The organism is Mesorhizobium temperatum (assembly GCF_002284575.1).
Lineage (GTDB): Bacteria > Pseudomonadota > Alphaproteobacteria > Rhizobiales > Rhizobiaceae > Mesorhizobium > Mesorhizobium temperatum.
In genome coordinates, this window is record NZ_NPKJ01000076.1 from 1 (window position 1) to 54518 (window position 54518).

61 protein-coding genes, 2 tRNA genes and 1 pseudogene (1 of these 64 running past the window's edge) are annotated in these 54518 nt (G+C 62.0%); 28 read left to right on the plus strand and 36 right to left on the minus strand.

What is annotated here, in order from left to right; all coding sequences use genetic code 11:
- The 12 genes from CIT26_RS33515 to CIT26_RS33570 all read right to left on the minus strand — a co-directional run.
- Positions 1-1118: anion transporter (locus CIT26_RS33515; protein ID WP_143747976.1), on the minus strand; the 1118-nt coding region annotated here is incomplete at its 3' end.
- A gap of 123 nt (positions 1119-1241) precedes the next feature.
- Entirely contained in the window at positions 1242-1406 is a 165-nt protein-coding gene (locus CIT26_RS38115) for a hypothetical protein (RefSeq protein WP_245319662.1), read from the minus strand.
- A gap of 261 nt (positions 1407-1667) precedes the next feature.
- Entirely contained in the window at positions 1668-1868 is a 201-nt protein-coding gene (locus CIT26_RS33525) for a hypothetical protein (RefSeq protein ID WP_095496791.1), read from the minus strand.
- 72 nt (positions 1869-1940) lie between these two features.
- A complete protein-coding gene (locus CIT26_RS33530) occupies positions 1941-2243 on the minus strand; it encodes a DUF1236 domain-containing protein (RefSeq protein ID WP_095496567.1) in 303 nt (100 codons plus the stop codon).
- A 405-nt stretch (positions 2244-2648) separates the two neighbouring features.
- Positions 2649-2771 carry a hypothetical protein gene (locus tag CIT26_RS38395; RefSeq protein WP_280951152.1) on the minus strand — a complete coding sequence of 41 codons (123 nt, stop codon included), beginning with the start codon at positions 2769-2771 and terminating at the stop codon, positions 2649-2651.
- 564 nt (positions 2772-3335) lie between these two features.
- Positions 3336-3617 carry a hypothetical protein gene (locus CIT26_RS33540; protein ID WP_245319663.1) on the minus strand — a complete coding sequence of 94 codons (282 nt, stop codon included), beginning with the start codon at positions 3615-3617 and terminating at the stop codon, positions 3336-3338.
- Between the two features lie 61 nt (positions 3618-3678).
- Positions 3679-4008 (minus strand): hypothetical protein, encoded by a 330-nt coding sequence (locus CIT26_RS33545; protein WP_143747977.1) that lies wholly within the window; start codon positions 4006-4008, stop codon positions 3679-3681.
- A 781-nt stretch (positions 4009-4789) separates the two neighbouring features.
- Positions 4790-4999 carry a hypothetical protein gene (locus CIT26_RS33550; RefSeq protein WP_095496570.1) on the minus strand — a complete coding sequence of 70 codons (210 nt, stop codon included), beginning with the start codon at positions 4997-4999 and terminating at the stop codon, positions 4790-4792.
- Positions 5000-5128: 129 nt separating this feature from the next.
- On the minus strand, positions 5129-5413 hold the full coding sequence (locus tag CIT26_RS33555; protein WP_095496571.1) for a DUF982 domain-containing protein: 285 nt from the start codon (positions 5411-5413) through the stop codon (positions 5129-5131).
- 377 nt (positions 5414-5790) lie between these two features.
- Positions 5791-6297 (minus strand): YybH family protein, encoded by a 507-nt coding sequence (locus tag CIT26_RS33560; RefSeq protein ID WP_095496572.1) that lies wholly within the window; start codon positions 6295-6297, stop codon positions 5791-5793.
- A 423-nt stretch (positions 6298-6720) separates the two neighbouring features.
- Positions 6721-6797: transfer RNA gene (locus CIT26_RS33565), tRNA-Arg, on the minus strand.
- 57 nt (positions 6798-6854) lie between these two features.
- On the minus strand, positions 6855-7160 hold the full coding sequence (locus CIT26_RS33570) for an ETC complex I subunit (RefSeq protein ID WP_095496792.1): 306 nt from the start codon (positions 7158-7160) through the stop codon (positions 6855-6857).
- Positions 7161-7357: 197 nt separating this feature from the next.
- Here CIT26_RS33570 and CIT26_RS33575 point away from each other — a divergent pair.
- Both CIT26_RS33575 and CIT26_RS33585 read left to right on the plus strand, forming a co-directional pair.
- Positions 7358-7641 (plus strand): annotated as a pseudogene (locus tag CIT26_RS33575) (ZIP family metal transporter); the annotation flags it as partial.
- 936 nt (positions 7642-8577) lie between these two features.
- Positions 8578-8654 (plus strand) — tRNA-Pro (locus CIT26_RS33585).
- A gap of 126 nt (positions 8655-8780) precedes the next feature.
- On the opposite strand, the gene CIT26_RS33590 is transcribed toward CIT26_RS33585, so the two are convergent.
- Positions 8781-9608: an alpha/beta fold hydrolase gene (locus tag CIT26_RS33590; RefSeq protein WP_095496574.1), complete on the minus strand. Its 828-nt coding sequence runs from the start codon at positions 9606-9608 to the stop codon at positions 8781-8783.
- A 128-nt stretch (positions 9609-9736) separates the two neighbouring features.
- On the opposite strand from CIT26_RS33590, the gene CIT26_RS33595 reads away from it, so the two are divergent.
- Positions 9737-10816, plus strand: a complete 1080-nt coding sequence (locus CIT26_RS33595) for a GlxA family transcriptional regulator (protein WP_095496575.1) — start codon at positions 9737-9739, stop codon at positions 10814-10816.
- Positions 10817-11085: 269 nt separating this feature from the next.
- Here CIT26_RS33595 and CIT26_RS33605 read toward each other — a convergent pair whose 3' ends face one another.
- The gene (locus CIT26_RS33605; RefSeq protein ID WP_245319664.1) at positions 11086-12027 is read right to left on the minus strand and encodes a LysR substrate-binding domain-containing protein; all 942 of its coding nucleotides are present in this window, start codon (positions 12025-12027) and stop codon (positions 11086-11088) included.
- 83 nt (positions 12028-12110) lie between these two features.
- On the opposite strand from CIT26_RS33605, the gene CIT26_RS33610 reads away from it, so the two are divergent.
- Positions 12111-12995, plus strand: coding sequence for an SDR family NAD(P)-dependent oxidoreductase (locus tag CIT26_RS33610; RefSeq protein WP_095496577.1), 885 nt, complete (start codon positions 12111-12113; stop codon positions 12993-12995).
- Between the two features lie 577 nt (positions 12996-13572).
- Here CIT26_RS33610 and hdaA read toward each other — a convergent pair.
- Genes hdaA through CIT26_RS33625 form a run of 3 tightly spaced genes read right to left on the minus strand, consistent with a single transcriptional unit; the run spans position 13573 to position 16011 of the window.
- Entirely contained in the window at positions 13573-14277 is a 705-nt protein-coding gene (gene hdaA / locus CIT26_RS33615) for a DnaA regulatory inactivator HdaA (protein ID WP_095496578.1), read from the minus strand.
- A 5-nt stretch (positions 14278-14282) separates the two neighbouring features.
- Positions 14283-15482 carry an AI-2E family transporter gene (locus CIT26_RS33620; protein ID WP_095496579.1) on the minus strand — a complete coding sequence of 400 codons (1200 nt, stop codon included), beginning with the start codon at positions 15480-15482 and terminating at the stop codon, positions 14283-14285.
- Positions 15454-16011: a CDP-alcohol phosphatidyltransferase family protein gene (locus tag CIT26_RS33625; protein WP_095496793.1), complete on the minus strand. Its 558-nt coding sequence runs from the start codon at positions 16009-16011 to the stop codon at positions 15454-15456. The genes CIT26_RS33620 and CIT26_RS33625 overlap by 29 nt, the downstream gene beginning before the upstream one ends.
- A gap of 263 nt (positions 16012-16274) precedes the next feature.
- Between CIT26_RS33625 and purM the strand changes: the two genes are divergently transcribed.
- The 6 genes from purM to CIT26_RS33655 all read left to right on the plus strand — a co-directional run bounded on the left by purM (position 16275) and on the right by CIT26_RS33655 (position 19593).
- Positions 16275-17339, plus strand: coding sequence for a phosphoribosylformylglycinamidine cyclo-ligase (gene purM, locus CIT26_RS33630; RefSeq protein WP_095496580.1), 1065 nt, complete (start codon positions 16275-16277; stop codon positions 17337-17339).
- Entirely contained in the window at positions 17336-18046 is a 711-nt protein-coding gene (purN, locus tag CIT26_RS33635; RefSeq protein WP_095496581.1) for a phosphoribosylglycinamide formyltransferase, read from the plus strand. The genes purM and purN overlap by 4 nt, the downstream gene beginning before the upstream one ends.
- Positions 18047-18147: 101 nt before the next feature.
- Positions 18148-18438: a type II toxin-antitoxin system ParD family antitoxin gene (locus CIT26_RS33640; protein ID WP_095496582.1), complete on the plus strand. Its 291-nt coding sequence runs from the start codon at positions 18148-18150 to the stop codon at positions 18436-18438.
- A 119-nt stretch (positions 18439-18557) separates the two neighbouring features.
- Positions 18558-18773, plus strand: coding sequence for a hypothetical protein (locus CIT26_RS38590; protein ID WP_342587054.1), 216 nt, complete (start codon positions 18558-18560; stop codon positions 18771-18773).
- On the plus strand, positions 18736-19068 hold the full coding sequence (locus CIT26_RS33650; RefSeq protein ID WP_095496583.1) for a hypothetical protein: 333 nt from the start codon (positions 18736-18738) through the stop codon (positions 19066-19068). Before CIT26_RS38590 ends, CIT26_RS33650 begins: the two co-directional genes overlap by 38 nt.
- Positions 19069-19077: 9 nt before the next feature.
- Positions 19078-19593, plus strand: coding sequence for a SixA phosphatase family protein (locus tag CIT26_RS33655; protein ID WP_095496584.1), 516 nt, complete (start codon positions 19078-19080; stop codon positions 19591-19593).
- A 342-nt stretch (positions 19594-19935) separates the two neighbouring features.
- On the opposite strand, the gene CIT26_RS33660 is transcribed toward CIT26_RS33655, so the two are convergent.
- The 4 genes from CIT26_RS33660 to CIT26_RS33675 form a co-directional block, all read right to left on the minus strand.
- Positions 19936-20634 carry a DUF2270 domain-containing protein gene (locus tag CIT26_RS33660; protein ID WP_095496585.1) on the minus strand — a complete coding sequence of 233 codons (699 nt, stop codon included), beginning with the start codon at positions 20632-20634 and terminating at the stop codon, positions 19936-19938.
- A 57-nt stretch (positions 20635-20691) separates the two neighbouring features.
- Entirely contained in the window at positions 20692-22800 is a 2109-nt protein-coding gene (locus CIT26_RS33665) for a molybdopterin-containing oxidoreductase family protein (RefSeq protein WP_095496586.1), read from the minus strand.
- A 255-nt stretch (positions 22801-23055) separates the two neighbouring features.
- A complete protein-coding gene (locus CIT26_RS33670) occupies positions 23056-24933 on the minus strand; it encodes an ABC-F family ATP-binding cassette domain-containing protein (RefSeq protein WP_095496587.1) in 1878 nt (625 codons plus the stop codon).
- Positions 24934-25340: 407 nt separating this feature from the next.
- A complete protein-coding gene (locus tag CIT26_RS33675) occupies positions 25341-25526 on the minus strand; it encodes a hypothetical protein (protein WP_095496588.1) in 186 nt (61 codons plus the stop codon).
- A 130-nt stretch (positions 25527-25656) separates the two neighbouring features.
- Between CIT26_RS33675 and CIT26_RS36935 the strand changes: the two genes are divergently transcribed.
- The 3 genes from CIT26_RS36935 (at position 25657) to CIT26_RS33690 (ending at position 28470) form a co-directional block, all read left to right on the plus strand.
- Complete coding sequence (locus tag CIT26_RS36935; protein WP_095496589.1) at positions 25657-25827, plus strand: hypothetical protein; 171 nt, start codon at positions 25657-25659, stop codon at positions 25825-25827.
- A gap of 101 nt (positions 25828-25928) precedes the next feature.
- Positions 25929-28010, plus strand: a complete 2082-nt coding sequence (locus CIT26_RS33685; RefSeq protein ID WP_095496590.1) for an ATP-dependent helicase — start codon at positions 25929-25931, stop codon at positions 28008-28010.
- 157 nt (positions 28011-28167) lie between these two features.
- The gene (locus CIT26_RS33690; protein WP_095496591.1) at positions 28168-28470 is read left to right on the plus strand and encodes a DUF982 domain-containing protein; all 303 of its coding nucleotides are present in this window, start codon (positions 28168-28170) and stop codon (positions 28468-28470) included.
- A 105-nt stretch (positions 28471-28575) separates the two neighbouring features.
- Here CIT26_RS33690 and CIT26_RS33695 read toward each other — a convergent pair whose 3' ends face one another.
- The gene (locus CIT26_RS33695) at positions 28576-29088 is read right to left on the minus strand and encodes a DinB family protein (RefSeq protein ID WP_095496592.1); all 513 of its coding nucleotides are present in this window, start codon (positions 29086-29088) and stop codon (positions 28576-28578) included.
- Between the two features lie 161 nt (positions 29089-29249).
- Between CIT26_RS33695 and CIT26_RS33700 the strand changes: the two genes are divergently transcribed.
- The 4 genes from CIT26_RS33700 to ndk all read left to right on the plus strand — a co-directional run bounded on the left by CIT26_RS33700 (position 29250) and on the right by ndk (position 31861).
- Positions 29250-29954, plus strand: a complete 705-nt coding sequence (locus tag CIT26_RS33700) for a glutathione S-transferase family protein (protein WP_095496593.1) — start codon at positions 29250-29252, stop codon at positions 29952-29954.
- A gap of 204 nt (positions 29955-30158) precedes the next feature.
- Entirely contained in the window at positions 30159-30794 is a 636-nt protein-coding gene (gene bluB, locus CIT26_RS33705; RefSeq protein ID WP_095496594.1) for a 5,6-dimethylbenzimidazole synthase, read from the plus strand.
- Positions 30795-30929: 135 nt separating this feature from the next.
- Positions 30930-31226 (plus strand): DUF1905 domain-containing protein, encoded by a 297-nt coding sequence (locus CIT26_RS33710; protein ID WP_095496595.1) that lies wholly within the window; start codon positions 30930-30932, stop codon positions 31224-31226.
- Positions 31227-31438: 212 nt separating this feature from the next.
- Positions 31439-31861, plus strand: coding sequence for a nucleoside-diphosphate kinase (ndk, locus tag CIT26_RS33715; RefSeq protein WP_095496596.1), 423 nt, complete (start codon positions 31439-31441; stop codon positions 31859-31861).
- Between the two features lie 145 nt (positions 31862-32006).
- Here the strand turns inward: ndk and CIT26_RS33720 are convergent, their stop codons facing one another.
- Positions 32007-32774 (minus strand): YbaY family lipoprotein, encoded by a 768-nt coding sequence (locus CIT26_RS33720; protein WP_095496597.1) that lies wholly within the window; start codon positions 32772-32774, stop codon positions 32007-32009.
- Between the two features lie 280 nt (positions 32775-33054).
- On the opposite strand from CIT26_RS33720, the gene CIT26_RS33725 reads away from it, so the two are divergent.
- The 4 genes from CIT26_RS33725 to CIT26_RS33740 are packed head-to-tail and all read left to right on the plus strand — an operon-like array spanning position 33055 to position 35615.
- Positions 33055-33378, plus strand: a complete 324-nt coding sequence (locus CIT26_RS33725; protein ID WP_095483227.1) for a BufA1 family periplasmic bufferin-type metallophore — start codon at positions 33055-33057, stop codon at positions 33376-33378.
- 27 nt (positions 33379-33405) lie between these two features.
- Positions 33406-34329 carry an MNIO family bufferin maturase gene (gene bufB, locus CIT26_RS33730; protein WP_095496598.1) on the plus strand — a complete coding sequence of 308 codons (924 nt, stop codon included), beginning with the start codon at positions 33406-33408 and terminating at the stop codon, positions 34327-34329.
- Positions 34316-35131 (plus strand): HvfC/BufC N-terminal domain-containing protein, encoded by an 816-nt coding sequence (locus tag CIT26_RS33735; protein WP_095496599.1) that lies wholly within the window; start codon positions 34316-34318, stop codon positions 35129-35131. The genes bufB and CIT26_RS33735 overlap by 14 nt, the downstream gene beginning before the upstream one ends.
- Positions 35118-35615 carry a DoxX family protein gene (locus tag CIT26_RS33740; RefSeq protein WP_095496600.1) on the plus strand — a complete coding sequence of 166 codons (498 nt, stop codon included), beginning with the start codon at positions 35118-35120 and terminating at the stop codon, positions 35613-35615. Before CIT26_RS33735 ends, CIT26_RS33740 begins: the two co-directional genes overlap by 14 nt.
- Before the next feature lie 603 nt (positions 35616-36218).
- On the opposite strand, the gene CIT26_RS33745 is transcribed toward CIT26_RS33740, so the two are convergent.
- On the minus strand, positions 36219-36728 hold the full coding sequence (locus tag CIT26_RS33745; protein ID WP_095496601.1) for a nuclear transport factor 2 family protein: 510 nt from the start codon (positions 36726-36728) through the stop codon (positions 36219-36221).
- 148 nt (positions 36729-36876) lie between these two features.
- Here CIT26_RS33745 and CIT26_RS33750 point away from each other — a divergent pair, with 148 nt between their 5' ends.
- Positions 36877-38793 (plus strand): winged helix-turn-helix domain-containing protein, encoded by a 1917-nt coding sequence (locus tag CIT26_RS33750; RefSeq protein ID WP_095496602.1) that lies wholly within the window; start codon positions 36877-36879, stop codon positions 38791-38793.
- A gap of 215 nt (positions 38794-39008) precedes the next feature.
- Here CIT26_RS33750 and CIT26_RS33755 read toward each other — a convergent pair whose 3' ends face one another.
- The 3 genes from CIT26_RS33755 to pgsA are packed head-to-tail and all read right to left on the minus strand — an operon-like array spanning position 39009 to position 40354.
- Positions 39009-39497 carry a molybdenum cofactor biosynthesis protein MoaE gene (locus CIT26_RS33755; RefSeq protein ID WP_095496603.1) on the minus strand — a complete coding sequence of 163 codons (489 nt, stop codon included), beginning with the start codon at positions 39495-39497 and terminating at the stop codon, positions 39009-39011.
- A 1-nt stretch (position 39498) separates the two neighbouring features.
- Entirely contained in the window at positions 39499-39756 is a 258-nt protein-coding gene (gene moaD / locus CIT26_RS33760; RefSeq protein WP_023800670.1) for a molybdopterin converting factor subunit 1, read from the minus strand.
- A 1-nt stretch (position 39757) separates the two neighbouring features.
- Positions 39758-40354, minus strand: a complete 597-nt coding sequence (gene pgsA, locus CIT26_RS33765; protein ID WP_065008950.1) for a CDP-diacylglycerol--glycerol-3-phosphate 3-phosphatidyltransferase — start codon at positions 40352-40354, stop codon at positions 39758-39760.
- A 377-nt stretch (positions 40355-40731) separates the two neighbouring features.
- On the opposite strand from pgsA, the gene CIT26_RS33770 reads away from it, so the two are divergent.
- From CIT26_RS33770 to CIT26_RS33775, 3 genes are all read left to right on the plus strand, one after another.
- Positions 40732-41010: a hypothetical protein gene (locus CIT26_RS33770; RefSeq protein WP_143747978.1), complete on the plus strand. Its 279-nt coding sequence runs from the start codon at positions 40732-40734 to the stop codon at positions 41008-41010.
- Between the two features lie 873 nt (positions 41011-41883).
- Positions 41884-42015 carry a hypothetical protein gene (locus tag CIT26_RS38400; RefSeq protein ID WP_268929295.1) on the plus strand — a complete coding sequence of 44 codons (132 nt, stop codon included), beginning with the start codon at positions 41884-41886 and terminating at the stop codon, positions 42013-42015.
- A gap of 380 nt (positions 42016-42395) precedes the next feature.
- The gene (locus CIT26_RS33775; RefSeq protein ID WP_095496605.1) at positions 42396-42866 is read left to right on the plus strand and encodes a cupin domain-containing protein; all 471 of its coding nucleotides are present in this window, start codon (positions 42396-42398) and stop codon (positions 42864-42866) included.
- Between the two features lie 185 nt (positions 42867-43051).
- Here CIT26_RS33775 and CIT26_RS33780 read toward each other — a convergent pair whose 3' ends face one another.
- The 3 genes from CIT26_RS33780 to CIT26_RS33790 form a co-directional block, all read right to left on the minus strand.
- A complete protein-coding gene (locus tag CIT26_RS33780) occupies positions 43052-44278 on the minus strand; it encodes a tyrosine-type recombinase/integrase (protein ID WP_095496606.1) in 1227 nt (408 codons plus the stop codon).
- A 200-nt stretch (positions 44279-44478) separates the two neighbouring features.
- Positions 44479-46566 (minus strand): excinuclease ABC subunit UvrC, encoded by a 2088-nt coding sequence (gene uvrC, locus CIT26_RS33785; protein ID WP_095496607.1) that lies wholly within the window; start codon positions 46564-46566, stop codon positions 44479-44481.
- Positions 46563-47339, minus strand: coding sequence for an SDR family oxidoreductase (locus tag CIT26_RS33790; protein WP_095496608.1), 777 nt, complete (start codon positions 47337-47339; stop codon positions 46563-46565). Before CIT26_RS33790 ends, uvrC begins: the two co-directional genes overlap by 4 nt.
- A gap of 407 nt (positions 47340-47746) precedes the next feature.
- Here CIT26_RS33790 and CIT26_RS33795 point away from each other — a divergent pair, with 407 nt between their 5' ends.
- Complete coding sequence (locus CIT26_RS33795) at positions 47747-48397, plus strand: outer membrane protein (protein ID WP_095496609.1); 651 nt, start codon at positions 47747-47749, stop codon at positions 48395-48397.
- Positions 48398-48550: 153 nt separating this feature from the next.
- Here CIT26_RS33795 and CIT26_RS33800 read toward each other — a convergent pair whose 3' ends face one another.
- Positions 48551-49147, minus strand: a complete 597-nt coding sequence (locus tag CIT26_RS33800) for a glutathione S-transferase family protein (protein ID WP_095496610.1) — start codon at positions 49145-49147, stop codon at positions 48551-48553.
- Positions 49148-49606: 459 nt separating this feature from the next.
- Between CIT26_RS33800 and CIT26_RS37190 the strand changes: the two genes are divergently transcribed.
- Both CIT26_RS37190 and CIT26_RS33810 read left to right on the plus strand, forming a co-directional pair.
- Complete coding sequence (locus CIT26_RS37190; RefSeq protein WP_192362286.1) at positions 49607-50152, plus strand: hypothetical protein; 546 nt, start codon at positions 49607-49609, stop codon at positions 50150-50152.
- A 448-nt stretch (positions 50153-50600) separates the two neighbouring features.
- A complete protein-coding gene (locus CIT26_RS33810) occupies positions 50601-50939 on the plus strand; it encodes a transcriptional regulator (RefSeq protein WP_095496794.1) in 339 nt (112 codons plus the stop codon).
- Here the strand turns inward: CIT26_RS33810 and CIT26_RS33815 are convergent.
- From CIT26_RS33815 to CIT26_RS33835, 5 genes are all read right to left on the minus strand, one after another.
- Complete coding sequence (locus CIT26_RS33815) at positions 50909-51361, minus strand: hypothetical protein (RefSeq protein ID WP_095496612.1); 453 nt, start codon at positions 51359-51361, stop codon at positions 50909-50911. The genes CIT26_RS33810 and CIT26_RS33815 overlap by 31 nt on opposite strands.
- A gap of 131 nt (positions 51362-51492) precedes the next feature.
- Positions 51493-52338 (minus strand): 23S rRNA (adenine(2030)-N(6))-methyltransferase RlmJ, encoded by an 846-nt coding sequence (locus tag CIT26_RS33820; protein WP_095496613.1) that lies wholly within the window; start codon positions 52336-52338, stop codon positions 51493-51495.
- 3 nt (positions 52339-52341) lie between these two features.
- Entirely contained in the window at positions 52342-52956 is a 615-nt protein-coding gene (locus CIT26_RS33825; protein WP_095496614.1) for a hypothetical protein, read from the minus strand.
- Between the two features lie 266 nt (positions 52957-53222).
- Positions 53223-54323, minus strand: a complete 1101-nt coding sequence (locus CIT26_RS33830) for an ABC transporter ATP-binding protein (RefSeq protein ID WP_095496615.1) — start codon at positions 54321-54323, stop codon at positions 53223-53225.
- Between the two features lie 10 nt (positions 54324-54333).
- On the minus strand, positions 54334-54518 hold the final stretch of the coding sequence (locus CIT26_RS33835) for a carbohydrate ABC transporter permease (RefSeq protein ID WP_095496616.1). 649 nt of this gene lie beyond the right edge of the window; only the last 185 of its 834 coding nucleotides appear in the window; its start codon lies beyond the right edge, outside the window — the gene reads right to left on this strand; its stop codon occupies positions 54334-54336.

Genomic DNA, 54518 nt, shown 5'->3' on the forward strand with positions numbered 1-54518 from the left:
GCGTACTCGGCGACGATCAGATTGGCGACTGAACCGAGCAGCGTGAAATTGCCGGCCAGCGTCGAGCTCATGGCGACGACCAGCCAGGCGCGCTCGGGGTCTTCCAGGCCTGGTATGAACGGCCGCAGCGCCAGCACGGCCGGAACATTGCTCATGATGTTGGACAGCACAGCGGTGAAGCCGGACAGCCGCCAGACGTCGTCCAGCCCGAGGGTTTTTGCCGAGGCGACAATGTCGGGGCTGAGCAGCGTCTTCTCGGCGCCGGCGACGACGATGAACAGGCCGGCGAACATGAACAGCAGCGGCCCGTCAATCTCGCGGTAGATGCGCGCCGGCTTGATGGCGCGGGTCACGAGAAGAATGGCGCCGCCAATGAGCGCCGCCTTGGCAACCGGAACGCCGGCAAAGAAGGCGATCGCCAGTCCGATGCAGACGACCACCGCCTTGAGCACCTGTCCCGGCAGCATGCGGCCGCGATAGACCTCGGGGCTGAGCTCGGCCTTGCGCGCGAATTCGGCGCGATAGACGATCCGCACGATGACAATGACGGCGACGAGGCCAAACACGGCGACCGGCGCCAGGGCCGCCGAGAAGGCCGGATAGGAGATCCCCGACAGCGCGCCGATGACCATATTCTGCGGGTTGCCGGTGATGGTGGCGACACTGCCGCAATTCGACGCCGTGGCGGTAGCGATCAGATAGGGGACAGGGTTGCGGTTGATGACGCGGGTGACGTGGACGACGATCGGCGCCATGACCAGGCAGATCGCGTCATTGACCAGGAACGCTGACAGAACGCCGGTCAGCAGCGTCACCATCACCAGGAGCATTAACGGCGCATGCGCGTGCTCGATGGCAACAGCGCCGAGTGCGTGAAAGGCGCCCGACACTTTCAGATGCGCCACGACGATCATCATGCCGAGCAGCAGCGTGATGGTATCGAAACTGATGGCGCGGTAGGCTTCCTCCAGGCTGAGCGCGCCGATGGCGATCATCGCCGCACCGCCGAGCAGCGCAATGTCTGCCCGGTCAAGGCGCAAGCCGGGGAACCTGCCGACGGCAACGCCGGCATAGGTCAGGATCAGGATCAGCAGTGCCGCCGCGCCCATCAATGTCATTCGTGGAAAAGCCCCGTTCAGATCCGCCCTGCCCCGCCATTGGCGAATCGCCAATGCCCCTTCTCACTGCGGACATGAATGAACGCAAGCACAAGAGATGGCCGCGACGACGGCGAATCCTGTCTACCGAGGCGCCCGGGCGATTGGTGATACCATCGCGCGGCTGGAATCAGTGAAGGCCGAGCCGACATATTTGCGCGTGCCGATCTCGCCCATCAGAGCGAATACCGGCGCCTCGCGCTCGACCCCCGGCAATTCGAGCCACTTGCGGTGAAGGAGTCTGCACATCTGCCGCATCTACCGCGCTCCCGGCGGCGGCATGGCCAAGTGCGCATGCTTCTGGAAGATGGCAATCTTGTCGGGATAGGTAATCCGGATCTCGCGTCCGCATCCCTCGCATCTGTAGTGGGAAACGACCTGGAACCAGCTGCCGTTCTTGATGACGGCGAAATTGCATTGCGGGCATTGGAAAGTCAGGCCAACAGAGAATAGACCGGGAGAGAGGGACATTGCAGCGCTTCGCTTTCTGAAGAGCTAAAGCCGGTTTGGCTAGTCCAGCGTCTCGACGACGAAGGATGCGGCAATTAAATCGTCGGCATCGATTCTGCCCTTGCCGTCCTCCATGACGGCTGCGACCTTTCGAAAGGTCTTCAGTTCACTTTCGGTAATCCGGGCGCCGCGCATCCTCTCATTGAGGTCGGCCACGCGCATTCGCAGCGCCTGGGACGCTTCAATCTCACGGTTCGACATGATGATCATTCCTCCCTTGATGGCTCCCGCCGCACCTTTCGGCACGGCGGGCTGTCCTCCCAGTCGCTTAGGTCACTCGATGATTTTGATGATCTTGCGTGTGCCTGGATCAACGACAACAGTCCGGTTGTCGACCACCACGTAACTGTATTTGGTGTCGGGAACTTCATGAAGCTCGACCGTGTCGGGCAGGGCTGAGCCGATATTGAGCTCTACCCCAGGGATTTTCACCGATGCGAGCGGCTGCTTCTTCACATATTCCCTGATGACGGTCTCCTGTTCAGGCTCGATGACTACTACGTCCTGAGCGGCAGCGGCGCCGATACCTGCCAGCAGCAGAAACCCCGCCGCTGCAGTGGAAAGACGCATTCCCATAAGTGCCTCCTTTATGTGAGCTCCATTGCGCTGAACGGCATCGTCTTCGCGCCAAGCTCATCAAACCTCAAGCAACTGCAAATGTTCCTTCGGCGGGGCTTCGGTCTGATCCGAGGCAGGACCTAAGTCTCACCTGTTTTCGCGCAATAGCCCGGACATCGCGCCACAAGGAACTGCGGCTGCTCGTAGTAGTTGCTCGCTGTGAGTTCGCGGGAGGCGCGCATGGAAAATAGCGTCAACCAAGCCCGTTGGTTGCTCGCTCCGATCTTGGCTGCCTCCATCGCGTTCCTGGCGATTGGAATGGTCGTCAGCTAGGGACAATCGGGCTTTTGACGAATTGGAGCGAAGAACGAAACTGAGATCTGCGCAGCTAAGTCCCTTCCTGCGCTGATAAAGGACCACCCGTCATTCCTCGATTTGGCGGATGGTGCGTGCGAGCGCGACCGAGGCGTCCTCGTCGCTGGAGCCCAGCACCGAGGCGTGGCGCAGCTCTTCCTCGCCACGGAGATGCCTGATGTGGAGCCTCATGCCGCGGGCACAGCGCGGTTTGTCGCTTTTTATGCGTTCGGTGTCGACGGTCGCGCGATATGAGTTTCTGACACCCGATTTTAGAGCACTCGCCCGTCTCTCGAGCTTTCTCGAAGCGTTCTCGCAGCCGTGGATGCCCTAGCCATGGAATCCGCCAAAGCTACAAGCACGGATTCGTCTGCAGGTTTCGCGACAAAAGTACCGGCCTTGAAGGCCTCACCGCGGCCCTCGATGTCCGTGGCACTGTAAATTACAAAAGGGATATTACGGGCCACGAGTTCTTCAGCAACCGAACAGCTGATGCAGTCCTGCAAGAGCACGTCCAGGATGACGACGTCCGGCTCGACAAGGGCCAAAATTGTCGTGCACGGTTGCAACTTGGCTCTGAGGCCACCGCAAAACCAGCCTCTCTGAGTGACGCCTCGATATCGATGACGATCATCGGCTCGTCCTCAAAGATGAGCGCCAGAGACTTTCTCATGTCCTCCTCCTTTGATGGGCAGGAGCACGGTGTGCGCTGACATCCCGACAACGGCGCCCGGATAATTCCTAATCCTGTCAGGGTCAGAGTCCATACTCAATTTTTAACGAGCGAAAACAGTCACGTCGCACCTGGTCTTCCCAAAGCCTTGGAAGCGAGGCGTGCCGAAGATCGTCCTCGCCGCGCAAGTGCTTCACGCAGGCTTTCATGCCCGGTTTCACCCACTGCGTTGCCGGCCGCTTCTTCATGTCCTTGGGTGCCTCGCCGGCATGCTCCTGGACGCGCTTGCAAAGCCGCTCGCGCATCTCGCGATTGACGCTGACGAAGGCACTGCCGACATATTTCCGGGTGCCCGGCTCGCCCACGAGCGCAAACGCGGGCTTGCCTCTCCGCGCTCGACGCCAAGCAGTTCGAACTCGCTTTCCATCAGAGCCTTGACGCAACCGCCTCAGCTAATAGCCCGGACCCTGCCACGCCCAGGAGCAACAGCACGGAAAGCGCCAAGACAGCCAATAGCATGATGGGTGTTGCGTCTGGGAAGATGACGGTGATCGCGCGGGTCGACGGAGCCTCCAAAACCTCACCTCCGCCCTCGATCGACGCTTCTTTCCGCTGGCTTCTCCTCATCCCACGGGACGGGAGCCCAACCTTCTTCATGTTCCAAATTCTGGCCGAGATGTCTCCGGCAATTACCGGATCATCGGACAGATGGCCTGCAATCCATTCAGGGAGGCATTCCTCACCGCGCTCGCCCATGGCACCCCGTAACCTGTCAAACTCAACTTTTAGACTTAGTCATATCAATTTACTACCATCGGTTGCGACAGGCAAGCCTTAGCATTTCCAGAACGGAAAAAATGGTCAACGTCTACGGCTGGGCAGCGCCGGCAGCTCGCATATGAGCGCGGACGGCGGCGGCGCCTCTGGCTTCCATTCGTTTGGGCAAGCTCGCCAAGTAAGGCGATCATTCGCGCCCTCTGATGCGCAAGGCTGGCAGGTAGCGCCCGCGCCAGTTCGATCTCGTTCAATGTGTTGGCAAGGTCGTACGCCGGGCGGGGGATTTCATCGCCCATGTAGGACGGTTTGTTGGCTATCTTCTAACCGGGTTTGTCAACCAGTACCGTTCGAAAAGCCCGCGCCCCCGGGAAAGATCGCGGGCAAAGGTCTGTTGGCATCATAGCAACTGATCCAGCCTTAGTGTAGGCAACTCTCACGACCAGTGCATCGGCCAAATGGCTGAAAGCCCGCGCGCTCTACGAAGGGGAAGGACGCGGGCTGATCGGGAGGCGACACCGCAGCTTGGTTCACAGGAGAAGATGCTGCAGAAGCCGAACGCCCTCCCCGAGCCGGTGTTCCATACGGAAGCAAAAAGCCCGCCGCACCTTTCGGCACAGCGGGCGATCAGTCGTTCACCAGGCACAGGGTGGGCGGGGGTGGGTGTGCCCGGATCGTAGGAAATCCTACGCGCGCCGGCCGCGTCGCGTCTACCAACCGGCGGTTGGAATGCTCAACTCGGTTAGCCTTGCTTTACCCGGTCCTACCGCCCCAGCGCTTGTTTCGAAACCGACAGAAGTTCTTCTTCGTCCACCACTCCGGCCATGTAGTTGGCAATAATTCGGGACGCGAGCGCTTCACGTCGATGCGCAGATTCACTGTCAATCTTCAACCGCTCGAACACCCGCGCCAGTAGGGCCAACTCGGTCGGGTTGAAGACACCCGCATGCTCGGCTTTTCCACGAATCGGCATGACAAACCCCCTTCGCCCAGAGATTTTGTTCGTGCGGCATTATCATACACCAAAAAACCGCACCCCGTTGCAGAATCGCTGACGCGAGATGCGCCCTCGCGGAAGGTCTGCGAGCGGGCGAGGGCGACCTCACATCAGATCTTCAGCAACCCCGTCGAATTTCTTGAGGCCTTCGCTTGGGGGCTTCTGCTTATGAAGTCCCTGTTCCGTTGCAGCCGCCTCGAAGGCGGCGAACGCAGCTTGGTGACTGCAATGCCCGGCCAGGCATTCCTCGATCATTCGGATTGCTTCAATTCGGGACGGTTTGTCCATGGATGGCCATGGTTGCTGAAGCGCTTTCGCAGCGTCGGCTATCGACGCGACCACCATCGGCCTGTGATTCAGGTAGATTGTAATCGGGACAAACGCCGTCATTTTTGTCGCTCACCAGGATTGAAGGCGGTTAAACGCGAAGACACGGCGGTGGTTGCATCATCATCGTGAATTCGGAGCGCCGCTGCCCGACGCGATCGAGGCTGAACACGCCGTGCTTGGTGCCAAACACCCAGGGCTGCACGTCCGACGAGCCTTGATCGTTTCGGTTCCATGAACGAAGAAGCCCGCGCCCCACGGAGGGGAAGGACGCGGGCTGATCGGAGGGGACAATCCGATCTCGCAGCATTCCTATTTGCACAGGGAAAATATTACTGCAGGAGGCGAACGTCTTGCCCGTGCCAGTGTTCCATACGGAGACAAAAAAGCCCGCCGCACCTTTCGCCAAGGCGGTCGATGGAGGCCTGGATATCTATCCCTTATTGGGCCGCACCTAAATTCCAGATGTCCCGATGCAGGCGCCATGTCCCGTCGTCGCCCTTTTTCCAGACGTCGATGTACTTGCCCGCAACGGTGGAGAGGGCGCCGTCTTTGCTCGGCACATCGAGCGTAAATGCGCCAACTTCGTAGGCGAGGTTCTCGCTCTCTTCCACTTCCAGCGCCTTCAGGGTGAAATTCTTCATCCCGCCTTTGATCGCGCCCTGCCAGAATTCTTCCACGCCCTTGCGGCCATCGACGCGCTTGCCGTCGGGCGGCAGGAGGGCGGCGTCCTCGGTATATATTTGAGCCACCGCCGCGGCGTTTCCACTGTTGAAGGCGTCCGTGAATTTCGTCAGCGCCGCTTCGATGTCCTCGCGAGCCGACTGGGCGGACGCAGACAGTGCAGACGAAATAAGCAGCACAGCAGCAAATGCAAATGACTTAACCAGTCTCATCTCGTCCTCCCTTTGCGTGATCGACATATCCACCGGATGAATAGCGCCCATCCTGAGTGCGCCGCCGCGCCGCTCAATGGCCGGATCATGACTTACATTAGACTTATCTTATATTATGGCGCAAGCACCACCAGACGCTCTCGACAACAGGCCAGCAAGCGACTGCCGTGGAACCTTTCAAAGCCAAATGCCTTCACGTCGCGCGTGCCGTAGACAACGCCGACCTCTTGCCGGATTCATCGATACGACGGCCGAGATCGGCGATCTCCTGATCGCGCGCACGGATGCGCTCGCTCCACTCATTGTGCGTGACTGTGCCCGCTCGCAGATCAGCAATGGCAGCGTCGGTTCGATGCCGTCATTCTCCGCATCGAGCGGAACCCATGAGGAAGAAAATCTGTAAACGGCCCTGTAAACGGGTCGGAATGCCATTCTCCCGAAGTCGGAAATATGGCACTATGTCTTTGAAAATACTGGCGATCCCGACAGGATTCGAACCTGTGACCATCGGCTTAGAAGGCCGGTGCTCTATCCAGCTGAGCTACGGGACCGCTGGGCCGACGCTAAGGGCCGGCTGAGTTATGCGCTGGGCGCCCGGCATTTGCCGGTCAATGCGTCCAGGGGGTCCTGCGGTCATAGCGGAAATTCTCCGCATAGGAAATCTGGCGGCGCTTGGATTCCTTCGGCTCCTCGATACGGTAGGCCAGCCCCTCTTTCTCCGCATAGGCCACCGCCTCTTCCCGGGTGTCGAAGGTGAGCCTGATCTGGCTCCGCATGTCACCCGACGTGGTATAGCCCATCAGCGGATCGATTTTCTTGCGCATCTCGGGATCGAATTCCAGCACCCAGTGGCCGGTCTTGGCCTTGCCGGACTGCATCGCGGTTTTGGCTGGGCTGAAAATGCGCGCGGACATGGACACCTCGTTGCTATGTGCAAGCGGCACCGCCGCTGTATTCCCGTCATTACTGCGCAATGCCGCCGGCGGCAAGGCCGATGCCTGCCGTACCCCTTCGGTACGGCGGGCCACCGACGATGATCGCGCGGGAATCACGGCAAAAGAACCCATCCCCTCAATCAGCTTGAGCAGTTTGCTACAACGCAGAAACTAACAAGGAGCGGCTACCGCTGTGGACGTTCGCCGGCCTGACCTTGCTAGCCGGCGGGCCTGCGGTTCTCGGCATGTGGCTCGGCAGCCTGGTCTATGCGCCGCAATGGTCGGCGCTCGCGCTTGCCATCGGCGCCGGGGCGATCCTGCAGGTCATCTCGAGGTCGGCGCCTATCTGATGCGCCGCAGCCAGAAGGGTCTCGATGCCTTCTTCGCGCCGCCGGTCCTGGGTGGGCTGGCGGCCGGCGTCGCCTTCATGTATGCGACGGCCGCCTTGGTGAAGGTCTGACCGGACAGGAACCTGGGCGCCGAGACGGCGCTGCGAAACCGTTGCGCTGGACTTGGCTGGCTGCATTTCCTGCCCGCTCTCGGCCCGGGCCTACCGTTTGTTCCGTTCTCGTCTTTAAGGGGTTGCGCAGCCAAGCCCGCAACCTATAGCCCGCAAGGACTCGGGCCGCGATAATCAGCTCTTAGCGGGAGCTGCTGACGAGCACGTTGTGTCGGGTGCCCAAGGCGCTTGGCCAATCCCGAAGCAAATCGTTCTCGTCTCGCTTTGGGACAATGGGATTGGCATCTGAATTGCTACATCTGAATTGCTAATTGAGACTCGCCAGCCACAGCGCTTGCGAAGGGGACGGAAATGGGCTTAGCCGAAGACTTGTCTGATGTTGCGCTCACATTCGAATGTCCGGATTGCTCGCATCCGGCGGTAAGGAAGGGCTCTGCGCTAAAAACGATCGCGCACTTCAGATGTGACGGGTGCAACGCCAAGGTGCGGATCACTTATCCGCAGAAGCTAGCGATATTCGAAAAGCACAAGCTATTGGCTGCCCGAGGGGTGTTTGCGATTGGCTAGCTAAGCCTTTTCCAGGTTGTCGGTCGCGCGGATTTCGACGAAAACAAGATGCAGAATTCTGAGGATGGTCTCGTTGGTGACGGGCTGAGGATCGCTCAATTCAAGCAGCTTTCTTGCTGGCGAAGCGATTGACGTTCCAAGCACCGCCGCCGGTTGACGCGCCGCCGACTAGTTGAACGCGAGCCGGTAGCGCCGGAGGGCGACAAGGCGCGGCTACTTCATTGTCTATCCATGAGGAGCGCAATGAACAGCCGTGGGACTTTTGGTGGACTTTTCGTGCAACTCCCTGCCACCGTATGGCGTTCGTCCCGTTTTTGTCGTTTCGGGGGTTGCCTTCCCAAGCCCGGAACCCTATAGCCCGCAAGGCATCGGAGTGTAGCGCAGCCTGGTAGCGCATCTGGTTTGGGACCAGAGGGTCGGGAGTTCGAATCTCTCCACTCCGACCATTCATTCACCGCGACAGCCGTGCTGCCGGCGCAGCTGCGCCGGACGGCATCTGCGGCCGCGAAGCACCCAAGCGACCGACGGGCAGCCCGGATTTCCGGGCGTGCCCGCCTGAAGCTTGCGAAGCGTCAGCCTTGGATGAACGCCAGGAGATCCGGATTGATGATCTCCGGGTGGGTGGTGCACATGCCGTGCGGAAGGCCCTTGTAGACCTTGAGCGTGCCGTGTTTCACCAGCTTGGCTGCAAGCAGAGCGGAGTCGGCAATCGGCACGATCTGGTCGTCATCGCCGTGCATGATCAGGACAGGCACTTCGAGCTTCTTCAGGTCCTCGGTAAAGTCGGTCTCGGAAAAAGCCTCGATGCAGTCGTAATGGGCCTTGGCTCCGCCCATCATGCCCTGGCGCCACCAGTTGTCGACAGCCCCTTGCGAGACCTTGGCGCCCTCGCGATTGAAGCCGTAGAACGGGCCGGCCGGCACATCCCTGTAGAACTGGGCGCGGTTGGCGACCAAAGCGGCACGGAAGCCGTCGAAGACCTCGATCGGCAGGCCGCCGGGGTTGCTGTCGGTCTTGAGCATGATCGGCGGCACCGCGCCGATCAGCACCGCCTTGGCGACGCGTCCCTCGCCACCGTAGCGGGCAACGTAACGCGCCACCTCGCCGCCGCCGGTCGAGTGGCCGATATGGACGGCGTTCTTGAGATCAAGGTGAGCGACCAGAGCCGCGACATCGGCGGCATAGGTGTCCATCTCGTTGCCGGTCGCCGTCTGTGTCGAGCGACCGTGCCCGCGCCGGTCATGCGCGATCACGCGATAGCCCTTGTCGAGGAAGAACAGCATCTGGTTGTCCCAGTCGTCGGCGCTGAGCGGCCAGCCGTGATGGAACACGATTGGCTGGCCTGTGCCCCAATCCTTGTAAAAAATCTCGGTGCCGTCCTTGGTGGTGAATGTGCTCATCGTCGTACTCCTTGATGTGGTTGGCTGAATTGGTCGGGGGAAGGTTCGTTCCTTCTGTGGACAAGCTATTGCAACGGAGCCATGGTGAGGATTGGCAAAACAGACATTGTACATGGCAAAACTGACAAATGATTGCGGCGCGTGATCCGGTCGAAATCGGCCTCGTTGTATATCCTGGCGTTCAGGGAGCGGCCGTTCTTGGGCTGACCGATCTCTTCCAGCTGGCCAACCGGCTGGCTGCCGAACGGTCGCCGGACGTGCTGAGGCTTCGTGTCAGCCATTGGCAGTTGCAAGAGGCGAGCCAAACCGTCATCCGCACCTTCGACAGCGAGCCCGGCCCCGGCCATGGACCTGCCATGGTCATCTTGCCTCCGACCCTGGGTGATCCGATTCCGCGCCAGGCGGCCGCGCCCTATGCCGACTGGCTCAGGGCCCGCCATGCGGCGGGCGCGACGCTCGGCTCGGTCTGCGCCGGCGCCTTCGTGCTTGCCGAGACCGGTCTGCTGTCGGGTCGTGCGGCGACCACGCACTGGGCCTATCGCGACGCGCTGGCGATACGCTTCCCCGACATCGTGCTGGATGCCGACAAGCTGGTCATCGACGATGGCGACATCATCACCGCCGGCGGCTACATGGCCTGGACCGATCTCGGCCTGAAGCTCGTCGACAGGGTGCTCGGGCCGACCGTGATGATAGAAACCGCCCGCTTCATGCTGGTGGACCCGCCGGGGCGCGAGCAACGCTTCTATAGCCCCTTTGCTCCCAGGCTGAGCCATGGCGACAAAGCTATCCTCAAAGTGCAGCACTGGCTCCAGGCGAGAGGCGCGCGCGATGTGACGCTTGCCACCATGGCGGAGCATGCGGCCTTGGAGGAGCGGACCTTTCTGCGCCGCTTTCGCAACGCCACCGGCCTCAAGCCCACCGAGTATTGCCAGCACCTGCGCATCGGCAAGGCACGTGAGATGCTGGAAGCGACGACCCGATCCATAGACCAGATCGCCTGGGATGTCGGCTATGACGATCCCGGCTCCTTCCGCAAAGTTTTCGCCAGGATAACCGGCCTGGTGCCCGGCGATTACCGCAGGCGCTTCGGCGTGGAACGGGCGGCGCCGCCGGACGGTGGATCTGAACGTGGCGGCGGTGGCGGCACGACCCGACGGCTGCGCGTGGCGATCGGACTGAAACGGAAGCGCGGGGTGAGCCAATGACTGACCGATCAATCACGAGTTGCGACGAATGCGGCAGCACATATTTCGTCGAAAGCAGCGCAATGACCAGCCTTTGTGCTGAATGCGCGTTTCATCTCTATGGATACCCCGCCTGCGAACATCAGTTCGAAAACGGCCGACGCACAGGCTGCGGGTGGGATGTCTCTCGGTCAAAATCTATCGCCGACATTATCTCGTGGGAGAGCTCATAGCTGGGAGCGTCGACCTCGTAGCATCGTCGCGCGCATCTGGCGCGAGATAACCCATGTTTAAAGAGCGCTTTCGACGAGACGATTTGCCTGTCCCTCAACCTGAGCGCCAAATTCTGCAATGGCAAACGAAATGATGCTGCTTAGGCGTGGCGCCATGCGTCGGTCACGGTGGTAGATGAGAGACATGGGCCGTTCATTCAGGTGCCAATCCGGGAAAAGCCGGACGAGAAGGCCAGCGCGTATATCCGAAGTCAGCAGTATGGATGGTTGCATAATCACGCCCAACCCAGCACGCGCAGCCATGCGGACAGCCTGACCACTATTGACGGTGATCGAGATTTTGGGAGCGACTTCGACCAGATCCTTGCCTTTCGATAGCCTCCAGGGCGACCGGGCTGCAGGGGTAAAGCCGATGGCTTCGTGGACGGAAAGCTCGCGAGGATGATCCGGGGTGCCCCTGCGGGCAAGGTAATCCGGTGCAGCACAAATCATCATTCGATAGGGAGCAAGGTGACGAGCAATAAGGCGGCTATCCGGCAACGCTCCAATGCGAAACGCGATGTCGAAGCCTTCTTCCACGATATCGACATTGCGGTCGGTCAATGTGATGTCCAGCGTCACGTCAGGGGCAATGTCGCGATAACGCTGCAAAGCTGGCATTAAAACCTCCGTCCCAAAAGTCGTCGGCGCTGTGATCCTCAATTGCCCGCGAGGTTTCGTCTGAGATGCCTCTGCGTCCTGATCCGCAACAGCCACACGATCCAGGATGTCCCGGCACTGCTCGACATAGCTCGTGCCAAAATCCGTCAAGCTCTGGCGGCGGGTGGTCCTATTCAGAAGGCGTGTGCCGAGCCGCTCCTCCAGCGCGGCCACATGTTGCCCACCATCGCTGGCGATATGCCGAGTTTTGCCGAAGCAGCGCTCATTGAGCCCCCTTGGACCGTCGCCACAAAAACCTGCATGGAGCGAAAAAGACCCATTCGATATTTCTGCTTTCAAATGAATAAGCGTTTTGCCGAATTATCATGAGATAGCACAGGAATTACAGCTGCCATGTTGCAATTCATCGAAGGAACAAAGACATGGCACAAACCAGATTCATGGGCAAAACGGCTCTAGTTACCGGTGCGGGAACGGGTATGGGGCGGGCCGCTGCCCTTCGGCTGGCCGACGAAAGTGCACAGATTGCCCTTGTCGGACGCCGTTACGATCCGATCAGCCAATTGCAGGCGGACATCGAGGCAGCAGGCGGCGACGCAGTCGCGATTGCTTGCGATATTGCTGACAATGATGCAGTCGCGGCGACTGTAGGGAAGACAATTGAACGCTTCGGGAGACTGGATGCCGTATTCGCCAATGCCGGAATTTTGGGCGACTTCAAACCATTGGCAGTGACCGACGCGGATGATTTCGACGTGTTGATCGGCACCAACATTCGGGGGACGTTCTTTACGATCAAGCATTGCCTGCCGTTTCTGGAAGGCGGCAGCATACTCATCAACGCCTCCTGGACGGCGGGCGCAGTGATGCCGGGGGCCGGGGCTTACGCGAGTACAAAGGGCGCATTGCTTGCCATGATGCGTACGTTCGCGGTCGAGCAAGGCCCTCGGAACATCCGGATCAATGCCATCAATCCGGGTATCATTCTGACCCCGATGGCGGATGATGTCATAAACCCTGTTTTTGCCAAGCGCCTGGCCGACCACACGCCCCTCCGCCGTAACGGCGTATCAGAAGATATCGCAGGTACAGTTGCTTGGTTACTTTCAGACGATGCAAACTTCGTCACGGGGCAAGAGATCACTGTCGATGGTGGGTACACTATCGGGGTCTCCGGCCGTAGCTTGATCCACCGACGCACCAATTCTCTCGGCTGTCCCTTTGCCTCTGTAACGGATACCTGCATCGGCCCCTCTTCTAAGGTCCATATTTACGATGAAAATAGACCATTCAACGGTCCATTATAACGGCCAAAGACGGCGCGGGACTGCGATTATCCGTAAGCGCGGTTGCCAGTGCGGTATACGCGACTGGCGACCCCTCATTGAAGGCAAGCTCGCCGGGAAGAGAACCCCAACCGCCTCATCTCCCGGCGAGCCTACAACCTGATTTGATACGCAATCAGGACCGGGGTTAGCCGGCAAGGCTGACGTTGCAAGATGGATGCCAGTCATCGTTTCCCGAAATGGGACACCGGCCGGAGCTTTTTTCCTTCTCCCCTTGTGGGAGAAGGTGGCCGAGCCCACGGGTCTTGCCTCCGGCAAGCCCGAGGACAGGCTCCGCTCGGTCGGATGAGGGGTGTTCCAGATTGGCGGACACCCCCGTCCAAATCGGGCGCACTGCGACAGGATCGCCAGCGCCTCATTTCTTCCAGCACCCTCATCCGGCTCGGCGCGGCGCGCNATTGGCGGACACCCCCGTCCAAATCGGGCGCACTGCGACAGGATCGCCAGCGCCTCATTTCTTCCAGCACCCTCATCCGGCTCGGCGCGGCGCGCCGATCCACCTTCTCCCACAAGGGGAGAAGGGAAGTTCTCCCACCGCCTAAATCTCGAACTCGCCCTGCCCCTCATCCATGGCGCTGACGGTTTCGGCGGCGAGCGCCCTTGTGATCGGCGTCTTGCGCTCGAGCGCGGTGCGATCCAGCCGCTCCACCACGCGCATCGCGGTTGCCAGCGAGCGTTCGATGCGGCGCACCAGATATTGCACGACATGCGGCTCGACCTCGACCTGGCGGTCGGCGAACAGTTTGGTGATGACGCCGGCCAGCAAGTGATCGTCGGGCTCGTGGATCTCGACCGTCGCCGCCGCCTTCAGCCGCGAAGCGAGGTCCGGAAGCCTGACGCCCCAGGCGGACGGAAAGCGCCGCGCGGTCAGCAGCAAGGTCGAGCCGGCTCCGCGCACCGCGTTGATCAGATGGAACAGCCCCTCTTCATCTACCGGACCGGCATCGACATCGTCGATCAGGGCCGGCCGCGCGCCGAGGCTCGCCATGCAGTCGCCGATCCGCCCGGCGTCGACCTTCACTGCTCCGGCGCGGGCGCGCCAGATCGAGGCCAGGTGGGTTTTTCCAGAGCCCGCCGGACCGGCGAGCACAACCACCGGCGATGGCCAGTCCGGCCAGCGATCGACCAGCGACACCGCTTGGCTGTTGGTGCCGGAGACGACGAGCTCGTCGCGCGAATAGCCGGTGCCGTGGCCGAGATCGAGCGGCAACTGGCGCGGCGGGTCGATCTTGTTGTCCGGCATCTGGCTCAACTGCGCGGCCCACCGCTCCCGCGGCGACGCGCCGGCAGCGGCGGGACAGGTTCGGTGTTGTGGCCCTTGTAGAGCGGCGACTCCAGGTATCGAGCGATGGCAAAACGCACCAGAACGGCAATGGCGGCCGAGGCCGGCACGGCGATCAGCAAGCCGACGAAGCCGAACAGCGCGCCGAAGGCAAACAGCGAAAACATCAGCCACACCGGATGCAGGCCGACGCTTTTGCCGACCAGCCTCGGCTGCAGGATGTTGCCCTCGATGAACTGGCCGACGAAGAACACGCCGGCCACCGCCGCGACCATGGTCCAGTCCGGCCAGAACTGGACGAAGCCGACGCCGACGGCCAGCACCAGCCCGGTCAGCGAGCCGACATAGGGAATAAAGGAGATCAGCCCGGCGAACAGGCCGATGAGGATGCCGAAATTCAGGCCGGTCAAGGTCAGGCCGGTGGCGTACATGGCGCCCAGTACCAGGCACAGCGTGCCCTGGCCGCGCACAAAGCCGGCGGTGGCGGTGTTGATGTCGTTGGCGATTGCCCTGACGGTCTGGACATAGTCGCGCGGCACCCAGCTGTCGACGATCGCCACCATGCGGTCCCAGTCGAGCAGCATGTAGAAGGCAACGACGGGCGTGACGACGAACAGGCTGACCACCGACACCAGCGCCATGCCGGAGCTCCAGATCGAGGTGAACACCGTGGTCAGGAGGCCGAAGCCGGAGGTCAGCAGCGAGTTCAACCCTTCGCGCAGGCCATTGGCGTCGACGCCGAATTGCTCTTCCAGCCATCTCGGATCGAAGCTGGTGATCAGGCTCTGCAGCCGGGTCAGGTATTCCGGCAGCTTGCTGGCGAAATCAGCCATCTGCGAAGCCAGCACCGGAATGAGGATGACGAAGGCCAGCACCAGAACGATGATGAAGGCAAACAGGATGACAATCGTCGCCATCAGCCTGGACAGGCCGAGCCGCTGCAGCCGGTCGGCGACCGGGTCGAGGAAGTAGGCGAGCACCATGCCGGCGACGAACGGCAGCAGGATGCCGCTGAAGACATAGAGGAAGATCGCGAGGATGATGGCGCTGATCAACCAGAAGCGGATTTGACGGCGAAACACGCCAGACGCGGCAGCATCGGCAGCGGCAACCTCGGCTGCCGCGTCGATGTCCTGGTCAGGTGCCCGGTTTGGAGCCTTCGCCATAGCCGCTCATATGCCTCAGCCAAGCCACGAGATAGGCCGCGGCCGAAGCCACGGTCAAGACCCCGGACAGCAATATGAGCATCGGCCTGAGCGGGTCGAGATCGATGGCGAGGGCCAGTTCGCCCAGCACCACCGCCGCCAGCCCGATCTGGATGGCGGTGTTGGCCTTCGATACGAACAGCGGCTTCATCTCGACCGGGTGGGTCATGACGGTGGACAGAACGACGGCGCAGACGATCAGCGCATCGCGCGACACCATGGTGACGACCAGCCACAGCGGCAATTCACCGATGAAGCCCAGCACCACGAACACCGAGACCAGCAGCAATTTGTCGGCCATCGGATCGAGATAAGCGCCAAGCTGCGAAAACTGGTTGAAATGGCGGGCAATGAAGCCGTCGACGCCGTCGGAAATGCCGGCGATCAGGAAACCGGCGAAAGCCCAGTCCCAGCGCGCCTGCAGCATGGCCAGCACCACGCCCGGCACCAGCACGAAACGCATGATCGTGATCATGTTGGGGATGGTCAAACGCATATCCCGTCGCTTCTGTTTTGATGATACATGATGGAGATGGGAGGCTGCGGCAAGTGAGAAGCGACGCAGAAAGCTGCCAATCTCCCCGTTGTGGAGCAGAGATTGGCTGTCTTCAAGGCTTTCGCCAATCGCCAACGTTGGAGATTTGCCTGAAGCCGCTGTCCACGCTTTTGTGATGCCGAAAGTGCCTGAGCCAGCCGTTATCCTTGCGAGGCGCAGCCGTTCATGCGAAGAGCCCCGGAAAGCAGGAAAGAGTGATGAGCAAGCGCAAGAACGGGCTCACCTATGCCGAGGCGGGTGTCGACATCGATGCCGGCAACCTCATGGTCGAGAAGATCAAGCCGCTGGTGCGCGCGACGCGCCGGCCGGGCGCCGATGGCGAGATCGGCGGCTTCGGCGGCCTGTTCGACCTCAAGGCCGCCGGCTTCACCGACCCGGTGCTGGTCGCCGCCAATGACGGCGTCGGCACCAAGCTGAAGATCGCCATCGATGCCGGCAAGCACGACACGATCGGCATCGACCTTGTCGCCATGTGCGTCAACGACATCGTCGTGCAGGGCGCCGAGCCATTGTTCTTCCTCGACTATTTCGCCACCGGCAAGCTCGACCCCGACCAGGGTGCGGCGATCGTCGGCGGCATCGCCGAGGGCTGCCGGCAGGCCGGATGCGCGCTGATCGGCGGCGAGACGGCGGAAATGCCCGGCATGTATCACGGCAACGACTACGACCTCGCCGGCTTTGCCGTGGGCGCGGCCGAACGCGGCCAGCTGCTGCCGACCGACGACATCGTCGAGGGCGACGTGCTGTTGGGGCTGGCCTCGTCGGGCGTGCATTCAAATGGCTTTTCGCTGGTCCGCCGCATCGTCGCCACCAGCGGCCTTGCGTGGACCGATCCAGCGCCCTTCAACGATGAAGCCACGCTGGCCGAGGCGCTGCTCGAGCCGACCCGCATCTACGTCAAGTCGATCCTCAAGGCGATCCGTAACACGCATGGCATCAAAGCGCTGGCCCATATCACCGGCGGCGGTTTCCCGGAAAACATCCCGCGCGTCCTGCCGAAGGATTTTTCGGCCGAGCTCGACCTCGACGCCATCGAGGTGCCGGCGGTGTTCTCATGGCTGGCGAAGACCGGCGGCGTGGCGCCCGAAGAGATGATGCGCACCTTCAACTGCGGCGTCGGCATGATCCTCGTCGTCGCCTCCGGCCAGGCGGCGCAGGTCGCGGCCGTGCTGCAGGAGGTCGGCGAGAGCGTGACGCCGATCGGCCGCATCGTGCCGCGCCGCAACGCCGGCGTGATCTATCGGGGCTCGATCGGCCTATGAGCATGCGCAAACGCATCGTGGTGCTGATTTCGGGACGCGGCTCCAACATGACGGCGCTGATCGCCGCGGCCAGCAACCCGGACTATCCGGCCGAGATCGTCGGCGTCATTTCCGACCGGGCCAATGCCGCCGGTCTCGGTATCGCGGCGGCGCGCGGCATCGCGACCAAGGTGATTTCGCGAGCCGACTATAGCAGCAAGGAAGCGCATGACGGGGCGATCGACGCCGCACTTGTCTCGTTCGGCGCCGAGATCGTGGCACTGGCCGGTTACATGCGCATCCTCGGCGCGCGCTTCGTCGAGAAGTGGTTGGGACGGATGATCAACATCCACCCTGCCCTGTTGCCGGCCTTCAAGGGGCTGGATACGCATGCGCGAGCTATCCGCGCGGGCATCCGCATCCATGGCTGCACGGTACATTTCGTCACGCTGGACATGGATGACGGCCCGATCATCGCCCAGGCCGCCGTGCCGGTGATGGTCGGCGACAATGAGGACATGCTCGCCGCGCGTGTGTTGAAGGCCGAGCACCGGCTTTATCCGCTGGCGCTCGGGCTGGTCGCCGAAGGCAAGGCACGGATGGAAGGCGGCCGCACCGTGCTTGCCCACTTCGCCGACGATGCCGACAACAGCACCTCCGTGGTGATGGCGCCCGATCCGCTGCGCGAGGAGACCGACCTCGAGCATCTGGCGCGCATCACGCCCTGAGACCCATCCTTAAAGATGGTGGCAATTTTTGCTACCATCGTGGCAAGGAGACAGGTTGATGGTGGCAATTTTTGCTACCATCGTGGCAAGGAGACAGGTTGATGGCGACAGTCGAAAAAGTCAGCGTGGCGCTTCCCCCGGAACTGCTGGACATCGTCAAGAGCGCGGTGGCCAGCGGGCAATACGGTTCGGCAAGCGAAGTGATCCGCGAGGCTCTCCGCGAATGGCGCCTTCGCCAGCCCTTGCGCGAGGCGGAAGCGCAGCGGCTGCGGAAAGCCTGGACGGAAGGGCCGGAGAGCGGCCCGTTCGCGCCTTTCGACATTGAGGACATCAAGCTAAAGGCGCACAGCCGGTTCAGCGACGCTGCCGAAAAAATACAACGGCGTGGCTGACATCCTCATTGTCCGCAGCCCGGCCGCCGAAGACGATCTGATCGACATCTGGTTTGGCATTGCGGCGGAGCTTGCCGCGGACCGCTTTCTTGACGCGATTGCGGCGCGCATCCTGCAATTTGGAGACATTCCCGCAATCCGGTCGCCAGAGACCCGACATCCGTCCCGAAGTGCGAGCATTGACGATCGGCAATTATCTCGTGCTTTATCGCCTTGCGAACAGCGCGTCGAAGTCGTTCGCGTCGCGCATGGCGCACGCGACGTCTCAACATTATTTTGACAGATGCAGACAGGCAAATGGATCTCTTCGACAGCGCTATGCGGGCAAAAGGTGATCTGGCCGGTGCCTTCGAGTATGATGAGGCAGACAATCCAACGAATGCCACGGCATACTTCTATCTGTATCGAATCGAGGACGGGCGAGTAGGTTCTGTCATCGATGCAATTCACATTCGATCGGGCGATTGGGCCATTACTGAAGCAGACATTTCGGTCAGGTGGGATAAGGATGAACGGCGCGTAGGTTTGTTCATCTTTGGTGCGCTTTGGGCGACCTTTGATACCGCCATGGGCACAAAACATGGCGGCGGATATGGGAAAGACTTTCAGCCCGACATTCCTTGGTCTTAAATTGAACTCATGAAACAACTCCTTCTTCTGCGTCATGCCAAGTCGAGCTGGGACGATCCTGACCTTATTGACTTCGACCGGCCGCTTTCCGGGCGCGGGCTGAAGGCCGCCCCGCTGGTCGGGCGCGAACTGGCCAGGCAGGGCTGGCTTCCCGATCTGGCGCTGGTGTCGCCGGCGCTGCGCAGCCGCGACACGTGGCGGCTGGTCTCGGCGGAATTGCCGGCGAAAACACCGGCCAAATTCGTCCAGGCGCTCTACGAGGCCAGTGCGGCAGACGTTCTCGCCAAGGTACGGCAGGCAAATGCGGCAACAAGCAGCCTTTTGGTGATTGGCCATAATCCCGGCCTGGAGGAATTCGCGCGCCGGCTTGCCGGCGCCGAATCGGATGCCGCGGCACTCAAAAAGCTTGAAGAAAAATTCCCGACGACGGCCCTCGCCCGCTTCGTTTTCGACGGTGACTGGGCACGGCTGGCCCTCGGCGATGCGCGGCTGACACACTGCGTTTGGCCGAAGGATCTGCGCTAAACGAGGGCTGTGACTTGATCTGCAAAAGCAAGAACGGGGAGGATTTCGCGTCGTCCGGACCACCCCGAGGTGGGTTGGCGATGCGGCGGTTTCCAATCACGAAGATGTTCCGCCCGCACCCTGAACCGGGTGCTTGAAATCCGCCAAAAGGCTTCCTTCGCCATAATTTTTCACATCCTCTTCAACATGTTAGGCAAATACGCCTGCCGCGTGGCGCGGCCATCTTGCTGAGCTGGCGTTCACTCGGTCTTGCACGATGCGTCAATAGAAACGAACCGATCGGTTCGATTTTCCCGCTGACGCGCAAATGAAGGCATATAACTGCCGGCTTTCGTTTGCCGCTTAGACGTGGACGTCACCGAAGGAGAGTTCGCCGTCGTCGCCGGCAGTCAGGAACGCCGTGACCAGCAGGCCGGCATAGAAGGCGGCGACCAGCACGACGATGCCCACGCCGGGAATGGGCCCTAGGGCAGCGCCGGCAACGGCCTCGCGCACCGAACCGACGAAGTCGATGCGGACACCTTCGGTTAGAAGACTGGGGGTCGACAGTTTGAGGATCCATGCCAGCAGCAGGATCAGCAGCATGTGGATGTAGTTTCGACGCAGACGGCGCGCCAACGCCGCTCGTTGCGAAATGAGGAATTTTGGAGTGCGCAGGCTTTCGCCGACGACCAACAGCCAATCGGACGCGAAGTCCGGCTGCGGCGAGAATATCTGCGCGAAATAGTGCCGTTCGAACTGACGCACGCGGGCCCGGTAAACGTCGAAGAAGCGATATCGCCGCGCTTCTATCCACAGCAGCAACAGGACAAGCAGCATAGCAAAAAGCAGCACGCCGTGATGCGCGCTGGCTGTCGAAAGCGAGATGGACAACATCGCCGCAACGACCGTTATCGCCCAATTGCTCGTCCGGTCCAGGCGGTCGCGCCACCCCGTCATGCGCAGAATCTCGGCGCGATGAAAGTGCGACATCGTGGTCACGAGTTCGCCGGGCGAAAGCGTTCTTCCAATGGGGTCCGGCGCTGCCAACGCTTCTGCCATTACCATGTCTCCACCCGCCACGCAAAAACGGCTGGATGGATATATCGTTCCGAAGCCTCACTTCGCCGCGCGCAGCCAGACCTTGTTGTCGTGGAACGCAGCACCGCCATAGGGCGCCGGCGCATCGGCGCCGGTCAGGACGTTGATGCCCTCGCCGCGCTCGTGGGCGCTGTTGGGCCAGATGCCTTCGGCGACCACGACGCCGCGCTTGACGCCGTCGAACAATCTTGCGTGCAGCACGACTTCGCCGCGCGCATTGCCGATCTCGACCCGGTCGCCATTGGCCAGCCCATAGGCTGCCGCATCGTCCGGATGCAAAAGCAGTTCCGGCCGGCCCTCCTTGGCCTTCGACACCGGCGTCTCCGAAAAAGTCGAGTTGAGGAAATTGCGCGCCGGCGAGGTGGTCAGCCGGAACGGATGCGCCGCATCCGCCACCTCGATCAGGTCGACGTGGTCGGGAAATTCCGGCAGGCTTGCCACCGGCCCGAACAGGCCCATGCTTCGAGGCGGCCGGTTGGGCGCCGCCTGCCCGGTCCAGTCGGCACGGAAGCGGAATCTTCCGTCCGCGTGGCCGAAGCCGTTGATAAAATGCGCCGCCTCGAAATCCGGCTGCAAGTCGACCCACTTCTCTTCCTTGAGGCTCGAAAAACTACCCAGGCCGCGCTTGCCCAAAATGATGTCGATATGCTGCTGCTCGGTCATGCCGAAGCCGGGCTTGTCGCCAACACCAAGCCTTTTACCGAGTTCCTCGATGACGAAATGGTTGCTGCGCGGCCCTTCCGGCGGGTCGATCAGCTTCGGACCGAGCGTGATGTGCTGGTTGCCGCCGCCCTTGTAGACATCATCATGCTCGAGGAACATTGTCGCCGGCAGCACGACATCGGCGAGTTTTGCGGTGTCGGTCATGAACTGCTCGTGCACGCAGGAAAACAGGTCGTCGCGCAGAAAACCCTGCTTCACCAGCCGCTGCTCCGGCGCGACATTGACCGGATTGGTGTTCTGGATCAGCAGCGCGGTCACCGGCGGGCCGCCATAGAGCGCATCCGCCGCCCCGGTCAGCACCGGGCCGATTCGCGAATGGTCGAGGTGGCGGATCGCGGGGTCGCGCATCCGCGTGCCTTCCAGCAGTTCCTGGTTGAGCTTGAAGATGCCCGAATTGGAATGGAAGGCGCCGCCGCCCTCATATTGCCAGCAGCCGGTGACCGCGGCGATCGAGGCCGCGGCATGCATGTTGACCGAGCCGTTGCGCTGGCGCGAGAAGCCGTAGCCGAGGCGGAAATAGGTTTTCTTGGTCGTGCCGACGAGGCGGGCGAAGGCCTCGATCTCCTCGACCGAAAGCCCGGTGATATCAGCCGCCCATTGCGGCGTCCTCGTCTGAAGATGCGCTTCCAGACCGTGCGGATCGTCGGTGTATTTTTCCAAATAGGCGCGGTCTGCCATGCCGTCACGGAACAGCACATGCATCACCGCGCAGGCCAGCGCGCCATCGGTGCCGGGCTTCAGCACCAGGCCGAGATCGGCCTGCTTCATCGTCGCGTTTTCGTAGACGTCGATGACGACGATTTTTGCGCCGCGTTCCTTGCGCGCCTTGATCGCGTGGGTCATGACGTTGACCTGAGTGACCACGGCATTGGTGCCCCAGACCACCACGCAGTCGGACTTGGCCATCTCGCGCGGGTCGGGACCGCGCAACGCGCCGGCGCCCATCATCCAGCCGGTCCAGGCCAGATTGGTGCAGATCGACCCGAAGAAGCCGGAATACTTTTTCGCGTGGCGCAGCCGCTCGATGCCGTCGCGCTGCACCAGCCCCATCGTGCCGGCATAGTAATAGGGCCAGACCGTCTCCGAGCCGTATTTTGCCTCGGCCTCGATAAACTTTTCGGCGACGAGGTCGAGTGCGGCCTCCCAGCTCGCTTCCTTCCAGGTGCCATCGCCCTTGGCGCCGGCACGGATCAGCGGCTTCAGCAGACGGTCGGGATGATGGACGCGGTCGGCGTAACGGGCGACCTTGGCGCAGATGACGCCTGATGTGTAGCTGTTGGCCTTGGCGCCATGGACGCGGCCGATGCGCTTGCTGTCGAGCAGCTCGACCTCGAGCGCGCAGGTCGACGGGCAATCATGCGGACAGGCCGAATGGCCGATCCTGAGCTTGGCGTGCTGATTCATGGGGCGAGATTAGCGGGTTCCGGACACGGCGTGTAGGGCCAGATCGCGCCTTCCCTTCTCCCCCTTGTTGTGGGAGAAGGTGGCCGAGCCCACGGGTCTTGCCTCCGGCAAGCCCGAGGACAGGCTCCGCTCGGTCGGATGAGGGGGTGTTCCAGCCTGGCATCGCCGGCAATCCGTCCAACACCCCTCTTCCGGCTCGGCGCTACGCGCCGATCCACCTTCTCCCACAAGGGGAGAAGGCAAAGGGGCGTCGCGCTACTCCGCCGTGCCTTCCTCGTATTCCGCCGACATCGACAGCCATTTTTCCTCGTGGGCGGCCAGCGTCTGGGCCAGTTGCGAGCGCTCCTTGGCAAGCCGTGTCGCCGTCGACGGGTCCTTTTCATAGACCGCCGGATTGGCGAGCTCGTCCTCGATCAAGTCGATGCGCTTGCGGATGCGGTCCATCAGCGCTTCGGTGGCGCGGATCTCCTTGGCCAGCGGCTCGAAGGTGGCGCGGCGAGCGGCCGCATCGCGGCGGCGGTCGGCCTTCGAGGCTTTTTCGGCCTCGCGCTTGCCGCGGCGGTCGCCTGACACGCCGGTGACCAGCGTCTTGTAGTCATCAAGGTCGCCGTCATAGGGGTTGACCGTCCCGTCCTTGACCAGCCACAGCCGGTCGGCCGTCGCCTCGAGCAGATGGCGGTCGTGCGAGATCAGGATGACGGCGCCGGGAAATTCGTTCAGCGCATGGATCAGCGATTCACGGCTGTCGATATCGAGATGGTTGGTCGGTTCGTCGAGGATGAACAGGTTTGGCCCCTCGAATGCCGACAGGCCCATCAGCAGCCGCGCCTTCTCGCCGCCGGACAGGTCCTTGGCGGCGGTGTTCATCTTCTCGGTGGTCAGGCCGAACTGGGCGACGCGGCCGCGCACCTTCGATTCCGGCGCTTCCGGCATCAGCCGGCGGACATGCTCATAGGCGTTTTCATTCGGTCGGAGATCGTCGAGCTGATGCTGGGCAAAGATCGCCACCTTCAGGCCGGGCGCCACCGTCATGGTGCCGGTCTCCTGCTTCAGGCGGCCGGACAGCAATTTGGCGAAGGTCGACTTGCCGTTGCCGTTGGCACCGAGCAGCGCGATGCGATCGTCGGCATCGATGCGCAGCGTCATCTTCTTCAGGATCGGCTCACACTGGACATAGCCGACATTGACGTTGTTGAGCGCAATGATCGGCGAGGCCACGGTCTTCACCGGCTCGGGAAAGGAGAACGGCCGCACGTTGTCGTTCACAATTGCGGCGATCGGCTTCATCTTCTCCAGCGCCTTGATGCGCGACTGGGCCTGTCTCGCCTTGGAAGCTTTGGCGCGGAAGCGCTCGACGAAGGACTCCATGTGCTTGCGCGCGGCTTCCTGCTTGACCCTGCCCTTCTCCTGCAATTCGCGCTGCTCGGTGTATTGGCGCTCGAACTGGTCGTAGCCGCCGCGCCAGAAGGTCAGCTTCTTCTGGTCGAGATGGACGATCGAGTTGACGGCGCGGTTGAGCAGGTCGCGGTCGTGCGAGATCAGCAGCACCGTGTGCGGATATTTCGACACGTAGTTTTCCAGCCATAGCGTGCCTTCGAGGTCGAGATAGTTGGTCGGCTCGTCGAGCAGCAGCAGATCGGGCTCGGCAAACAGCACAGCGGCGAGTGCGACGCGCATGCGCCAGCCGCCAGAGAAGGACGAGGCCGGCCGCCGCTGGGCGTCGTCGTCGAAGCCGAGGCCGGCGAGGATGGTGGCGGCACGCGACTCGGCCGAATGGGCGTCGATATCGGCCAGCCGCATGTGGATGTCGGCGATGCGGTGCGGATCGGTCGCCGTCTTTTCCTCCTCGAGCAGTGCGGAGCGTTCAAGGTCGGCCTTGAGCACGATCTCGATCAGCGGCTCCTCGGTGCCGGGCGCTTCCTGCGCCACCTGGCCGATGCGCGTGTTCTTCGGCAGGCCGATCGAGCCGGTCTCGGAGGCGAGGTCGCCGGTGATCGCCTTGAACAAAGTCGTTTTGCCGGTGCCGTTGCGACCGACAAGCCCTGCCTTGCTGCCGGCCGGCAAGGTCAGCGAGGCATGGTCAAGAAGCAGGCGTCCGGCCATGCGGAGCGAAAGGTCGTTAATGATCAGCATGGCCGCGCTTTTGCACGGGACGTCAGCGCTTCGCAAGACCTTGAGCGCCGGTTGGCCGGATAAGGCATGAAAATGCCAGGCGCGGCCGGTTGCTTTATGCCGCGGTGGGGAAGACGATTGATCCGATCGCCGGCCTCGCCGGATCAGAGGGCCAGCTTTGAATTGGGCCGGGAACCTGCTGCGACGGCGCGGCGCCTGGCGAGCATCGACTTCTCGCATCTGAAAATTGCGGTTTTGTCACATTTGTCAGTTGATTGACTGTTCAAGGCGGTGGTCTTCCGCGATCACCCCATGACGCAACGGCAAGACTCAGCTATCTCTAGGTATGCGGCGGACCTGATACCCGCCTGGCCGGCGTCATCGCTCCCCTCCCAAGCGGCGCCGGCCACCTTTCCTAAAGCGTTCCATCACTGCGCCGGCGGCGTGCCGGGTTGATCATCGCCTGACGTCGATTTGGGTGCAGGGTCGACCTGCGGGTTTTGATCGGCGCCGGGGGCCTTTGTCGGTGGGATGTTGTTATCGCAAGCCGCGACAGCCAGCGCTGCCGCCAAAACGAGCCAGGTCGGGGCCAGAAAAATTGAGAGCTTGTTCATCGCTACCTCCTGTCACCGGGCAAACGAGACGGTGCCGATTTGGTTGCACGCTCAGGCAGAGCTCGGGGCCTTTGGAAAGCGGGGAACAAAACGCGGCCTCTTCGGTTGGTTCATACCAGTGGAGAAAATCATGATCCGTCTGCTCATAGCCGGGGCCGCCATTTACGTGGCCTACCGCATAGTCAGGGAAATCATTGACGAAGTGCCCGACGATTTCGATCCGCTGTTGCTGCCGCCTCCCGATGACGACAAGTCGTTGCCGCGGCAGTCGGCGGCGATGGGCGTAGAGCCCCAGCGCTAGGCCCAGTTCATCGGCTGGTGCGCCAGTAGAATCGGACGCATCGGTCGCAACTTTCACGTCGAAAGCGTTGCGAACAAAGCAGAAACGATGCTTGATGGGCAATGAACCTCGCTGCCCGTGATTCGACCTTCCGGCCTGCCTATCTCGCAAAGCTGAATGCCGAGCAGTGCCTTGCCGTCGAGCATGGCGACGGCGCGGTCGCCGGGCCGTTGCTGGTGATCGCCGGCGCCGGCTCCGGCAAGACCAGCACGCTGGCGCATCGCGTCGCGCATCTGATCGTCAGGGGCGCTGACCCCAGGCGCATCCTTTTGATGACGTTTTCACGTCGCGCCGCATCGGAAATGGCCAAGCGGGTCGAGCGCATCGCCGGCGAGGTGCTCGGCCGGGACGCTTCCGTGATCACCGATGCGCTGAGCTGGGCCGGCACATTTCACGGCATCGGCGCCAGGCTGCTGCGCGACTATGCGCTGGAGATCGGCCTCGATCCGGCCTTCACCATCCATGACCGCGAGGATTCCGCCGACCTGATGAACCTCGCCCGGCACGAACTCGGCTTCTCGAAAACCGAAGGCCGTTTTCCGACCAAGGGCACGTGCCTGGCGATCTATTCGCGTGCGGTCAACGCGCAGGCGCCGCTCGGCGAGATTCTCGGTTCGGTGTTTCCCTGGTGCGCGGGTTGGGCAGAACAGCTTCAGGCGCTGTTTGCCCGATATGTCGAGGCCAAGCAGGCGCAGAACGTGCTCGATTACGACGACCTGCTGCTCTACTGGGCGCAGATGGCCGGCGAGCCGGAGATATCAGCGCATCTGGGTGGGCGTTTCGACCATGTGCTGGTCGACGAGTACCAGGACACCAACCGGCTGCAGGCCGCGATCCTCACGGCGCTCAAGCCGGACGGATCCGGGCTGACGGTGGTCGGCGACGACGCGCAGTCGATCTATTCGTTTCGCGCGGCGGAAGTGCGCAACATCCTCGACTTCCCCAAACAATTCGAGCGGCCGGCCGAGATCGTCATGCTGGAGCGCAACTACCGCTCGACCGAGACCATTCTGGCCGCCGCCAATGCGGTGATCGGCGAGGCCTCGGAGCGATTTACCAAGAACCTCTGGTCGGAGCGCAGATCGACCGAAAAGCCGAAGCTGGTCAGCGTCCGCGACGAGGCCGAGCAGGCGAGTTACGTCTGCCAGGCGATCCTGACCGAGCGCGAGGCCGGCACGGCGCTGAAGGCGCAGGCCGTGCTGTTTCGCGCCTCGCACCACAGCGGGCCGCTGGAGATCGAGCTGACGCGCCGCAACATCCCGTTCGTCAAGTTCGGCGGGCTGAAGTTCCTCGACGCCGCCCATGTCAAGGACGTGCTGGCGGTACTGCGCTTCGCGGAAAACCCGCGCGACCGCGTCGCCGGTTTTCGCGCGCTGCAGCTTTTGCCCGGCATCGGCCCTTCGGCGGCTTCGCAGATCGTCGACACCATGGCGACGTCGCTCGACGAAGCGATGGGGCTGGCGCGCTATCGGCCGCCGCAGCGGGCCGCCGACGACTGGCCGGGTTTCGTCGCGCTGTTTTCGCAGCTTCGCACCGGGTCGGGAAAATGGCCTGTTGATCTCGAACAGGTCAGGCTCTGGTATGAGCCGCATCTTGACCGCATCCACGAGGACGCAACGACGCGCCGGGCCGATATTCTGCAGCTCGAACAGATCGCCTCGGGCTACGCCTCGCGCGAGCGTTTCCTCACCGAGCTGACGCTCGATCCGCCGGATGCGACCAGCGACGAGGCCGGGCCGCCGCATCGCGACGAGGACTATCTGATCCTGTCGACCATCCATTCTGCCAAGGGCCAGGAATGGAAGAACGTCTTCGTGCTCAACACCGTCGACGGCTGCATCCCGATCGACCTCGCCGTCGGCAGCAAGTCGGACATCGACGAGGAGCGCCGCCTGCTCTACGTGGCGATGACGCGGGCCAAGGACGGCCTGCACCTGGTCATGCCGCAGCGCTTTTTCGTCCACGGCCAGGCGGCGCGTGGCGATCGCCACGTTTACGCCTCGCGCACCCGCTTCATCCCGGCCTCGATCCTCAGCGCCTTCGAACAGACATCATGGGCGAGCGTCCAGGCCAAGGACGATCCGCGCCGCCAGCCGCAAGTGCGCGTCGATCTTGGCGCCCGTATGCGTGACATGTGGAAATAGGCCGCCTCTTCGGCACGGCGCTCATGCCACGGTGCTTGGTGGCGAAAATCAAATCTCGGCAATATGGAACCTGATGCCGCAATCCGCGTTTCTGGGCGTCCGACCTAGATCGGAGAGCGGCGTCCGCCGTCACCTCCGCCCAATATGAGAGGCCAGAATGCACGACACGATGCCCTTCACCCCGGTCGCCGTTACCGTCGGCGCCGGCCATAAGCGCATGCTCGCTTCGCTCTTCGACATGCATGAGTTCCTGACCGAGTTCCCGCCATCGCGACGACGCCTGAGCTATGGCGCGGCCGTGAAGGCCTGCGAGGCGGCACGCGCCGGCGAGATCTCGCCGGAAGCGGCGCGCGATGCCTTGATCACCTTCGCGGTGACGGCAGGCATTCTCTGGCCAGCCGCACAGCCGGCCGTCTCGGTCAAGCCGGTCGCCCGAGGCCAGGGCGGATACGCCGCCTGACGCCTGCTAGGTCTATTTGCGACCAGGACCCGTCGAGATGCTGTTCATCTTCGACGGGTTTTCCGACTTGCTTTCAATCGATCATGATTTGCGGATAATTCCAAATCAGGCGTAAGCGCGCCCCTCCTCGCTGCGCTGGAACAGCGTCAGGTCGAGTGACACCGAGGGCCGGCCCAGAACGGTCAGGATCGTGTGCGCCTGGCCGCGGTGATGGGTCTGGTGGTTGAAGAAATGATCGAGCGCCGGCGCCAACCGCTGCGAGACGGTGCGCATATCGGAGACGGTCATGTAGGAGAAGCGGCCGGACAAAGCCTTGTCGCTTAACGCCCCGACCCAGTCGATGATCCTTTTGTCTTCGGCCTCGCGCGCCAGCCGCAAGCCCGGCAAGGCGCGGTGCAGGATCGTGTCGAGCCTGGCCGGCGCGTCGCCCTCGCCGGTAAAGCGCCTCATCCAGATGCGGTCGGCGGTCAGAATATGGTTGAGCGTGCCCATCATCGAGCCGAAGAAAGCGCCGACATTGCGGTCGAATTCTTCCTCGTCGAGGTCGGCGGCGGCATCGTAGATGCGGCTATTGGCCCATTGATTGTAGGCCGCAAACATCATGAAGTGCTGTTTCATCTTTTTCTCCCGACCGCGAGACCCCGTTCCGGGGGCCTACCGCATCGGCCCGAAAATAGGTACCGTTTTCGGAAACCACGATGCTTAGATTCAAAAGTGCTAGAGCGTACTTTCCAAGTGGACGCACGTCGCTCTAGTAGACCGCAAGGAAGCTGCCGCCAATGACCATTCTGCTCTATGACCTCGTCGGACGCGATACCGCCCGTCCGTTCAGCCCGCATTGCTGGAAGGCGGCGATGGCGCTCGCCCACAAGGGGCTCGACATCTCCACCGTGCCGACACGTTTTCTCGAAGTGCCGACAGTTGAAGGCGGCGTTTCGAAGCTCGTTCCGGTGATCCGCGACGGCGAGAAGGTGGTCGCCGATTCCTTCGCCATCGCGCTCTATCTCGACGAGGCCTATCCCGAGCGGCCGACATTGTTTTCCGGCGACGGCGGCAAGGCGATGGCGCGCTTCATCGAACGCTGGTCGCAACTGACCATCCATCCCTATGTCACCACTGCGGCGATCATGGACCTACACGCCATGCAGGACGGGGCGAACGCCGCCTATTTCCGCCAAAACCGCGAGCAGCGCTTCGGCAAGAGACTGGAAGAGGTGATGGCGGCGCGCGACTCCGGCCTTGGCGCCTTCCGCGCCTCGCTGGAACCGTTGCGCTCGACGCTCGTCTATCAGCCGTTCATCGGCGGCCAATCACCGCTGTTTGCCGACTACATCGTCTTCGGCGCGCTGCAATGGGCGCGCATCGCTTCCCCCTACCGGTTGCTCGACGACAGCGATGTGGTGGCGCAGTGGTTCGAGCGCTGCCTCGACCTGCATGATGGCCTCGGCCGCAAAGTGGCTGCGGCTGCCGCCGCCGCCACATAGGGGAGTAAGGGAGTAAGGGAGTAGGGCAGTAGGGAGTAAGAAAGTAGCGGCGGCGCGAATACCTACTGCCCTACTGCCCTACTGCCCTACTGCCCTACTGCCCTACTGCCCTACTCCCCTACTCCCCTACTCCCCTACTGCCCTACTGCCCTACTCCCCTACTCCCCTACTCCCCTACTCCCCTCGCAAAGGCAGCACGACATCATGACGTCAGGCCCGGAATTCCCGGACGATTTTCGCGCCGATCTGGTCAATCTTTTCCTGTGGCGGCGGGACGTCAGGCGATTCAAGCCGACACCGCTTCCGGAAGGCGCGCTGGAGCGGCTGCTTGACGTCGCCAGCATTGCGCCCTCGGTCGGGCTGAGCCAGCCCTGGCGTTTCGTCGTGGTCGAGAGTGCGGCGTGCCGCGGCGCCGTCAGGGCATGCTTTGAGCGCTGCAATGCGGAGGCGCTCGCATCTTTCGGCGGCGAACGCGCCGCGCTTTATGCGCGCCTGAAACTTGCCGGCCTGAACGAGGCGCCTTGTCAGTTCGCGGTTTTCGCCGACCGCGCGACAGAACAGGGGCATGGGCTCGGCCGCCTGACCATGCCCGCGACCATCGAATATTCGGCGGTGATGGCAATCCACACCTTTTGGCTGGCGGCGCGTGCGGAAGGAATAGGCATGGGCTGGGTCTCGATCCTCGATCCGGCCGAAATAGCGACGATCCTGGACGCGCCGCCGGAGTGGACGCTGATCGGTTACTTCTGCGTCGGCTACCCGAGCGAGAACCACAGCGTGCCGGAACTGGAACGGGAAGGCTGGGAAGTCCGGCGCGCTCCGATGGTGATAAGGCGGTAGTGCAACGGCGACGCTGCCATCCTCTCTTGCAGGGAAGAATGGATATCATGGATGATTTCGCCGATCGCCGGCGTTGCCAACAAGACACCATGGCAAAGCCAGCCGTGACGGCCTTGATCTGAGGAAGGGCACAAAATGTTTCGCTACGACGTGCAGGCCGAGATCTGGGTCTATCCAGGCAAGGGCGGCTGGCATTTCGTGACGCTGCCGCCGGAGCTTGGGGCACGGATCAAGACGGCAATGGCGGGGATGGCACGGCCCTGGGGCTCGCTTGGCGTGGAAGCCGTCATCGGCCAGACCAGATGGCGAACATCGCTGTTTCCCGACAAGAAATCCGGCAGCCTGCTGTTGCCGATCAAGACGGCGGTGCGGGTCCGCGAAGGCCTTCGGGCTGGCGACACGGCCAACCTGACGATCGAGATGCAGTTATGACAAAATTGGTTTTGGCTGACGGCGACACGCTATGCGGCGGCTAAAGCGCGTCGGCGACGCGCTTAAGTTCTTGTTTTTATGCATGTCGTTATCGCAAAACCGCTGCGCACTTTTGCGCGACATGCATTAGTGCCAGCCCCTTGGCAAGCCGGCGGGCGGCTTGTATAGAGCCCGCCACCCTCAATTCCACTCTCCATCACAAGGACGACCCCATGGCGCTCGAACGCACCTTTTCCATGATCAAGCCGGACGCAACCCGGCGCAATCTCACCGGCGCCATCACCCAGATGCTCGAAGAAGCCGGCCTGCGCGTCATCGCTTCGCGCCGGGTGTGGATGAGCCGCCGCGAGGCGGAAGGTTTTTATGCCGTCCACAAGGAGCGCCCGTTCTTCGGCGAGCTGGTCGAGTCCATGTCGTCGGGCCCGACCGTCGTGCAGGTGCTGGAAGGCGAGAACGCCATTGCCAAGAACCGCGACGTGATGGGCGCCACCAACCCGGCTAATGCCGCCGAAGGCACCATCCGCAAGGTGCACGCGCTGTCGATCGGCGAGAATTCGGTGCACGGCTCCGACGCGCCCGAGACCGCCGCGCAGGAGATCAAATACTGGTTCTCGGATACCGAGATCGTCGGCTGAGTCGATAGTCCGTCACGACGTCATATGCAAAAAAGGCCAGCGCCATGCTGGCCTTTTTTCGTTGCGGCGATCCAGCGCCCGGACGCCGGGCCGACACCTCCAACTGCGCATGATGCTCAAAAACCGAAACCGGTTTTTTGAGCGATCAGGTCGCAGCATTGAACCGCAGGATGACGCGGTCGTCCTTGTCGACGATGATGAGCTTGCCGGCGTCGATATGGTAAGATGCCGCCTTGGCCAGCGCCGCGAACAGCGCCTTTTCCTCGGCCATGATCTCGGACGCGCAGGCCTTGAAGGTCGAACCGATGTCACTGATGGCGATCGTCGAACCATCGACTTTGGCGGTGGCGAAGTAGACGTTGCAAGGCCCGTTGCCGCCGGCCTTGCCGGTCTCGCTGATTCTGAACGTCGCCTGCGGCTCGGCGATCACACCAATGCCGTCGATATACTCGACCAGCCAGCTCTGCCCGAACACCGGGGCCGCGGCCGGCTCCTCGCTCGACGTCACCATCTTCAGCATGATGGTCTGCGGCGCGTCGCTCAGCGGATCGACCTGGTGGCGCATATCGGAGATGAACAACAGCCTGTCGTCGACTGTGATGCGCGCCTGCAGCGCATAAGTCGTATCAGGCCGGATCACCTGGGGATCAAAGCTGATCTCGAACTTGATCGGCACCTGGCCGGCCGGCGCCACCTTATGCTCGCCGATGACAGCGGCCGGCGCGTCAGCAAGCGAGACATCGGCAAGCTGCACGAAAAGCACGGCGGTGGGCGGCAGCGCAATGCGCTCGCGATACGTCACCTCGCCCTTCAGGGTCTTCTCGGCAGCGACGGACAACTCAGGCATCACCAGTATACCAACGACCAGCGGCACGACACCGAAGATGAAGAACTCGGCGATCCTGTCCAGCATGATCCTGCTCCCCATGGCGCACCAAACTGGTCGGAAGGTCTCGCAGGATTGCGGTGGTTCCGTGACGCCGACACGGACTATTCGGACGACGGCGCCTTCCAGCGGCTTGCGGCCTTGTCGTCGGCCTCTTTGGTGTGACCGGCAAAATTTTGCTCAAGCCAGACCCAAGGCGATCACGAAGTCGTGTTCCCAAAAGATGTAACACAGCGGACCTCCGGATCGAACTGACCAATGCGCGCTTGAGGAATGGCGCGCGCAACAACCCAACCGGAGGTGAATCATGTCAACAAGATCAACCGTGAGCGCGGCCTTTCTGGCCGGCGCCGTTGCCACGGCTCTTGCTTCTTTTGCGACGGCCGCGCCGCTGTCCGAGGCAGAGGTCAAGGCGGCGATGGATGCCGGCAAGGAGAAGTGCTTTGGCGTCGCCCTGAAGGGGCAGAACGACTGCGCAGCAGGACCCGGCACCACCTGCCAAGGCACCTCGACTGTCGATTACCAGGGCAACGCCTGGAAGTTTGTCGATGGCGGCACCTGCACGACGATGGACCTGCCCGGCGACCGCAAGGGCTCGCCCACGGAGCTGACCCGCGACATCCCGTCGTAAGGAATGCAACCTGCCCGGAAAGCGGAGATGAAGATGAACGGACTGGCCGCACCATCCCGCATGTCGAAAACCTCGCGCTTTCCGGCGCACCCGGTCGCCGGCCTTGCCGGCACCAGTTTCAAGCACGAGCATCTACCCGCAATCCTGGGCGACGACCCAAAGGGCGGGTTCTTCGAGGTCCACGCCGAAAACTATATGGGCGCCGGCGGCCCGCCTCACGATGCGCTGACCAAGATCCGCCGCGACTATCCCGTTTCGCTACACGGGGTGTGCATGTCGATCGGCGGACCGCGGCTGCTCGACAAAGCGCATCTCGGCCGTTTCAAGGCCCTCGTCGACCGCTACGAGCCGGCGCTCGTTTCCGAGCATCTCGCCTGGTCGACCCACGACACCACCTATTACAACGACCTGCTTCCCCTACCCTATACGCATGCAACGGTTTCGCGCGTGGCGGATCACATCGATGAGGTGCAGGGGACGATCGGCCGCCCGATCCTGCTCGAGAACCCCTCGACCTACGTCCTTTTCCCGGCATCGACTATGAGCGAGACGGATTTCATCCGAGAGCTGGTGCGGCGTACCGGTTGCGGCTTGCTGCTCGACGTCAACAACGTCTTTGTTTCAGCCACCAATCACGGCTTTTCAGCCCTTTCCTATCTCGCGGATTTCCCGCTTCAGAATGTCGGCGAAATCCATCTGGCCGGGCACGCCGCGCAGGAGGATGACGAGGGCGATCTGCTGCTCATCGACAGCCATGACGGGCCGGTCGCCGACGCAGTCTGGAAGCTTTTCGATGTCGTCATCGGCCGATGCGGACCGCTGCCGACGCTGATCGAATGGGACAGCGCCATTCCCGACTGGCCGGTGCTCAAGGCGGAGACCGCCGCCGCCCAGGCGATCCTCGACCGTCATGCCGACAGCTTGTTCGGAAAAGCCCATGCCGCAGGATGAGCTCCAGTCGCGCGATCTCGGCCGCCGGTTCGACTATGCCGCGGCATTCACCGCCGGTTTGCTCGATCCTGACCGAGCCCCGCCTGACGCTGTCTCAGGGCCGAACGGGAAGGCTGCGATCAAGCGATATGCCGTCTACCGCAACAACGTCACGGTCAGCCTGATCGATGCGCTGGCCGCCAGCTTTCCAGCGACGCTGCGCATCACCGGCCCGGACTTCTTTCGCGCGATGGCGCGCTTTCATGTCCGCGAAACGCCACCCAGCTCGCCGCTCCTGTTCGAATACGGCCGCGACTTTCCCGATTTCATCGAGCGCTACGAATACGCGCAGTCGATGCCGTGGCTGGCCGACGTGGCGCGCATGGAGCGTGCCTGGCTCGACGCCTATCATGCCGCCGACGCGGAACCGTTGGCTTCCGGAGCACTGGCGTCGATCCCGCCCGAACGGCTGGCCGATACCGTATTCGTGCCGCACCCGGCAACGCGCGCCATGCGCTCGCGCTATCCGGTCGTGACGATCTTTGCGGCAAACCGGAGCGACGGTCCTGTCGGGCGGATCGAGGCGGGCGACCCTGAAGATGCGCTGGTCACGCGGCCCGGCCTCGAAGTCTTCGTTCGCCACCTGCCGCCCGGCGGTGCGGTTTTCCTGGACCGTCTCATGGCGGGCGAGCCGCTCGGCGCGGCGGCCGCGGCAGCATTTGCGGAGCGTGCCGAATTCGACCTTGCCGCCAACATTGCCGGCCTGCTGCAAGCAGGCGCCTTCACAGCGGCACACCAGGAGGATGAGCATGACGAACCATGAACGGAACGCCAGCACCGGGCCGCGAGGGATCGCCGGCCTCGCCGAGAGGGTGAATGCCGCGCTGAGCACGAGTGCCACACCGTCGCTGACGCAACTCGTCCTGCGCTGCGCACTCGCTGTCCCGTTCTGGCGGTCCGGCGTCAACAAATGGGACGGTTTTTTGCAGCTGAACGAAGTCGCAGTGCTGCTTTTCAGTTCGGAGCTCAAGCTGCATCTGCCCGGCGGCCCTTACGATTTTCCCGCACCTGGCCTGGTGGCGTTCGTCTCAGGATCGGCGGAAATCCTGCTGCCAATTCTCCTCGTTCTCGGCCTCGCGACACGACTAGCGGCATTCGGGCTGCTGCTGATGACGCTGGTCATACAGCTCACCGTGCCGGACGGCTGGCCTCTGCACATCACCTGGGCGGCGATGGCGCTTGGCATCATGGCGTGGGGACCCGGCCGGATTGCGCTCGATCACTGGATCGGCACTGACAAGGGCTAAGCCAATCCACCTCTTCCGCATTCGTATTGCCATCAGGTGGCTGGAGTGATGATGGGCTCCCACCCAAAACGCGAGGTTAGCATGAACGTCGGCAATAAGGTCTTGGGTCAGGATTTGCACGTGTTCCTGCCCCGGGGAGGTCGGCAGGGGTGGAATGTTGCCATTCGTCTCGTCGATCGGAACGAGCAGGTAGCGCCAGATCAGGAACTTCGAAGCGAAAGCCCGATCGTCCGCGAAGCATACCATGAAGGACATTACGGTAGCCGGTGTTCAATAGTAGGCCAGTCTCACGCTACTCGTTTGCGCGTCCGATATTTGTTGATTTACACGCCGCGCCGCATCGGGATGCCCGAATGGGAGCATCTCGAAACAGGCGACGTATTGCCGGCAAGGGCGAGGAGGCTATTAAGTGGCTCACCTTAAAGGTCGTTGACGGATCCACCCGCCTGACCCGCGACAGCACCCCGCAGCGGCGCGGCTGGCTTTCGCCGCGCCTAGATCCGCGCGGCGAAAGCTGTGGCTCATACTGTGAAAAACCTAATCCTACGCTCCGGACCACAAAGCGGAAACGTCGATTAAAACGCTCGGGGCCCTGTCGCCGGACTATTGTGCCGGCGCCGGTATCGGTAGGATGCTTGAGACCTTCCAGCCTCCCGGCGTGTTGGCTAGCACCATGTTCATCAGGAACCTCATTGGTTGCGGCGGTTGGCCCGGTGCACCGATCGTGAAATTGATTGGGATGTAGATTTGCGCCGCCCCGTCTCCGATCATCATAACTTTCATGCCTGAAGCCTCGGGGTAAAGGCGCCACGTTCCCTCATACAGTGATGCGAAGCGTTTGAGCGCCGCATCCTGTCCCCAGACCGGCGTGCCACGCGTGATCCAGAGAAAATGCGGCGAGCGCAGCAACAGGGACTCCACTGCCTTGACATCGTGGGCGTTTTGGGCGGCGACAAAGCGATCGAAGGTTGCTCGCACCTCATCTTCGGGCGCCGCGACGGCGGACCTGATCATGAAGAACATGAGCAGGAGCGCGACGCATCCTACCCAGCGCCGCGCGATGTGATTGCGGTACAGGCCGATCCAACCAGTCTTGCTGCTTACTCGAATCATGGTCCGCTCTCATTTTCCTCAGCGTGAGGGTCCACCGTCCAGTTCGGGGTGACCGCTCGTTCCGCATACGGGCAATGATCCAGGCGCGGGCGGCCGGTGTCTTTGGAATTCCCTTAAATTTTTCCTGCTAATTTCCTAAGGTGCCGGGATGCGTGCCTCCCAGGATCAGGCTTTTGAGTTTGGCGACTTCGTCCTAGTGCCCAAGGAGCGCCTGTTGCTGTGCGGTGGGGAACCTGTCCCTCTGACCCCCAAGGCCTTCGATCTGCTCGTGGTTCTCGTCCGCCGCAGCGGGCATCTGGTCACCAAAGACGAGCTGTTGGAGGAGGTCTGGCCCAACACATTCGTGCAAGAGACGAATCTGACCGTGAACATCTCCGCTCTGCGCAAAGCCTTGGAGCGGGGTCGCAATGGGAATGGAAAGATCCAGACTGTGCCAGGCCGCGGCTACCGCTTTGTCGCACCGGCCGTGACACGCGAGGCAGCACCGGTCGCGATCCCAGGTGTCGAACCCGTGTGCAATGACCTCGGCACAGCGCCGAATTCGCAACCTGTTGTGCCGGTCGGTGCCGCTCGCCCCTTCGGCGGGGTGAAGCCTCGAGGTTGGACGCTCCTCGCCGCCACACTCGTGTGCGTCGCGATCGGGGCGGTCGCTGTGTGGCGCGCGCAGCCCCAAAACACCACCGTCCCATTCGCCTCGGTGGCCGTGCTACCTTTCGTCAGTGATAGTTCCGGCAACAATTACTTGGCCGATGGTCTGACCGAAGCCATCGTCAATGGGCTTGTGCAATTGCAGAGCCTGCGCGTCGCACCCAGGGCCAGCGCTTCCCGTTACAAAGGGTCCTTCGCCAATCCGAAAAATGCCGGCCGCGAGCTCAACGTCGCCGCGGTGGTGACCGCAAGCATATCGCTACGCGGCAATACCTTGAGAATACAGGTTGACCTCGTCGACGTCGCCGGTGACTCCCAGATCTGGGGCGCCCGGTACCAAGGCGATGCATCCGAATTGGTTCATCTTCAGACCAGAATTCTCGAGGATCTCCCACGTGCATTGAGAGTTCCGCTCTCCGATCAGGAGACCCGGCGGCTTGCCCGGCCCGTCACCGAGAAAGCGGACGCCTATCGCGCTTATCTCCAAGGCCGCTACGAATGGGGCCAGAGGTCGGAAGCCTCCTTGAAGCGGGCCATCGAACGGTTTCGACACGCCGTCGAGATCGATCCGCAATTTGCGGCTGCCTATTCGGGGCTCGCGGACTCCTATTCGATCCTGGGCTATTTGAGCTATCTCGCTCCCGCCGAGACCTTTCCTGAAGCCAAGCGCCACGCCACCAAGGCGCTCGAGTTGGATGCGTCGCTGGCCGAGGCGCACGCCTCATTGGGCTTCGTCAAGCTGTACTTCGAGTGGGACTGGCCTGGAGCCGAGGCGGCTTTTCAGCGCGCGATCGCGCTCGATCCGAACCACGCGGCATCGCACCAATGGTACAGTATCTATCTGCTGACCGCTGGCCGGCCCGCGGAGGCATTTCGCGAGATTCAGTTGGCACAGCAGCGCGATCCACTCTCACTTTCCGTGAACACCGATCTGGGATTTTACTACTATTATACCGGACAATATGCCGAGGCGGTGAAGCAATTAAAACTTGTATTGGGAATGAATCCAGATTTCGCGCCGGCACATCTCTGGCTCGGCCGGACCTACCAGGAACTGGGCAAGTTCGACGATGCACTCGCCGAATATCGCCGGGTCGAGGACCGGATCCGCGATTGGCCCGTTTCGATTGCAGCACGGGGGTTCGTCGCCGGTGCTGCGGGCCGGCCTACGCTTGCTCTCGAGGCGTTAGCCGAGCTGAAAAAGCTGTCGGGTCGCAGGTTTGTGACGTCCTACGGCATCGCGCTCATCCATGCCGGCCTTGGTCAAAACGACGAAGCCTTCGCCTCGCTCAACAAAGCCTTCGATGAGAAGTCGAACTGGCTGGTCTGGTTGCGCCTTGATCCGCGCTGGAACGCACTGCGGCCCGATCCACGATTTACAGAGCTCGTGAACCGGATGCGATTTCCCGTAGGTTGACCGGTCACCCGCGAACCGCGCAGAGGCCGCCTGCCGCCGCCGAGATTCGAACCAGCAAAAGCTCTGTACGACCGCTTTCAGGGCAAGCGGACATCTTGCCCGGCATTTTGGTTGTCGTCTTTGGGTCATGGGCGTGAACTCGGCCCGGGGCGAACAAGCTTCCGTTTAGGGTCGAAAGTTGCCATTCGTCACCCCTCCGGGGGCGACGCGAAGCATCAATTTCGTTTCGGCACGGCCTGCTTCCAGCGGCTTGCTGCTTCGTCATCTGCCTCCTTGGCGTCGACCCAGCCGCCTTGCGAGCCGTCGGTATGGTGTTCCTTCTTCCAGAACGGCGCGCGCGATTTCAGGTAATCCATCAGGAAGTTCGCCGCCTCGAACGCCGCCTGCCGGTGCGCGGAGGTAGCGACCACCAGCACGATGTTCTCGCCGGGCGTGATCCTGCCATGGCGATGGATGGCAGTGAGGCCCTGCAGCGGCCAGCGGTGAACCGCCTCGGCGGCGATGCGGCCGATCTCAGCCTCGGCCATGCCGGGATAATGTTCGAGTTCGAGCGCCGCGAGCCTGCCCGCTTCGTCGCGGCAGAGACCCGAGAAAGTCACCACGGCGCCGATGTCGGCGCGGCCCTGCGTCATCCTGGCGATCTCGACGGCGACATCGAAATCCTCCGCCTGGATGCGCACCGTCGGCACCACCGCGCCGGGCATTTCAGCCACCCGTCATCGGCGGGAACAGCGCGATCTCGCGCGCGCCTGATATCTTCTCGCGGTGCTCGACATGTTCCTGGTTGATGGCGACGCGGATCACGTCAGGATATTGCAGCGCGTGCTCGTACTCCTCGCCGCGCGATTTCAGCCAGCGCAGCAGGTCGGCCACGGTCTCGATGCCGGCGGGCAATTCGACATCCTCTTGCGGCTTGCCGATCCGCTCGCGCACCCAGGCGAAATAGATGAGCCTCGTCGACATCCTACTCGTCCATGATGTGCTTGAGGCCGGCGCGGAAATAATCGTAGCCGGTGTAAAGCGTCACCAGCGCGGCGATCCACAACAGCACCAGCCCGGTCTGCGTAGTCAGCGGGAAGATCTTGTCGCCGGCAGGTCCCGCGAGCAGGAAGGCGATGGCGACCATCTGGATGGTGGTCTTCCACTTTGCCAGTTGCGTCACCGGTACCGAGACCTTCAGCGCCGCCAGATATTCGCGCAGGCCCGAGACCAGGATCTCGCGGCACAGGATGATGATCGCCGCCCACAGCGACCAGCCGGCGATGCCGGCATGCCTATCGGTGTCGGCCGCCAGCAGCAGCAGGCACGTGGCGACCAGCAACTTGTCGGCGATCGGATCGAGCATCTTGCCGATATTCGAGGTCTGCTGCCAGGCGCGCGCCAGATAGCCGTCGAAATAATCGGTGATCGAGGCCAGCAGGAAAATGATCAGCGCCGACCAGCGGGCGAAGTCGCTCGACTTCAGATGCCCTTCGAGAAAAAAACACAGCACAACCAGCGGCACCGCGAGAATGCGGACGTAGGTGAGCATGTTGGGCAGGTTGAATGCGCGCTGGGCCATATTTTTGGGAACTCTTTCTGCCTGCCTACTCAAATCAGAAGCGAATGTGGGGGGTCAACAGGCGATAGTCGATGGACCAACCGAAAATAGCCGAATCCATCAGCTCTCGTGGAAATATTTATCCGCAACAAATCGCGCAACTAAGTCAATACGATGCCCCGATCCTCGCAAATACCTGCCCCTCAATACGTCCCCCAAATGCAGGGATGCAACCGGCACGACTAGCCGTCTGCTTAACAGCTTCCCAATCGACTTCAAATCAGCTAAATGCATGGATAGCGATTCTGGGCCGAGCGCCCCACGCTACGCCGGAGCAATTCCCACATTTTTGAAACTGAACAACTGCCGGCGCAGCGCGTCCGGCCGAAGGAGAAATGATGCCTACACAATCAGAAGCACTTGCAAGGGTGATGGCCACACGAGTTACCGAAATCGAGGCAGCGCGTTGCGCCGCAGGGGCGACGTACGAGTTCGAGGACTACGACTCGCCCGAGAAAGAAGTACGCAGACAAGTCGAGATACTCTTTGCCTATCGAATTGCGGGTGATCGCCCAGATGGTGCCAACGCTGCGGCGCACGCTTTTGCGGCCATCAAGGGCCAGGAAATGCGGGTTGTCATTGGCGATCCTGCGAACGCTATCGTTCTGACCATCTGACCTAAACGACAACGCGAGGGGTGGCGGTGCTGCCGGTCGACCTCAGAACATCGGCGGGTATCGACGCGCTTCGCAATGCCCGGAAGCCTGCAACAGCGCCGCCGCCCGCAATTCGGCAGCGCGCTTCATGCAGCGCTTTCCGCAATATAGTTTCTGGCCATTGTGGCGCGTTCGCTTCATGCGCTTTTCACAGATCACGCATGACAGCGGTGGTCTCGGCGGCTTCGGCTTCCTAGGCATTCTAACCCCATAGCATCAAGCCCGAAGCCGGCCAAGAATCTCATTGCCCTTCGAGCGCCAGGTCCACTGAACCTCGCCCGTCATTTCGGCATAGCGCGCCTTGGCTTCGTCTCCGTGCAGGATACCGAGCGCGACTAGTACCTTCCCCTACAGTCTCCACGCCAACCCAATATTCGCGCCGTCGCAAATGTCATGAGCCGCGTGATAGTCTGTCAAAAAGGTCCCCATGGTCCCCCTTTAACAGGCAAAACAACGGGTTGCCTGTGGGGACTTCGATTGTGGGTGTGGGGACCTTGGCGAGGAACATTGACGCCAGCCAGTTTCAGCGTCGTTTCGCCGATTTCGTAGGTGGCGCATCGATGCCACGCGATGCCCATGTTGATCGGCTGCCCTCGATCCGCCCCTAAGTAACGCAAAGGTGATCGGGCAGTTTCACGTAAGTTCATTCCACTCTATGCACGTTGGTTCCACTCTATTCCTGTTGGTGCCAGTTGGTGCGTGTTCGTTTCCCCCAGACTTTCGGCATCACAGAATTTTGCCCGTTGACATCGCGCCGCGGCTCCGCACTTATCTTAGCAGTTCCTTTTCAGAACTTTTCTCAATGGCGAGATCTGTCTTGAAAGGAACGCTCCCATGATAATCACTCTCGACCTCGGGCAGGTGCTCACCCTGACCGCAAGCGTGTTCGGCGTCGTCGCCGGTCTGATCGCGATTGCTCGCTTCCTCAAATGGTGGTGGCACAAGCCCCAGGAACCCGGCGAATGATCGACATCTCCGTAGGCGCTGGAGGGCTGCATGACGGGTCAAAATATGCCTGCCCCTCAAGTGCCCGACCGCAAAGCCACCATTTCGGGGGATAGAATCATTTCGTCACCACGAATTGAAGCGGTCAAATCGAGGCGACCTTGGGAAACGGTATCAGTCCATCGCATTCTTTGCGCAAATACCGCACTCCATCCCAGCATTGCCTCTCGCGTCCTGAATGAGCATGCGAGTCTGGCGCATGCGCTTTCGCCAAAGGCAGCGGCGATATTGAGCCGACAATTCGCTTGCCTAGACGGGGCTCGCGGACTTAATCTGAATGTTTGGCGAGCCCACCCCGGCACGCGGTCGGGATGGGTAGCCCGGCTAGACGGGAGGTTACCATGAAAGTTGCATCGCTACTTGCAATCGGCTGGATCGTATCCTGCGGAATCGCCTCCTTTGCTTCGGCAGAGGATGCGCACACTGCGATCACTCCCAACGAGGTTAAGTGGGGCCCGGGCCCAAAAACGCTGCCTACCGGAGCAGAGGCGGCTGTCTTGTTCGGCGATCCGACCAAGGAAGGTCCGTTTGCCCTTCGGCTCAAATTGCCGGCTGGATATGCGATCCCGCCGCACACGCATCCAGGGCTTGAGGTTGACACAGTAATATCGGGCACCATTAATCTTGGCATGGGCGAGACCGCCGATCGGAGCGCCGCCAAAGCAATTCCTGCGGGCGGCTTCTTCGCTTTGCCGCCCGGCATGGCGCATTTTGCTTACTTCGACGAGGAGACGGTGGTCCAACTCACCAACATAGGCCCGTGGAGCATCAAGTACATCAATCCGGCGGACGATCCTCGAAAGACGCAATAGCTACGACGGCTTAAATCGAACTGCCCCGCCGTGCTCGGCGGCGGGGTGCCATTGCCGAGGCAGGTTGAAGTGGGTACCCAAAGCGGGACTCAGGCCGTGGGTGCCAAGCGTTGGATTTTCACCACTAGTATGGACTCACCGGGCAGCGAGCAGGGCGCGCGGCAAGGTCAAGGGGTATGACGACATCACGCGACGACGGCAACCGCGTCACGCCGACTGTGTGGTGAGGTGTGCCCCTGTTTCGTCGGGGTCGCTAGGTAGTCAGCCCAGTCCTGCATGAGCTTGCGCCTCAGTTCGAGGGCGGTCGTTCGGCGGTGGGCTTTTGCGACATCGTCCCGCAAGGCATGAGCCAACGCGTGTTCGGCCAGCGTGTGATCAACGCCGTGATCCTCGCACCAGCCGCGGAATGTCGCCCGCATCCCGTGAGGCGTGGCCTCGCTGTCAGGCCCCATGATCGGCACGAAAGCTGTCGAGGCGATCGGCTGACCCTTGATCCGAGGCGACGGGAACACATACACCTTGCCTTGCGGCAGCGATCGCAACAACTCACAAGCCTGTGTCGATAGCGGGACAACGTGAGGGCGTGCAGCCTTCATGCGCTCGGCGCGTATCGTCAACGTGCATGAAGCCAGGTCGACTTCATCCCAGCGCAGGCCGGTGACCTCGTTACGCCTGAGCGCCGTCAGCATCAGAAGCTTCAATGCGACCTCGGCCTGTGTGTCCCCGAGGCCCTGATAGAACGCTGGCGCGGCTTCCCATGTCATGCTTGCGAAGTGTTTTGTCTTGTGGCGCACGACCAGAATCTTGTCGAGCACCTGTTCCGATGCGGGATTGACACCAAGGGGCCGCAGTTCGAGGGCGAAGGCTGTATCAAGGACGCGCCTGATCACCGAGGCGACTGATGCAACCATCGTCGGGCGCTTGGTGACCCACGGCTCAAGGATGCGCTTCACATCGGATACCCCGACTTCGGCGACTGGCATCGTAAGGATCGACTTGCAGTAGGTCGTCAGGATGCGCTCGAACTCGACCTTCTGCCGGTCAGCCTTCCAAGTCCTCGATCCCACATCACGGATATAAATCTTGGCGACATCATCGAACGTGATCGCCTTGGCGACCTGTTCCTTGGCCGCCTTCCGACCTGCCTCGATCAGATCAACGCCGGCCTTTCTCTTGTCCATCGCACCGGCTGTCGCCCATCGGGCTTCACGGAGCCTGAACTCGGACACCCCAGGCACTCCCGTCCCCACGTAAGCACCAAGCCCATGCTCGCGGCGCTTTTTATCCTTCATCCAAATGATGGCCCAGGAGAACCCTTTCGTGTTGCGGCACAGGTACAAGCCGTCCCCGACGTGAAGCCTCCGCCCCTCGCCCTTCGCCATCCAAGCATCAACCACTGCTTGCGTCGTCATCTCGTTGCATTCCTGTTGAACTGGACGCAACGCATATCACGCTAATCAGTGACCCTCAATCCGTGTCCCTCAAATCGTCCCTCAATACCCATGCCCCGACACCCCGATACGTCAAGGCGCCAGATAAAAAAATTCGTGAACAAAATCAAACGTATAACAAGCAATGAAACCCGCCCCTGTACGAGCTCGTCCCTCGAATTTTATTTCTCGTGGAAATGGTTGTAGACCAGTTTCGCTACCTGCTCGGAAATGCCGTCGACCTTGACCAAATCCTCGATCGCGGCGCGGCTGACCGCCTTGGCGGTGCCGAAATGCATGAGTAGCGCGCGCTTGCGGCCCGGGCCGATGCCGCTGATCTCGTCGAGCGGGCTCTTGACCATCTCCTTCTTGCGGCGGGCGCGGTGCGAGCCGATGGCGAAGCGGTGGACCTCGTCGCGCAGCCGCTGGACGAAATAGAGCACCGGGTCACGTACGGGGAGCGAAAACGGTGGCTTGCCCTTCACGAAGAAGCGTTCGCGGCCGGCGTCACGGTCCTGGCCCTTGGCGATGCCGATGGCCTGGACACGGTCCTCGATGCCGAGATCGGCGAGTATCTTGCGCACTGCCGTCATCTGGCCCTGGCCGCCATCGATGAGGATGACGTCTGGCCAGGCCGGGAAGCCGCCCGCATCCTCGATACCGTCGCCCTGTTCGGCCAGGGTGTCGTCCGCCGCCTGTTCGCTCTGCGGCATATCGCCATGTTCCTTCAGCAGCCGGGAAAAGCGCCGCTCCATCACCTCGCGCATCATGCCGAAATCGTCTCCCGGCGTGATCTCGGTCGAGCGGATGTTGAATTTCCGGTACTGGTTCTTCACGAAGCCTTCTGGCCCGGCGACAACCATGGCGCCGACCGCGTTGGTGCCCATGATATGGGAGTTGTCATAGACCTCGATGCGCACCGGTGTTTTCTTCAGGCCGAAGGTCTCGGCGAAGCCGGTGAGCAATCTCCCTTGCGTCGAGGTCTCGGCCAGCCGGCGGCCGAGCGCCTCACGGGCATTCTGCAAGGCGTTGTCGGTCAAATCCTTCTTTTCGCCGCGCTGCGGCACCGAGATCGCCACCTTGCGGCCCGCACGGGTGGAGAGCGCCTCGGCCAGCAATTCCTGGTCCTCGACGCCATGCGACAACAGGATGGTGCGCGGCGTCGGCTTGTCGTCATAGAATTGCGCCAGGAACGAGCCCAGCACCTCGGCCGCCTCCATCGCCGGATCGGCCTTGGGGAAATACGCGCGGTTGCCCCAGTTCTGGCCGGTGCGGAAGAAGAACACCTGGATGCAGACCTGGCCGCCTTCCTGGTGGATGGCGAAGACATCGGCCTCGTCGACGGTCTGCGGGTTGATGCCCTGATGGCTCTGCACATGCGAAAGCGCCGCCAGCCGGTCGCGATAGATGGCGGCGCGCTCGAAATCGAGGTTCTCAGCGGCCTCCTGCATGGCGGCGGAGATATCGGTCTTCACCTTCTGACTGCGGCCAGACAAGAAGTCCTTCGCCTCCGCGACCAGCTTGGCATAGTCACTATGCGAGATTTCGCCGGTGCACGGGCCGGCGCAGCGCTTTATCTGGAACAGCAGGCAAGGCCGCGTGCGGTTCTCGTAGAAGGAGTCGGTGCAACTCCTGAGCAGGAAGGCGCGCTGCAGCGAATTGATGGTGCGGCCGACGGCGCCGGCCGAGGCGAAGGGGCCGAAATAGTCGCCCTTGCGCGAGCGCGCGCCGCGATGCTTGTAGATGCCGGGCGAGACATGATCGCCGGTCAGCAGGATGTAGGGGAACGACTTGTCGTCCCGCATCAGCACATTGAATCGCGGCCGCAAGCGCTTGATGAGGTTGGCTTCCAGCAGCAGCGCTTCGATCTCGGTGCGGGTGACGACGAACTCCATCGTCGACGTCTCACGAACCATGCGGCCGATGCGGCTGGTGTGGAAACGGCCTTGCGCGTAATTGGTCACCCGCTTCTTCAGGCTGCGCGCCTTGCCGACATAGAGCACGTCGCCTGCGGCATTCATCATGCGGTAGACGCCGGGCGCGTTGGGCAGCCGTTTGACCAGCGTCTGGATGACTTCGGCGCCGACCATGCCGTCGGCATCGCCGGCATGCGGCGTCCAGTCGATGGCCGTGAAGGCGACGTCAGGGCCAGCGGAACCGGGCGTTGACGGTTCGACGATCTCCTCCGCTACCTCGTCATCGAGGTCGACATCGGGGGGCAGGTCGTCGGTGCCGCCGCCGCGTTTGTGTTTCTGGTCCATGGGACTCATTCGACAATGCCTGTCACATCCGGCGTCTGCCACGCAAGGTGCTGGCCGCCGTCGAGCGCGATCATCTGGCCGGTAACCGAGCGCGCGCCCCAGAGATAACGGATGGTGGCGCCGAATTCAGGCAATTCCGGGCCGCGCTTCAGAATCAAGCCGTCGACCTGCGCGGCAAAATCGCTGTCGTCCTGACGCGCGCTCTTCAGCGTCGGGCCGGGACCGATGGCGTTGACGCGAATGCGGGGTGCCATCGCCTGCGCCATCATCTGCGTCGCTGCCCACAATGTCGATTTCGACAGCGCATAGGAGAAATAGCGTGGCGTCGGGCGCCAGACTCGCTGGTCGATCATATTGACGATTAGCCCTTCCTGGCCTTCCGGCAGCGCGCGGGCGAATTCTTGCGCCAAAAGTGCCGGCGCCTTCACATGGATGGCGAAGTGACGGTCCCAGGCAAGCCAGTCGACGTCCTGAACCGTGTCGTCCACGAACAGCGAGGCATTGTTGACCAGCAGTGTAACAGGCCCGAGCGCGGCTGCGGCGCGGCCGACCAGGTCGCCGACCGCGGCCATGTCGGTCAGGTCGGCGGCGACCACAGCGGCGCGGGCATCCTGGCCAAAATGGCCGCCGTTGATCCGCGCGGCCAACGCTTCCGCCTCGGCCCGCGAGCGGTTGCAATGGATGGCGACAGCAAAACCGTTCGCGGCCAGATCCTCGGCGATCGCCTTGCCGATCCGCTTGCCCCCGCCCGTCACCAGCGCCGTTCCAGCGGCCTTGCTCATCCTGTCAATCCTCAATGGGCTTCGATTTCAGCCCGCCGGCGAAATATGGCCGGCCAAGCGTTAAATGCCGTTTGAACCTTGGGCAGCATTGTGGCAAAGCGGCCGGATCGGTCTTCGACTGTGGCCAGGACTCGGCCTGCCAAACCGCAATATAGGGTGCTGGACTCCTTGCTCCAAGCGGTGTTCGGCATAGCACGGCAAAGACTCCTGACACTATCTGTTGCGCAGATGCAACGTCAAAATTCAGCCTCATTCGTGCCGGGTAATGACCCAAGTTCAGGTTCGCTTCAGCCGCATTTCGACACGACATTCGGAACCGTTGAGCGCCAGACCCGTTTATCCCCCCGGCGGGTTGAGGGCGCTTGTGAAAAGCAAGCCTGTGCCTGTGGCTTAAGGAGTAAAGAACAATGCAAGCCAATCTTAAATTTGCGCGACCGCTGGCGGTGGCGTTTGGGCTCTTCGCCCTCGGCGGAACCGCCTATGCTGCTGACGTCATCTCGGAAGAGCCGCCGGCACCCGCCCCGATCGCCGAACTTCCGGTGGCTTCCTGGGCCGGTCCCTATGCCGGTGTGAGCGTCGGCTACGGCTTCAGCGGTCATGCCGACGCCGAGGATATCGGTGTCGACGTCGACACCGATGGTTTCGTCGGCGGCGTCTTCGGCGGCTACCAGTGGCAGCAGGAGAACTTCGTGTACGGTGCTGAAGCCGATATCGGCTATAGCGGCATCGAGGGCGACGATGGTGGCGTCGAGGCCAAGGGCGGCTTCGAAGGCTCGCTGCGCGCCCGCCTCGGCTACGCCGTCACCCCGGAAATCCTGCTCTACGGTACCGCCGGCGGCGCGCTCAAGAACCAGGAAATCGAAGCCGCTGGCGCCAGCGACGAAAACACCATGCTCGGCTGGACGGCCGGCGTCGGTACCGACATCAAGATCACCGACAATGTGTTCGGCCGTGTCGAGTATCGCTACACCGACTTCGGTGACAAGGACTTCGACGGTATCGGCAAGGTCAAGTCGACCGACAACCGCGTCACCTTCGGCGTCGGTATGAAGTTCTAAAATCGTCCAAGCCACGACACGAAAAAGCCGGGCCTCGTGCCCGGCTTTTTTTTGTGATCCCTTCCCTAGGATGGGATGCGTTTTAGCCGCATTTCTGCGACGCCAAACTGATTCCACTTGGCTGCAAAATGCTCTAGCTGGGCGCCAGCCAACTCACGCCGGGACGCAGGGTTTCAGCTCCGGAAACTTCTCGTCGAAGCGCGCTGCCCAGCGGACCAGCCGGCTGCGGCCCTTTTCCCATTTTCCGGCAAAGCGCAGCGAGAGATAGCCAAGGCAGGCGCGCAGCGCCAGCTGGCCGGCGGTGATCTTCTTCGGCAGCTTTGGCGGATTGGCGTTGAGCAGATCGAGCGCGCTGGTTATCTTCGCCCACTGGCGGTCGAGCCAGGGCTGGTAGACCATGTCTTCGGGGCGCGTGCGCCGCTCATAGACCATCGACAGCGCGCAGTCGCAGATGCCGTCGGCCAGTGCCTCCAGCACTTCTGCCTCGAGGCGCTTGTCGGGATTGCGCGGGAACAGCGCGTTCTTCGACATGCGGTTGAGATGCTGGGTAATGGCGCGGCTGTCGTGGACCGAGCGGCCGTCGTCGAGCACCAGCACCGGGATCTTGCCGAGCGGATTGGCGTCGATCAGGTCGGCCGGCTTGTCTTCGGTTTTTATCGGCACGAGATCGACTGCGATGCCGGCATAAAGCGCGGCCATGCGCACCTTGGAACTGTAGGGGGACGTGGAGGCGTAGAGCAGTCTGGGCATGATCGGGTTCCTGGTTGCCGAGTACAGAGCGCGTGGACGCGCAAAGAATGCTGTAGCACTTAGAATTTGCGGATGATCCATTTCCGCGACACTGTTGGCCGGGCATCCCGGCATGATCAACAGCCCACAGGCGGAAAAACCGGGCGCCACGGCGAACGACCGTTCCTCTGCGATCTTGAGGCAATGAGCGGCACGGCAGTTGCAGCCCAAGAGAATCTGAACAGGTCAGACAGACCCGAACGTAGCCACCGGTCTTGCACCGAGAATTCCTCTGCGGGCACAAAGAAATGCCCCACCGGACTTCGCCGTGCGGCGAAGTCCTGGGAGCTGCGAAAAGCTGTCTTCCCTCCGCCTCTATTCTTGCCCGAGCACCGACTGTGCGAGCGAGGCGCCTGTCCGGCACCCGCCCTCAACCGTCCTCAGCACTGTCCTCCGCGAGCGAAGAAACGCGATTACTTCTTGGCTTTCGCCTTCGCGGGCGCGGCCTTCGCCTTCGGCTTGGCCGTAGGCGCTGCTTTCTTCACTGCTACCGAAGACTTCGCTGCAGCCGCTTTCTTTGCCGGCGCAGCCTTCTTGGCCGGTGCAGCCTTCTTTATCGGCGCAGTCTTGGCAGGTGCTGCTTTCTTCGTTGCCGGCTTCGCCGGGGCTTTTGCAGCCGGCTTCTTGGCAGGTGCTGCTTTGGCCTTGGCTGGTGCTGCTTTCGTCACTGCCGGTTTTGCCGCGGCTTTCGCGGCCGGCTTCTTGGCCGGCGCTGCTTTTGCCTTGGCTGCGGCCTTCGGCTTGGCAGCAGGTGCTGCTTTCTTCACAGCGGCTGCGGCCTTTGCCGCCACCGCTTTTACTGGTGCTTTCTTTGCCGGTGCCTTCTTTGCCGGTGACTTGGATGCCGGCGCTTTGGATGACTGTTTAGCCATATCATGCCCCTTAGTTGTGCCGACGGCCGTTAATGACCCGGCGCGTAATGCATATCTGACTCGCGCTTGTCTAGCCAGCGAAGCATTAGCATGATTTTTTCAGTTTAAGTTTTGGTTACAGGCGACACACGCTCGTGCTGATTTCGCAAAATGCCGTTGCTGCTCTTCGATCTTTGCCGACGGTTTGCTACAGACATTGTGCGCGCTTTGCCGGACCAATCTTGCTACGAAGCGCTGAAGGTTAGCAAGCGTTTTGCTCGTTGATCATCGACCGGCAACACCATGATGCGGCTGCTTCAACGATCTCATCGTCTTGTCAACCGGACGATCTACACAAGCTGCAAAAGCAAAACGCGGCCCGCTCTGAGCCAGGACCTTGCCTGCGTTCGAGAGGGGCAATTTTTTTGCTAAGGTTGACAGATTACTCTATTCAGCAGAGTATTCTGCAGTATGCGGGAGAAGCGCATGTCATTCGCGCAAGATCAAGCGGCGCTGTCCCAGATCAGTGAGACTGAACGCCGGACACCACAGCAGGCCCGATGATGGCTGCCGACGAAATCATCCACCAGAGCGTGCGGCTCAGGATCATGGCCACGCTGAATTCTCTGGAAAGGCGCAAAGCGCTGGAATTCGCCCGATTGAAGGCCATCGTCAATGCGACCGACGGCAATCTCGGCGCGCATATCGATGCGCTTGCCAAGGCGGGATATGTCGATGTCGAAAAGCTGTTTGTCGGACGTCGGCCGCAAACGCGGGTCAAGGCGACGTCAATCGGACGGCGCGCCTTTCGCGGTCACGCCGCCTTCCTTCGCGCCATCCTCGATGAGGCGGAGCAGCCAGGTAAACGCGTTCAGCGCAGGACTCGGCAGCGGCCGTTGTAGACCATCCAGCGGTCGAAGCCCGAGACGCAGAATTCGACATTGTCGCCGATCGAGGCAAAGCCCTGCCCTTCCTCGATCAGATACCAGATGGTACGGGCGTGGCCGTCGGACAGGCTGACGGTGGCGCCGCAATAGCGGCGGCCGATCGGCCAGGTTTCGTTGGCCGGCAGATAGCGGTGCTGATGGATCCGCTGGAAATCGGTGATCTCGACATCGGGCAGATTCGGCACGTGGTGCACCTGGTAGGAGAAGCGGCTGGTGATCTTGTTCAGCACCCAAGCCTCACCGCAAACTCCGCTGTCTTCGTCGACATAGACGGCAAGGTCGGCAGCCTTTGCTGCCTGGGTGACAGCGAGGGACGTGCCGAGCGGCGTGCAAAGGGCGATCAGTGCGGCAAGGGCGGATTGGGCGAAGCGAGTCATGGCAGCCTCTTATGGTCGATTGCGCGCACTGTGCGGATTCGCTTGCGCGCGGTCAAGCGGTTGTAGAGACAATGGTTTCCTAGTTCGAAATCGCCTTCAGCCAGGACAGGCGCGCGAATACCTCTGCCGCCCTACGCCGCCAGCCATTCCAGCGTCCAGTGCGCTGGTTTTTCGACGACAAGCAATGTGTGCAAGGCCGGCAGCAGCGTGCGCAGCTCGCCCTCCAGCGTGAACGGCGGGTTGACCACCACCATGCCGCTGCCGTCGAGGCTGGGCTCGGCCGATGGCGGCCTGATCTCGAAGCCGATGTCGAGCAGCTTCGGGACGCCTGACTGCACCAGCGCCTTCCGGAAGGCGGCGACCGCCTTGCGGTCCTTGACCGGATACCACAAAGCATAGATGCCGCCGGGCCAGCGCTTATGGGCTTTCCGCAGCCCGTCGACGAGGCGATCGAACTCGCCCTCCTCCTCGAACGGCGGATCGACGAGTACGAGCCCGCGCTTTTCCTTCGGCGGCAGATGTGCGCCGAGCGCCAGCCAACCGTCGAGCTCGATCACCCGGGTCTGGAAATCGCCTTGGAATAGCGCCCTCAGTTTCGCGGCATCCTGGCGATGCAATTCGATCGCCGACAGCCGGTCCTGCTTGCGCATGAGATGACGCGCGATCAGCGGCGAGCCGGGATATTTTTTCACGCCGCCTTCGGGATTGAGCGAACGGACAGCTTCCAGATAAGGCGCCAGTAGTGCTGCCGCCGGCGCGTCGAGCGCGGCATCGACCAGCCGGCCGATGCCGCCTTGCCATTCACCGGTCTTTTGCGCTTCAGTCGACGACAGGTCGTAGCGGCCGATGCCGGCATGGGTGTCGATGACGCGAAACGCCTTGTCCTTCTGCTTTAGATATTCGACGAGCCGGCTCAGCACGACATGCTTGACGACATCGGCGAAGTTTCCGGCGTGATAGGCGTGGCGGTAATTCACGAGCTAGTTCGAGCCCCTGCCCCAGCGTGGCGGTGGCGGCTGCGAATTCGGATTTTGCGGTCGCCGCCCGCCGAAACGCAACGCCAACAGCAGCCCGATCAGGCCGGCCGCCATCAGCGAGAAGCCGACCGGCCGCGCCCGGCGGTCGATCTCGCCGACGCCGGAGCGCAGCACGAGATCCACCGCCCGCAGCTCGATGCCTTCGGCGTCGCCGGGGCCGACGGTGAAGATGTAGGGGCCAGGGCTGACCGTCGGGATCAGGCCTGCCTCGTCGCGGAAGATCTTGTCCGGCAGTTGCGGGCTGACCTGGCGCGGATTTTCTGAATGGGTGAACTGCAGCGTCGAGGCGAGCACCGTCCTGCCGCCGGTGGCGGCGGTCAGCGTCAACACTGTGCGTTCTTGCGACACGGCGATGCGTTCGGTCCTGGCGGTGAGATCGACCAGCACCCGCACCGGCGCGTCGCGGCCGGACAGCGGCACCGTCACCGGCCTGAACCGGCCCTGTTCGTAGACCCGCCAGGTGCCGATCTCATGGCCGGAGAAATTGATCATCGCCCAGGGGTAGACGACGCCGATGCCGGTGCCGGCGAGCAGGATCAGAAGAAACAGAAAGCGCATGCGCTCGACTACCCCAGCCCTCTTGTTGTTTGACCATGATCTTATCCGAAAACCGGTTCCCACTTTTTGCTTCGCTGACCTTCGGTGCGGGATCATGGTCTAGCGCCGCCGCGGGCGCGTTCCATCTCGTCTCGGGAGCCATGTCGAGGCCGAGATCGAGTGTCGTATCGAATTCGGCGGTGCCAAGATAGGACAATAGCATCGGACCCAAAGGTGGGAACCGGTTTTGGGAAAATTCGAATGATCGGAGCGACCGATAAGGAGGTTCAGCCCGTCCCCTTCTGAAGGCTCGATTCCAATGCGCGCTTTCCAGTCTCATCGAACAGATGCAGATGTTGCGGCGGGAAAGCCACCGTCACCGTTGGGCCGGCCGTCAGCGCTGCCCTGTCGAGCGTGAAGACGTTGAATGGCAGGCCGTGCAGGCCGAGATGCAGGATGATGCCGAAGCCGGTCGGTTCGATCAGGTCGACCGTCGCCCTGAGGCTGGTCTCCGAGGCCGGCGACATCTCGACATGCTCCGGCCGGATGCCGAGCGTCACCGCCGCGCCTTCCTCGAGTTGATAGCCTGACGAAAGCGCAATCAGCGTTCCATCGGGCAATCGTGCGCTGGCCGTGCCTGCGCTGACCTCATAGCGTGCCGACAGAAAATTCATGGCTGGCGATCCGATGAAGCCGGCGACGAACAGGTTGGCAGGGCGGTCGTAAAGCTCCAGCGGGCTGCCGACCTGCTGCACCACGCCCTCATGCATGGCGACGATCCGGTCGGCCAAGGTCATCGCCTCGATCTGGTCGTGGGTGACATAGATCGAGGTCGCGCCGAGATCGCGGTGCAGCTTCTTGATCTCTGCCCGCATCTGCTCGCGCAGGCGCGCGTCGAGATTGGACAGCGGCTCGTCGAACAGGAATGCCTTGGGTTGTCGCACGATCGCGCGGCCCATCGCCACGCGCTGGCGCTGACCGCCCGACAATGCTTTCGGTCTCCGTGCAAGCAGCGGCTGCAGCTCAAGCTTCCGGGCGGCATTGCTGACAGCGGCCGTGATCTTCTCGCGGGCGGCCTTCCGGATCCGCAGGCCATAGCTCATATTCTCGGCGACGTTCATGTGCGGGTAGAGCGCGTAGGACTGGAACACCATGGCGATGTCGCGGTCCTTGGGTGCCCGCTCATTGACGCGCACGCCGTCGATCCGGATCTCGCCTTCGGTCACCTCCTCGAGCCCGGCGATCATCCGCAGCAGCGTGCTCTTGCCGCAGCCCGACGGCCCCACCAGCACCACGAACTCGCCGTTCTTTATCGCCAGATCGACGCCGTGCAGCACGGAGACGATGCCGAAATTCTTGCGGACGTTGCGGATGTCGATCGATGCCATGAAACCTCACTCAGCCCTTGACCGCGCCGGCCGTCAGGCCCTGGACCAGATAGCGCTGGATGAACAGGAAGAAGAGGCAGGCCGGGATAAGCGCCAGCACGCCGGCCGCCATCATCTGCCCGAAATCGACCGAAAACTTCGACACGAAGGTGAGCAGACCGACCGGAAACGTGGCGGCGCTGTTGCCCGAAATCA

Excerpts from the sequence above, each read along its gene's own strand:
- CIT26_RS38115 (WP_245319662.1), bottom strand. The coding sequence starts at position 1,406 with ATGTGCAGACTCCTTCACCGCAAGTGGCTCGAATTGCCGGGGGTCGAG.
- CIT26_RS33525 (WP_095496791.1), bottom strand. The coding sequence starts at position 1,868 with ATGTCGAACCGTGAGATTGAAGCGTCCCAGGCGCTGCGAATGCGCGTG.
- CIT26_RS33530 (WP_095496567.1), bottom strand. The coding sequence starts at position 2,243 with ATGGGAATGCGTCTTTCCACTGCAGCGGCGGGGTTTCTGCTGCTGGCA.
- CIT26_RS38395 (WP_280951152.1), bottom strand. The coding sequence starts at position 2,771 with ATGAGGCTCCACATCAGGCATCTCCGTGGCGAGGAAGAGCTGCGCCAC.
- CIT26_RS33545 (WP_143747977.1), bottom strand. The coding sequence starts at position 4,008 with ATGGGCGAGCGCGGTGAGGAATGCCTCCCTGAATGGATTGCAGGCCAT.
- CIT26_RS33550 (WP_095496570.1), bottom strand. The coding sequence starts at position 4,999 with ATGCCGATTCGTGGAAAAGCCGAGCATGCGGGTGTCTTCAACCCGACC.
- CIT26_RS33555 (WP_095496571.1), bottom strand. The coding sequence starts at position 5,413 with ATGACGGCGTTTGTCCCGATTACAATCTACCTGAATCACAGGCCGATG.
- CIT26_RS33560 (WP_095496572.1), bottom strand. The coding sequence starts at position 6,297 with ATGGGCGCTATTCATCCGGTGGATATGTCGATCACGCAAAGGGAGGAC.
- CIT26_RS33570 (WP_095496792.1), bottom strand. The coding sequence starts at position 7,160 with ATGTCCGCGCGCATTTTCAGCCCAGCCAAAACCGCGATGCAGTCCGGC.
- CIT26_RS33590 (WP_095496574.1), bottom strand. The coding sequence starts at position 9,608 with ATGAGCACATTCACCACCAAGGACGGCACCGAGATTTTTTACAAGGAT.
- CIT26_RS33595 (WP_095496575.1), top strand. The coding sequence starts at position 9,737 with ATGATTGCGGCGCGTGATCCGGTCGAAATCGGCCTCGTTGTATATCCT.
- CIT26_RS33610 (WP_095496577.1), top strand. The coding sequence starts at position 12,111 with ATGGCACAAACCAGATTCATGGGCAAAACGGCTCTAGTTACCGGTGCG.
- hdaA (WP_095496578.1), bottom strand. The coding sequence starts at position 14,277 with ATGCCGGACAACAAGATCGACCCGCCGCGCCAGTTGCCGCTCGATCTC.
- CIT26_RS33620 (WP_095496579.1), bottom strand. The coding sequence starts at position 15,482 with ATGGCGAAGGCTCCAAACCGGGCACCTGACCAGGACATCGACGCGGCA.
- purM (WP_095496580.1), top strand. The coding sequence starts at position 16,275 with ATGAGCAAGCGCAAGAACGGGCTCACCTATGCCGAGGCGGGTGTCGAC.
- purN (WP_095496581.1), top strand. The coding sequence starts at position 17,336 with ATGAGCATGCGCAAACGCATCGTGGTGCTGATTTCGGGACGCGGCTCC.
- CIT26_RS33640 (WP_095496582.1), top strand. The coding sequence starts at position 18,148 with ATGGCGACAGTCGAAAAAGTCAGCGTGGCGCTTCCCCCGGAACTGCTG.
- CIT26_RS33650 (WP_095496583.1), top strand. The coding sequence starts at position 18,736 with ATGGATCTCTTCGACAGCGCTATGCGGGCAAAAGGTGATCTGGCCGGT.
- CIT26_RS33655 (WP_095496584.1), top strand. The coding sequence starts at position 19,078 with ATGAAACAACTCCTTCTTCTGCGTCATGCCAAGTCGAGCTGGGACGAT.
- CIT26_RS33660 (WP_095496585.1), bottom strand. The coding sequence starts at position 20,634 with ATGGCAGAAGCGTTGGCAGCGCCGGACCCCATTGGAAGAACGCTTTCG.
- CIT26_RS33665 (WP_095496586.1), bottom strand. The coding sequence starts at position 22,800 with ATGAATCAGCACGCCAAGCTCAGGATCGGCCATTCGGCCTGTCCGCAT.
- CIT26_RS33670 (WP_095496587.1), bottom strand. The coding sequence starts at position 24,933 with ATGCTGATCATTAACGACCTTTCGCTCCGCATGGCCGGACGCCTGCTT.
- CIT26_RS33675 (WP_095496588.1), bottom strand. The coding sequence starts at position 25,526 with ATGAACAAGCTCTCAATTTTTCTGGCCCCGACCTGGCTCGTTTTGGCG.
- CIT26_RS36935 (WP_095496589.1), top strand. The coding sequence starts at position 25,657 with ATGATCCGTCTGCTCATAGCCGGGGCCGCCATTTACGTGGCCTACCGC.
- CIT26_RS33685 (WP_095496590.1), top strand. The coding sequence starts at position 25,929 with ATGAACCTCGCTGCCCGTGATTCGACCTTCCGGCCTGCCTATCTCGCA.
- CIT26_RS33690 (WP_095496591.1), top strand. The coding sequence starts at position 28,168 with ATGCACGACACGATGCCCTTCACCCCGGTCGCCGTTACCGTCGGCGCC.
- CIT26_RS33695 (WP_095496592.1), bottom strand. The coding sequence starts at position 29,088 with ATGAAACAGCACTTCATGATGTTTGCGGCCTACAATCAATGGGCCAAT.
- CIT26_RS33700 (WP_095496593.1), top strand. The coding sequence starts at position 29,250 with ATGACCATTCTGCTCTATGACCTCGTCGGACGCGATACCGCCCGTCCG.
- bluB (WP_095496594.1), top strand. The coding sequence starts at position 30,159 with ATGACGTCAGGCCCGGAATTCCCGGACGATTTTCGCGCCGATCTGGTC.
- CIT26_RS33710 (WP_095496595.1), top strand. The coding sequence starts at position 30,930 with ATGTTTCGCTACGACGTGCAGGCCGAGATCTGGGTCTATCCAGGCAAG.
- ndk (WP_095496596.1), top strand. The coding sequence starts at position 31,439 with ATGGCGCTCGAACGCACCTTTTCCATGATCAAGCCGGACGCAACCCGG.
- CIT26_RS33720 (WP_095496597.1), bottom strand. The coding sequence starts at position 32,774 with ATGCTGGACAGGATCGCCGAGTTCTTCATCTTCGGTGTCGTGCCGCTG.
- CIT26_RS33725 (WP_095483227.1), top strand. The coding sequence starts at position 33,055 with ATGTCAACAAGATCAACCGTGAGCGCGGCCTTTCTGGCCGGCGCCGTT.
- bufB (WP_095496598.1), top strand. The coding sequence starts at position 33,406 with ATGAAGATGAACGGACTGGCCGCACCATCCCGCATGTCGAAAACCTCG.
- CIT26_RS33735 (WP_095496599.1), top strand. The coding sequence starts at position 34,316 with ATGCCGCAGGATGAGCTCCAGTCGCGCGATCTCGGCCGCCGGTTCGAC.
- CIT26_RS33740 (WP_095496600.1), top strand. The coding sequence starts at position 35,118 with ATGACGAACCATGAACGGAACGCCAGCACCGGGCCGCGAGGGATCGCC.
- CIT26_RS33745 (WP_095496601.1), bottom strand. The coding sequence starts at position 36,728 with ATGATTCGAGTAAGCAGCAAGACTGGTTGGATCGGCCTGTACCGCAAT.
- CIT26_RS33750 (WP_095496602.1), top strand. The coding sequence starts at position 36,877 with ATGCGTGCCTCCCAGGATCAGGCTTTTGAGTTTGGCGACTTCGTCCTA.
- CIT26_RS33755 (WP_095496603.1), bottom strand. The coding sequence starts at position 39,497 with ATGCCCGGCGCGGTGGTGCCGACGGTGCGCATCCAGGCGGAGGATTTC.
- moaD (WP_023800670.1), bottom strand. The coding sequence starts at position 39,756 with ATGTCGACGAGGCTCATCTATTTCGCCTGGGTGCGCGAGCGGATCGGC.
- pgsA (WP_065008950.1), bottom strand. The coding sequence starts at position 40,354 with ATGGCCCAGCGCGCATTCAACCTGCCCAACATGCTCACCTACGTCCGC.
- CIT26_RS33770 (WP_143747978.1), top strand. The coding sequence starts at position 40,732 with ATGCCTACACAATCAGAAGCACTTGCAAGGGTGATGGCCACACGAGTT.
- CIT26_RS38400 (WP_268929295.1), top strand. The coding sequence starts at position 41,884 with ATGATAATCACTCTCGACCTCGGGCAGGTGCTCACCCTGACCGCAAGC.
- CIT26_RS33775 (WP_095496605.1), top strand. The coding sequence starts at position 42,396 with ATGAAAGTTGCATCGCTACTTGCAATCGGCTGGATCGTATCCTGCGGA.
- CIT26_RS33780 (WP_095496606.1), bottom strand. The coding sequence starts at position 44,278 with ATGACGACGCAAGCAGTGGTTGATGCTTGGATGGCGAAGGGCGAGGGG.
- uvrC (WP_095496607.1), bottom strand. The coding sequence starts at position 46,566 with ATGAGTCCCATGGACCAGAAACACAAACGCGGCGGCGGCACCGACGAC.
- CIT26_RS33790 (WP_095496608.1), bottom strand. The coding sequence starts at position 47,339 with ATGAGCAAGGCCGCTGGAACGGCGCTGGTGACGGGCGGGGGCAAGCGG.
- CIT26_RS33795 (WP_095496609.1), top strand. The coding sequence starts at position 47,747 with ATGCAAGCCAATCTTAAATTTGCGCGACCGCTGGCGGTGGCGTTTGGG.
- CIT26_RS33800 (WP_095496610.1), bottom strand. The coding sequence starts at position 49,147 with ATGCCCAGACTGCTCTACGCCTCCACGTCCCCCTACAGTTCCAAGGTG.
- CIT26_RS33810 (WP_095496794.1), top strand. The coding sequence starts at position 50,601 with ATGGCTGCCGACGAAATCATCCACCAGAGCGTGCGGCTCAGGATCATG.
- CIT26_RS33815 (WP_095496612.1), bottom strand. The coding sequence starts at position 51,361 with ATGACTCGCTTCGCCCAATCCGCCCTTGCCGCACTGATCGCCCTTTGC.
- CIT26_RS33825 (WP_095496614.1), bottom strand. The coding sequence starts at position 52,956 with ATGCGCTTTCTGTTTCTTCTGATCCTGCTCGCCGGCACCGGCATCGGC.
- CIT26_RS33830 (WP_095496615.1), bottom strand. The coding sequence starts at position 54,323 with ATGGCATCGATCGACATCCGCAACGTCCGCAAGAATTTCGGCATCGTC.